The organism is Burkholderia sp. 28_3, assembly GCF_003253915.1.
Taxonomy (GTDB): domain Bacteria; phylum Pseudomonadota; class Gammaproteobacteria; order Burkholderiales; family Burkholderiaceae; genus Burkholderia; species Burkholderia cenocepacia.
Genome location: NZ_QKZF01000018.1, coordinates 115343 through 171515 on the forward strand (window position 1 = coordinate 115343; position 56173 = coordinate 171515).

Sequence of the window (56173 nt, forward strand, 5' to 3'; positions counted from 1 at the left end):
CGCAGCGATTCGAGGATTTCCCGGCAGGGCCCGATCAGCGCATCGGCCTGAGGCGTCGGCGCCATGCCGCCGGGCGTCCGGATGAAGAGCGGATCGTGCAGGTGTTCCCGCAAATGCCCGAGCCAGATGCTGACCGTCGGCTGGCTCTGGCCGAGTTGCTCGGCGACGCGCGTGACGCTGCGCACGTCGTACAGGAGATCGAAAAGCTGCAGCAGCTTCAGGTCGGGCAGATCGGCGGGCATCGGCACATTATTGTCGATTGCAATGGCGTCATTGTATCCATTGCATTGCCGGCATGAGCGGCGACTCCTATCGTGAGGCCATACGTCAAGGAGACAGCATTGAAAATTGCAATTCTGGGCGCTGGCGCGCTGGGGTGCGCAATCGGCGCCACCCTTACCGAAGGCGGTCACGAGACCTGGCTGATCGCTCGCTCGCCCGTGCACGTCGACGCGATGCGTCGCGACGGACTGCGCGTCGACGACGCCCGCGGCAGCCGCCAGGTACGCGTGCATGCGACGACGCAGGCTGCCGAAGTCGGCACGGCCGACCTGGTGGTGGTGCTGGTCAAGTCGTTCCACACCGACGCGGCGATCCGCGGCGCCCGATCGCTGGTGGGCGCGGATACCGTCGTGCTGTCGCTGCAGAACGGCCTCGGCCACGAGGACATCCTGAGCGACGCCGTCGGCCGCGAGCGCGTGCTCGCAGGCAAGACCTACGTCGGCGGCGTGCGGCGCGGCGCGGGCCATATCGAATCCGGCGTGATCGGCAAGTCGACCTACATCGGCGAACTCGACGGCCGCATCACGCCGCGCGTGCGGGCGATCGCCGACGCGTTCGATGGCGCCGGTCTCGCGACGACGATCAGCGACAACATCGTCGGCACGATGTGGGACAAGCTGCTGGTGAACGTCGCGACGGGCGCGCTGACGGGCCTCACGGGGCTCACCTACGGGCAGCTTTACGACGAGCCGCTGCTCAAGGCCACGTCGCTCGCGGCCGTGGCCGAGGCGATCGCGGCGGCCCGGGCAGCCGGCGTGAAGTTGTCGATGACCGACCCCGAACAGGCATGGACGCTGGCCGCTGAAGGGCTGCCCGCGACCTTCAAGACCTCGATGCTGCAAAGCCTCGAGAAGGGCTCGATCACCGAGATCGACTTCATCAACGGTTCGGTCGTGCGCTGCGGGCAGCGCTACGGCGTGCCGACGCCGGTCAATGCGACGCTCGTCGCGTGCATCAAGGGGCTGGAGCGCGCGATGGCCGATCGCCAACGCGAGGAGGCTGCCGCATGAGCGCCACGAAAGCCTATCTCGAACACGTCGCGATCTGGGTGAAGGACATCCGCTGGCACATCCGTTTCTTCGAGGACGTGCTCGGCATGACGCTGCGCGAAGTGGACGGCCCGCTCGACGCCCCGCGACAGTACTGGACGCTCGGCGGCCTGCAGTTCATCCACGCGCCGGAACACGACGGCCCGGAAGGCCGGCTCGCCCATCTCGGCGTGATGTGCGAGGACCTGGAAGCCGCGCTCGCCGCGGCGCGGCGATTCGACGTGACGGAGATGCCGCAGGGGTGCAACTGGCTTCGCCTGCCCGACGGGCTTGCCGTCGAACTGATTCAGGCCAAGCCGGCTTCCTGCGTCGCGCAGGCGCTGGCGATCGACCCGCGCGCGGAGGCATGACCATGACGATCGTCGAGAAATACTGGGACGACGCCCGCGAGGGCGATGCGTGCACGAGCCCGACTTACGTCGTGACCAAGGCGCGCATTCTCGCGTACGCCGACCTCACCGGCGACCATACGCCCGTGCACGTCGACGAGGATTACGCGAACGCCAGCCATTTCGGCTGCCTCGTCGCGCACGGGCTGTTCGGGCTGTCCGTTGCCGACGGCCTGAAGACCCAGAGCGACTATCGCTTTGTGCCCGGCATGTCGCTCGGCTGGACCTGGGATTTTCTGCTGCCGATCAAGGTCGGCGACGTGCTGCACGTGACGTTCCGCGTCGGTTCGATGCGGGCCAGCAAGAGCCGCCCGGACTGGGGCATCGTCGTGCTGCCGTCGGAGCTGATCAATCAGGACGGGCAGGTCGTTCAACGCGGCGAACATCGCCTGATGGTGCCGCGCCGGCCGGAGGCAGCGTGATGCAGGCCCGCCCCCTCGAAGGCATGCGCGTCGTCGACTACAGCCATTTTCTTGCCGGCCCGTATGTCGGGCGCTGTCTCGCGGCGCTCGGCGCCGAAGTCATCAAGGTCGAGCGCCCGGGCGCCGGCGACGCCGGACGTCAGCACGCGACCGTGCTCGACGACCAGCAAAGCGGCTATTTCCTGCAGCTCAACATGGGCAAGCGCGGCGTGAGCGTCAACATGAAGGACGCGCGCGGCAAGGCGTTCATGCAGCGGCTGTGCGACTCGGCCGACGTCTTCATCGAGAACTATCGGCCGGGCGCGCTGGACAAGCTCGGGCTCGGCTATGAAGAACTGTCGGCGCGCAATCCGGGCCTCGTCTACTGCTCGATTTCGGCGTACGGGCACACCGGTCCCGATGCGCATCGCGCCGGCTTCGGGCTGATCGCCGAAGCGAAGAGCGGGATCATGCAGATGGTCGGCACGCCCGGCGAGCGGCCGCCGCTGCTGCGCATTTCGCTCGGCGACATGTACACCGGGATTCATGCGGTCGCGGCCATCAACGCCGCGCTGCTCGGGCGCGTGAAGAGCGGCCGCGGGCAGCATATCGACATGGCGCTGTACGACACGCTGGTATCGATGCACGAATATGCGGTGCAGTGCTACACGCTGCAGGGCGTGCTGCCCGAGCAGACCGGGCACGACATGCCGACCTCGACGCTCTATGGCGTGTTCCGGGCCGCCGACGGCGATCTCGTGATCGCCGCGCAAGTCGACGACGCATGGAAGCGCTTCGCGCAACTGATCGAAGCGCACGGCGGCCCGGCCGGCTTCGGCGCGGACACACGATTTCACGACAGCACCGGCCGCAACGCGCACCGCGCGGAAATCCTGGCGGTGGTCGAGCCGTGGGTGGCCGCGCGTTCCGTCGCGTCGGTACTGGAACTGCTCGACGGCATCGACGTGCCGTGCGCGAAGGTGCAGCGCATCGACGAGGTGTTGAACGATCCGCAGATCCAGGCCAGAGGCATGGTCGTCGAGCAGCAGCATCCGCGCTACGGGACGCTGCGCCTGCCGAACCTGCCGTTCCGGTTGTCCGATTGCGACACGACGATACGCGACGTCGCCCCCGATCTCGGGCAGCACAACGCGGAGGTCGCGCGCTCCCTCGGGTTCGATTCGGCCGAAATCGATGCGATGCAGGCCGACGGCGTCCTCTATTCAAAAGCGAGCCAACGATGACGGACCAATACGCGGTGATCGGTTATCCGATCGGGCACACGAAATCCCCGCTGATTCACGGTCTGTTCGCGCAACAGACGCGACAGGACATCCGCTATACGGCGATCGAGGGGCCGGTCGAGCCGGCAGGCGCCTTTGCTGCAGCGGTTCGCGCATTTTTCGAGGGGGGCGGCAAGGGTATCAACGTGACCGCGCCATTCAAGCTCGACGCATTCGCGATGTCCGACGAGCGAAGCGCGCGCGCGACGCTGGCGGGCGCAGCCAATGCGCTCAAGTTCGACGGCGACCGCATCTGGGCGGACAACTTCGACGGCATCGGACTGGTTCGCGACATCGAAGTCAATCTCCGGCTTCCGATGGCGGGCAAGCGCATCTTGCTGCTCGGTGCCGGCGGCGCGGCACGCGGCGCGCTGCTGCCGTTCCTCGATGCCGGGCCGGCCGAACTCGTTATCGTGAATCGCGACGTCGACAAGGCGCGCGCACTGGCCCTGGAGGTCGCCGGATGCGGAACGCTCATCGCGGGCGGCTATGCGGACCTCGCCCGGATGGGACGTTTCGACCTGGTGGTCAATGCGACGTCGGCCAGTCTGACCGGCAACCTGCCGCCTGTCCCGCCGAGCGTGTTCAGTCCGACCGGCACGGCCTATGAACTGGCCTACGGCAAGCGCCTGACGCCGTTTCTCCGACTCACGAAAAATGCCGGCGTGCACGGTATCGCGGATGGCGTCGGCATGCTGGTCGAGCAGGCGGCCGAGGCGTTCGCCTGGTGGCGCGGCGTCCGGCCCGAGACCAGCGCGGTGATCGACCGGCTGGCCGTGCCGTTCGACTGAGTGCGCGACGGCGCGCGGCCCGCGATCCGGCTACGTCAACGCAGCGGCCGGACCGTCGCGCTTCGTTACGCTGAACGGTCGACCATGACGCACACGGCGCGCGAATGCCGGATGACATGCGTGGACCGACGTGGCTCGCGCGTCGCAAGCATGCGCGCCTTCGTCGATCCAGCATTCAATTCATTGCGGCTTCCGGTACGCAATGCGGCAGCGACGAGGTTCTCCAACGGCGTCGCGAGGCGACCGAGCAGTCGCGCGAGCGCGCTGCCGTCGTCGAACCGCGCACGGCAACCGCGCCGCCGGGCGCGCTTCTCATGCCGGCGACGCCGAACGCCGCACCGTCCCGCCTTTGCGATACAGCGACAGGGTCGCGAGCAGTCCGCAGCATGCGGCGAAGCTGAGCCAGTATCCGGGTGCGGCCTTGTCGCCCGTGATCTCGATCAGATAGGTCGACACCGCGGGCGTGAAGCCGCCGAAGACCGCCGTCGCGAGGCTGAAGGCCAGCGAGAAACCGGCCACGCGAACGCTGGCGGGCATGATTTCGGTCAGCGCCGCGACCATCGCGCCGTTGTACATGCCGAAGAAGAAGGAGAGCCACAACAGCACGGCCAGCATGCGGCCGAAGCTGGGGGCGGACGCAAGCCACGCGAGCGCGGGATACGACGTCACGATGGCCGCGACCGCGATGGCCACGAGAATCGGCTTGCGTCCGATGCGGTCCGACAGCGCACCGCCGACGGGCAGCCAGAAGAAATTCGACACGCCCACGCACAGCGTGACGATCAGGCTGTCCGCCGTCGACAGTTTCAGTACGGCCCTGCCGAACGTCGGCGTATAGACCGTGATGAGGTAGAACGTCGTCGTGGTCATCGCAACCAGCAGCATGCCGGCGAACACGGTGCGCCAGTTCCGCAGCATCGTCGCGACTACCTCGCGTGCACGCGGACGATGGGTGCGCGCCTTGAATTCGTCCGTTTCCTGCAGCGTTCGGCGAAGCACGAAAATGACCGGGACGATCGCGCAGCCGATGAAGAACGGGATGCGCCAGCCCCATGCACCGATTTCCTGGCTCGTCAGCAGATGATTCAGCAGATAGCCCAAGGCCGCCGCGATGACGATCGCGACCTGCTGGCTGGCCGACTGCCAGCTCGTATAGAAGCCGCGGTGCCCGGGCGTCGCCATTTCCGCCAGATAGACCGACACGCCGCCCAACTCGGCACCGGCCGAGAAGCCCTGCAGCAGGCGCCCAAGCAATACCAGCGCCGGTGCGGCGAGCCCGATCGTCGCGTACCCCGGCACGCACGCGATCAGGATCGTGCCGCTCGCCATGATCGAGAGCGTCACGATCAGGCCTTTGCGCCTGCCCACTTCGTCGATGTAGGCGCCGAGCACGATCGCGCCGAGCGGGCGCATCAGGAAACCGGCGCCGAAGACGGCAAACGTCAGCAGCAGCGACGCGAACTCGCTTGCCGCCGGAAAGAAGACCCGCGAGATGCTGGTCGCATAGAAGCCGAACAGAAAAAAATCGAACTGCTCGAGAAAATTGCCGCTGGTCACGCGCAGGACCGCGCCGAGCTTCGACGTGCGTGCGGCCGTGCCGTCCGGCGCGGTTGACGGTGAGGGATGCATGGGGTGTCTCCGTTGGATGTATGGTGCGAAGCGGCCCGAAAGCAGGACCGCTTCGGTTGGCCCGGTTCAGTCCGAGCCGAGTTGCAGGCGGTTGGCCTGGCGCTTTTCGATCGACGACTTGAGCAGCGCCGCGCAGCGGAAGATTCCGTGGGCGAATTTTCCGTACGGCAACGTTGCGAACAGCGCCATCACGATGCCGAGATGAATGGCGAGCAGCGTCGCCATCGCGCTCGTGTCGCGCCACGCGAGCAACGCCAGTCCCGATGCGCTCACGAGCATCAGCAGCGCAATGAAGCCGCGGTCCATCGGACGTTGTGCCGGATCGGTCCGCGCGGGGTCGCGCCGCAGGTTGAGCCACAGGAGGCCGGCAGGCCCGATCAGCAGACCGATTCCGCCGACGGTGCCGAGCAGCACGGGCAGGCTCAGGAACGCGTACGGCGCGTGCAGGTCCAGCGCGTAGTGATAGAAGGTCGCCACGAGCGTGGCGGCAAAGCACAGCATGAAGCCGTAGAACGTGAAGTGGTGAAACCGGCGCCGCGCGCGCGTGAACGCATCGTCCGACTCGTTGCAGCCGTCACCGTGGCCGCCGTCGAGATAGGTCAGCACGAGCGCGTGTTTCGCCGCCTCGGCGACCGCGGGCAGGCTCGCCGTACCCGTCGACACGTCGCGCCAGAAGCGCGTCACGCCGACCCCGAGCGCCAGAACGGCGAGGCCGAACACCGAGCCGAACATCGCGGCGAGCAGGTTGTGCGGAAAGATCGCATAGAAACGGCCGCCCGACGGGCCATTCAGCAGCGAGCCGTGCATCGCGACGCCGAGCATCAGGAAAAGCGCCAGCCCGATCGCGAGGGCAAGCGCGACGGCCAGGCCGTTGCGCCTGTAGAGCTGGCCCAGCGCGGCGGGCCACGCATACTCGACATACGTGTCGAGCCGGACCTGCGCCATCGCCTTCGGCACGTTCACGGCGAATTCGTGCGGCGGCGCATATTGGCACGCGTGATAGCACGCGCCGCAGTTGTGGCACAGGTTGGCCAGGTAGTTGACGTCCGCCTTCGCGAATTCGAGCCGGCGCGTCATCGCCGGAAAGACCGCGCAAAACCCTTCGCAGTAGCGGCACGCATTGCAGATCTGCATCTGGCGCGCGACTTCCGCTTCGTGGTCGGTGACGGGCACGATGCGGATCACGGCGGCGCCGCTTGCGCGTGTCGACGGCCGGCCGGCGGGCGCGAGCGCGTGGGCGTCGCGAACGTGTTCTTCAATATCGTGCATGTTGAACTCCGGTCGTTTGCGCGGCCTTCGCCGCCTCGGTGCCCGCGATACGGCCGAACGCGGTGCCGATCGACATCCCGACGCCCGCCGTGTAACCCTTGCCCAGCACGTTGCCGGCCATCATCTCGCCGGCAACGAACAGGTTGCCGCTCGGTCGTCCGCCGAAGTGGACCTGCGCGCGCTCATTGACCTTGAGCCCGAGATACGTAAACGTGATGCCGGGACGCAGCGCATAGCCGAAGAAGGGCGGCGTATCGATCGGGCGTGCCCAGTGGGTTTTCGCGGGATGGACGCCTTCGGTGCGACAGTCGTCGAGCGTCGTGTGATCGAACGTGCCCGCCCGGCATGCGGCGTTGTACGCGCGCAGCGTCTCGACGAACGCTCGCTCGGGCAGGCTCAGCCCGCGCGCGAGTTCCGGCAACGAATCGGCGCGGACCCCGGGGAATACCGGCGGCATGAAGCGTCCGACGGCCTTGGCATCGATGATCGAGTAGGCGGTCTGTCCCGGTTGCTGCGCGACGAGGCGGCCCCAGATCGCGTAACGCTTCGGCCAGAAATCTTCGCCTTCGTCGTAGAAGCGCTGCGCATCGCGGTTGACGACGATACCGAGCGACACGCAATCGATCCGTGTGCAGATGCCGCCGTCGTAGAGCGGCGCGCGCGCATCGATCGCGACGCAATGCGACTGCGACGGGTCGCCGATCGCATCCGCGCCGGCGTCGAGCATGGCCTTGAGCAGGACGCCCTGGTTGAAGCGCGTGCCGCGGATGAGGAAATTGTCGGCGGGCCACTCGCCACGCTCGTTTTGTCCCCACGCTTCGCGCAGCCATTCGCGGTTGGATTCGAAGCCGCCCGCCGCCAGCACGCAACTGCGCGCCTCGAAGCGCCGGCTCCCGCTGCGCGCGGCGACGAAGCGCTCGCCGTCGAGCTCGATGGCGTCGACGGGCGTGTCGTAGCGAATCCGTACGCCCAGCGCTTCGGCGCTGCGGTAATACGCGTTCACGAGCGCTTTGCCGCCGCCCATGAAGAATGCATTGGTCCGCGCCACGTGCAGTGCGCCGGACAACGGCGGCTGAAACCGCACGCCATGTGCGTGCATCCACGGACGACAGTTCGCCGACGCGCGGATCGCGAGCCGGGCCAACGCCTCGTTCGTGATGCCGCCCGTGACCTTCAGCAGGTCTTGCCAGTACTCTTCTTCCGGATAGGCGCCGACCAGCACGTCCTGCGGGCCGTCGTGCATGCAACGCAGGTTGCGCGTGTGCTGGGAGTTTCCGCCGCGCCATTCGCGCGGGGCCGCTTCCAGCAGCAGCACCGACGCGCCGGCTTCGCGCGCCATCAAGGCCGCGCACAGCGCCGCGTTGCCGCCGCCGATTACGAGAACATCGATCATCTGAGTCGTCTCCTTTGAGACGCACTCTACGGATCGGCCTCGCCTGCCGCCATCAGCGACGCGGCAACACGTCTTCAGTTTTTGTGAAGAGGCAGCTCGCGCAGCGTGGCGCCGGGCCACCCGCCTGCCGCGACGATCTCGCGCGCGACGTCGGCGAGGACGACCCGCGCGGCGAGCCCGGCGGGCGACAACTCGTCGTCGGAGACGCTCGCGATCAGGTTCGGCCTCGTCGCGTGGGCGTCCGCGACAGGGACGCTCGCGAGCGCGGCGTTCTCGAGCCGTGCGAGCGCCGCGCCCGGTTGAATGGTTGCACCGAGCCCGCCGCGCACCGCATCCATCAACATCGCGAGGCCGTCGACTTCGGCGGCGATGTGCGGGGTAAAGCCGGTGCGGGCGAATGCGACATCCAGCAACGCGCGCAGACCATGCGGGCCGCTCGGCAGGATCAGCGGCACGGCGCCGAGGTTCGCCAGGCGGACGCGCGGCCCGTCGGGCATGCCCGGCAGGCCGGGGGCGCCGATCACGAACAGATGCTCGTCGAGCAACGGCATCACGCTCCAGCGCTGCGCGGGTTCTTCGCGAAACAGGATCGCCAGGTCGATCTGCCGCGCACTCAGCATCGCACCGAGATAGCCCGACAGGCTCTCGACCATGCGCAGCCGGACGTCCGGATAGCGCCGTCGCATCGCCTGCATGAACGCGAGGCCGAGTACGCCGGTCGTACTGGGCGCAAGCCCGACGCTGACGTGCCCCGACAGGCGCGCCTGACGCGCGGCGAGCGCCGCATCGTCGACGTGGCGCAACGCGAGTTGCGCCTGTCGCCAGAATGCAAGGCCGGCGTCCGTCGGCACGACGCCCGTGGAGGTGCGTTGCAGCAGGCGCGTGGACAACTCGCTCTCGAGCCGGCTGATCTGCTGGCTCAGTGCGGACGTCACCACGCCCAGTTCCAGCGCGGCCTTGCCCATGCTGCCGTGTTCCACGACGCAGACGAAATAGCGCAGTTGCCTCAGTTCCATCGACACCTCGAATTGACTCAGCCGCGGTATTGTCGCAGCCGACGAGGCGCCGGTGGAGCGAATCGCGTCCACCCGACCCGTGGAGCGCCGCCGCAAAGACGGTCGAGCCGGCGGCACCGCTCAAGGCGGCCGTTCCGGCTCGGCGAGTGTTCAGGTCGCGCAGTGAAGGCTGGCTACATGCGCGCCGGCGCGAACGGCCGTTTCATACGCCTTCGCTTATTGTCCGTCGACGTCGTTCGCGCAGGACTTCATGTCGCCGCGTCTTCCGCTTTCATTCGGCAAGAAGCCCGCGCGCGGCCAGGTTCGCATACAGCGCGCGCACGCCGAAGGTCCACGGCGCGATCTCCGTGCAAAGCCGCACGGTATTGACGAGTGCGCCGAGCGCGGGCGTCGAGATCGTGACACGGTCGCCCAGGTGATGCGTGAAGCCCGCGCCGGGCGCGTCGCGATCCTGGATCGGCGAGAACATCGTGCCGAGGAACAGCATGAAGCCGTCCGGGTACTGGTGATGCGCGCCGCAGGTCTGCGCGACGAGGTCGGCCGGGTCGCGGCTGATCTCGCGCATGTGGCTGATGCCGTCGAGGACGAAACCGTCGTCCGCGCCTTCGACGCGCAGCGACACGCTGCATTGCCGCACGCCGTCGAGCGTGAAGCCGTCGTCGAACAGCCGCACGAACGGGCCGATCGCGCACGAGCCGTTGTTGTCCTTGCATTTGCCGAGCAGCAGCGCCGAGCGGCCTTCGATGTCGCGCAGGTTCACGTCGTTGCCGAGCGTCGCACCCACCGGCCGGCCGTCGCTGGCGACCGCCAGCACGATCTCCGGCTCCGGGTTGTTCCATACCGACACGGGCAGCAGCCCGACGTCCGCGCCGAAGCCGACCGCGGACATCGGCTGCGCCTTGGAGAACACCTCGGCATCCGGGCCGATGCCGACTTCCATGTATTGCGACCACGCGCCGCGGCGCTCGAGTTCCGCCTTCAGGCGCAGCGCGGCTTCCGAGCCGGGCACGATCTTCGACAGGTCGGTGCCGATGGTCGCGGCGATGGTGTCGCGTACCTCGCGCGCCCTGGCCGGATCGCCGCCGGCCTGTTCCTCGATCACGCGTTCGATCAGGCTGACGGCGAACGTGACGCCGCACGCCTTGATCGCCTGCACGTCGCACGGTGCGAGCAGGTGCGTCGCGCCGGGCGTGCCGTCGAGCGCCGCCTGCAGCAGCGGTTCGACGCGGCCCAGCGATTCGCCGACGGCGGTGCGCGCGATGGCGACTGCATCGGGGCGGTCGAACAGGTCCGCGGTGGTCGGCACGGTGCGCGTGATGTCGAACACTTCGCCGCCGCGCACGGCGACGACGCTCGGGCCCGCGTGGGCGCCGTCGTGCCGCCAGACGCGGCCGATCAGCAGCGCGTGGGCGAGGTCGTGCGGCAGGCAGTCGGAAACGGAAGGAGTACGCATGGTCAGCTCGGCAAGAGTCGTGGACGGTGAAATCAGTGCGAATGGCGCGGATTGCCGCGCTGCTCGATCACCTTCAGGTACAGCGTGGCCGGTTCGAGGCAGCCGCCGGTGGACAGCTGGCCGACGAAGCGGCGATAGAGTTCCTGCCACGGCGTTTGCGCCTGCGGCACGGTGAAGCTTGCGCTTTCGCGACGTCGCGCGAGTTCGTCCTCGTCGACGAGCACGTCGACGCTGCGGCGATTCAGGTCCACGCGCACGCGGTCGTTCGTGCGCAGCAGCGCGAGGCCGCCGCCGACCGCCGCTTCCGGCGACATGTTCAGGATCGACGGGCTGGCCGACGTGCCGCTCTGGCGCCCGTCGCCCATGCACGGCAGCGACGTCACGCCGCGCTTCACCAATTCGGCGGGCGGCGCCATGTTCACGACTTCCGAACTGCCCGGATAGCCGACCGTGCCGCAGCCGCGGATCACCAGGATGCAGCGCTCGTCGATGTCCAGCGCGGGATCGTCGATGCGCGCGTGGTAGTCCTCGGGGCCGTCGAACACGATCGCGCGCGCCTCGAACGTATTCTCCGCGCCCGGTTCGGAAAGATAGGTCCGGCGGAACGCGTCCCCGACCACCGACATCTTCATGATCGCGCTGTCGAAGAAGTTGCCCGACAGCACCATGAAGCCGGCGCCATGCTTGAGCGGCGCGTCGGGCGTCCGGATCACGTCGCGGTCGGCGTCCTGCGCGGTGTCGGCGATCGCGCCGATCGCGCGACCGGATACGGTCAGGCAGTCGCGTCGCAGCAGGCCGGCCGCATCGAGCTGGCGCAGCACGGCAGGCACGCCGCCGGCGCGGTGGAAGCTTTCGCCGAGGTAGTCGCCGGCCGGCATGCAGTTGACGAGCAGCGGCACGGCTTCACCGAAGCGCTGCCAGTCGTCCAGGCTCAGCTCGACGCCCATGTGGCGTGCGATCGCGATCAGGTGCGGCGGGCAGTTGGTCGATGCGCCCAGCGCGGACGCGACGACGATCGCATTCTCGAATGCCGCACGCGTCATGATCGTCGACGGGCGAAGATCTTCGCGAACGAGCTCGACCGCGCGCTTGCCGGTCGCGTAAGCCATCTGGCCGCGCTCGCGATAGGCCGCGGGAATGCTCGCGCAGCCCGGCAGCGACATGCCCAGCGCCTCGGCTAGGCTGTTCATCGACAGCGCGGTGCCCATGGTGTTGCAATGGCCGATCGACGGCGACGAAGCCGTGGTCAGCTGCATGAAGCCTTCGTAGTCGATCTCGCCGGCCGCGAGCAGGTTGCGCGCATGCCAGATCACCGTGCCGGAGCCGACCCGCTTGCCCTCGTGCCAGCCGTCGAGCATCGGGCCGCCCGACAGCACGATCGCGGGCAGGTCGACGGTGGCCGCGGCCATCAGGCACGCGGGCGTGGTCTTGTCGCAGCCGGTCGTCAGCACCACGCCGTCCAGCGGAAAGCCGTGCAGCACTTCCACCAGCCCGAGGTAGGCGAGATTGCGGTCGAGCGCGGCGGTGGGCCGGCGGCTTTGCTCGGCCAGCGGATGCACGGGGAATTCCATCGGAATGCCGCCCGCGTCGCGGATGCCGGCCTTGGTCCGCTCGGCCAGCTCGAGGTGGTGGCGGTTGCACGGTGCCAGGTCGCTGCCCGTCTGCGCGATGCCGATGACGGGGCGGCCCGACTGCAGTTCCTCGCGCGTCAACCCGTAGTTCATGAAGCGCTCGACATAGAGCGCGGTCATGTCGGCGTGCGCGGGGTCGTCGAACCATTCCTGGCTGCGCAGGCGGCGAGCGGTGTGTGACATGGCAGGCTGTCTCCTAAGGGGCCTTTCTCATTTTGCGTGCCGGATAGTTACCGGTAACATCGGTGGGATGTTAGCACGGGGTTTTTGCATCGCGGAAGGGATTTCGTGCGCGATTTCGTGCGCGAGTGGCGCAGCAGAGGGCGGCGGAAACCGGTACGGAGCCGCGCATCCCGCGGGTCGGGATGCGCGCGGGCGCCGGCCGTCAGGCGCTTTCCCGCGGGATGATCGTGTAGTCGATACGAATGCTTTTCGATTCGGTCCGCTCGCCGCCGTCGCGCGCCTGCAGCGCCGCCAGCAACGCTTCGCCGGTGCGCAGCCCGATACCGTACGCATCGACCGACACGGTCGTGATGGTCGGATGGCAGCAGGTTGCCACTTCGAAGTTCCCGAAGCCGGCCACCGCGATGTCGGCGGGCACGGCCAGCCCGCGCCGATGACATTCCATGATCGCGCCGAACGCCGACATGTCGCTCACGCACATCACCGCATCGGTATCCGGCCATTGCGCCAGCAGGGCCGCCATCGCCGGGCCGCCGTGGCTCATCGTGATCGGCGATTCGCCCAGCCGCACGACGCGCGGTTCGCCGAGCCCCAGCGCCTTGATCTCCGCCTGGTAGCCCTTGAGCCGGTCCAGGCCGCGGCGATCCAGTTCGCTCGCGCCGACCAGAAAGCCGATGCGCCGATAGCCGCGCTCGGCGAGGTGCCGCACCATCGCACGGGCGGCGCGCACGTTCGAGAAGCCGACGGCGGTGTCGATCGGGCGGGTGGGCAGGTCCCACATCTCGACCACCGGAATCGCCGAGCGTTCCAGCACCTTGCGCGTCGCGTCGGTGTGCTGCGCCCCGGTCAGCGCGATGCAGCGCGGCTGGTGCCGCAGCATCGAGCGCACCAGCCGTTCTTCCCGTTCGAGGTCGTAGTCGGTATCGCCGAGCAGCAACTGCAGGCCATGCGGTTCGAGCGCATCGGTCAGCCCGCGCACGGTGTCCGAGAAGTTCGAACTCGACAGCGACGGCACCAGCACCGCGACGAACTCCGAGCGCCCCGACGACAGCGCGCCGGCGGCCGCGTCGGCCACGTAGCCGAGCTGCTCGATGGCCTCGCAGACCCGTGCGCGCGTCTCGGCGGCCACGCTGTGCCCGGCGAGCACGCGCGACACGGTCATCTTCGAGACGCCGGCGAGGCGCGCCACGTCGGACATGCGGGGCGGCCCGGCAGGCCGGACGGCGGTGGGACTGGGCATCGGAATCGCGATCGTGAGAAGGCCGGAAAGGCTACATCATACCGGTGCGGCGTACCGGGCAGGCCGGCCGACGCTCGCCCGTCGCGGCGACGCCCGTACTAGGGAAACCACGCGTGCGGCGGACCTTGTACGCGCCGGTCGCAGCGTGCTACCTTCCGGTGTGTTACCGGTATCAGTGTGCCGATCGCTCCCGTCGCCTCGCCGGCTTTTTTTTGCCACGGAATGTTATCGGTAACATCGATGCGTCAGAGGACTCGCCGGTACGAAGAAGACCTACACGAACAGGAGACAGACCGATGCCATCCATCACGCAGGCCGCTGCCGCACCGGCCGCGGCCGATTCGTCCGAAGACGCCCTTTACCGCAAGGTCATGCGGCGCATCCTGCCGTTGCTGTTGCTGTGCTACGTCGTGGCCTATCTGGATCGCGTCAACGTCGGCTTCGCGAAGCTGCAGATGCTCGACGACCTGAGCCTGAGCGACAGCGTCTATGCGCTCGGCGCGAGCATTTTCTTCTGGGGCTATTTCCTGTTCGAGATGCCCAGCAACCTGTTGCTGCACCGCTACGGCGCGCGCTTCTGGATCGCGCGGATCATGATCACGTGGGGCATCGTGTCGTCGTCGATGGCGTTCATCGTGCCGCTCGCGCAGTTCTTCCACGTGCAGACCACCACCATGTTCTACACGCTGCGCTTCCTGCTGGGGCTGTGCGAAGCCGGCTTTTTCCCCGGCGTCATCCTGTACATGAACTACTGGTTCCCGGCGCGCCGCCAGAGCGTGGCGATGTCGGGCTTCCTGGTGGCGATCCCGCTGAGCCTGACGCTGGGCAGCGTGGTGTCGGGCTGGCTGATGGAGCAGACGCACGGCCTGTCGGGCATGAGCGGCTGGCAATGGATGCTGCTGCTCGAAGGGCTGCCGTCGATCGTGGTGGCGTTCATCGTGCTGGCCTGCCTCGGCGACGGCCCGCAGTCGGCGAAATGGTTGTCCGCCGACGAAAAGGCGGTGCTGTCGCGCAACCTCGAATCCGAAGCCGCGCACAAGTCGCACAGCATCGGCGCCGCGCTGCGCAGCCCGCGCGTCTGGCTGCTCACCTTCATCCTGCTGACCTTCAATACCGGCTTCTACGGGCTGGCCTTCTGGCTGCCGTCGATCATTCGCGCGTCGGGGGTGCACAGCCCGCTGCACATCGGTGTACTGACGGCCATTCCGTACCTGACGGCGATCTTCGCGATGGTGTGGAACGCGTCGCACTCGCGCAAGACCGGCGAACGCCGCCTGCATGCGGCGATTCCCGCGCTGATCGGCGGCGTCTTTCTGATCCTGAGCGCGGCGTTTGCCCACAACGTGGCGCTGTCGATCGTATTCCTGACCATCGCCACGTGCGGCATCCTCGCGCTGATGCCGATCTACTGGACCTTTCCAGGGCAGATCCTGTCCGGCACGGCCGCGGCGGCCGGCATCGCGCTGATCAACTCGGTGGGGAACCTGTCCGGCTTCACGGGCTCGATGATCACCGGCGTCGCGAAGCAGATGACCGGCGACATCAACAACGGGACCTATGCGCTGGGCGCCTGCCTGCTGATCAGTTGCGTGCTGATCGCGTCGATTCCGCGCGACATCCTGCGGCCGCCGGCGGGGCGGTAGGGCGTTCGCCCGGCGTCAGGTCCGACCGGGGCCGGGGCATCGCGCCGCCCCGGCGCCGGATGGATCGCGTCACGTGGAGTGATCTCGCGTGAGTGTGCTCGACCATCACGGACGGACTTCCGGACACCTCCAACCGGCGACGCGCTGCGCGCGATTCCGCTTTCTCGTGAGCAGCCGTCAGGCGCCGTCCAGTGCGAAGCGCACCTTGTCCCCGAGCGTGCGCAACCGCTCGACCGGTTCGTTCGCGAACACGAAACGGATATACGCGTCGCCGTGGGCAACGCCCCATCCGGCCATGGCCGTCGCGCATACGCCGTGGCGCAGCAATCGCTCCGACATCTGCGACCCGGTCAGGCCGAAATCGGACACGCGCAGCAGCATCGACCAGCCGCCCGCCGGCATGCCGAACGGGAGCCCCGACAGTTGGGCGGCGACCGTATCCCGCCGCCTCTCGAGTTCGCTCACGTAGCCAGGCAGATCGGATGCGGAATGGTCGAGCGCGACCGCCGCGGCCTCCTGCGCAATGCCGACCGGCACCACGACATTGGCGAGCGACACGGCCACGAGATCCGGAATCAGCCATTGCGGCGCGACGATCCAGCCGACCCGCCAGCCGATCATGCGCAGCTCTTTCGACGCCGCGCCGACCGTGACCGTACGCTCCGCCATGCCGGGCAGGCCGGCGGGATGGATGACCGTGCGTCCATCGAAGAGCAGCCGTTCCATCGCGCTGTCGAGGATCAGCAGCAGATCGTTCTGCACGCACAGGCTCGCGATCAGTTGCCAGTCGGACGCATCGAAGAAGCCGCCCGAAGGCATCGACGGAGACATCAGCAGCATGGCCCGCGTCTGCGGACCGATCGCTGCCCGCAGCGCGGCCTGGTCCAGCTTCCATTCGCCGCCCGGCGTGAAGACGAACGGTACTTGCCGGGGTACGCCGCCCGCAAGGCGGACGCGGTTCAGCAGACCTGCGTAGGTCGGATCGGTGACGATGACTTCGTCGCCGGTCTCGACGGTGGCGAGCAGCGTGTTCAGAATGCCGGAGAGTCCGCCCGCCGACACCACCACCTGGTCGGCCGTGAAGCGCTGCCCCGACAGCGCCGACACGTGGGCGGCAGCGCTCGCGCGTAGCCGATCCTGACCGACGAATGGCAAATAGGAGTTGGCCGAGTCTCGCTGGATGGCCTCTCGGGTGACGGCGAGCGCCTCCGAGGTGGGCGGGATGTCGGTATCGAGATTTTCGAGTCGCAAAAGGTCGACGTCGGCATGATCGGCGATCGAACCCATGCGATCGACGCCGATGCCGGCGATGTGCTGCAGGCGCACAGGACGGTGGTGGCGCATCGGAGCCTCCGATTTTGTTACAATTTAATAGATAATATATGCATGGTGGTCGGGATGAACTTTGAAGTCAAGGACGATCGCTCGCTGGCCGATCGGATCGCCGTCGCATTGGCGGACCGCATCATCTCCGGCGTCATCGCGCCGGGAGAGTGGCTGCGTCAGGACCACATCGCGGCAGAGTTCGGCGCGAGCCATGTGCCGGTACGCGAGGCGTTCCGACGGCTGGAAGCGCAGGGGCTGGCCGTGGTGGAGCCGCGACGCGGCGTGCGGGCGGCGCCGCTCGAGCCGGCGGACGTGCTCGAAATGGCCAAGATGCGCGCTGCTTTCGAGGCGCTGGCGCTGCGCGAGGCAATGCCCGCGCTCGACGCACGTGCGCTGGAGGAACTCGATGCGATCCTCGATCAGGAGTCGGCAGCGCACGGCATAGCCGTGCTCGGCACGCTGAACCTGAGGTTTCATCGCGCATTGACCGCGCGGTGCGGGATGCCGCGGCTCATCGACGCAATCGGCGACATGCATCGGGCCAGCTCACGGCATCTGTACGCGACGTGGCAGCAACTTGACTGGCAGGATCGCTCGAACGACGAGCATCGAAACATCGTTCGCGCGATACGCGATGGTGACGTGGACGCAGCGTGCGCGGCTTTGTCCGCGCACGTTCTGGCGGCGGGAGATGCGCTGGCTCAGGCGTTGCGTAGGCGGTAAGGACACGGGTCAAACCGGCGTCGACGACCGGTCCGAAAAGCCGGTTCCGGGAATGGCTGGCGTCTTCTCCGGGCGACCTCAGCCAAACGCGTCGGAAGGCATTCGTTGACTGCAAGCACGGCGATGGCGACCCGCAGTGCGACATCTTCACTCTGACCGACGACTCACGACACGCTGCGCCGCATCCCCCGCACCTGCAGCCAAATGGCGGATATCAGGAAATAAAGCGCACCGACTCCCGCGTAGCCCGCGATCTTGACGATCGCGGGTGGCATCGGCGCATGGTTTTGGACAATGAAGAATAGCCCGGCCAACGCCGATTGCGTTCCGCTCAGGATCATCACCCACTGTGCGCCGGCATGCTTCCAGCGCCGCACGGCGGTGCCGAGCTGCAGCGCGCCGGAGACCATCGCCCAGACGCCGAACACCGCAAGTACCGCGGACAGGCCCGCATTCAACGCCGGAAATACGGCCAGTGTCGTGACGGCGCTGATCGCGACGTTGACCGCCTGCGTGCGGTTTGCCGCCATCCCGCCGCTGCGGGACAGGTCGACGAAATTGGCGAGCGCATCCCAGGCCGGATAAACGACCAGCAGCACCGCCGCGCCGGCTGCGCTGTGCCGGCCGACGGAAAACGCCAGCGCGACCCAGATCAGCGAGAACACCGCGCGGGAAAAGTAGTACCGTTTCAGCCAGTGTTCGTCGGCAGGGGGACGGAATTCGGGGTAGCGGCCAATCATTTGCATTCCTTCGTATATTGAATCGTCGTTCCGGCCGGCATGCAGGGCGTCCGCCATGCGGATTCGGATGCGGCGCCGACCGGATCTCCAGTGCGCCGAGTATCGCAATCGCCGGGGCCGGCCGCCATCGGTCAGATGTCCGATGGCCCATTCCACCGGCGGCAGGCTCTGGTCCAGGCGAACATCGCATCGGGGCGGCCCGCGGCGCGGCGCCGACGCGCATGCTCGTGCATGCCGCGACGCCGTCGCGTATGATCGTTTTCCCGCTCCCGCGAATGTCTCCACCGCCCGATGTCCGACGCCGAAGCCCGTCACGCCCCGCTGCGCATCGTCGACGCCGTACGCGCGCTGGCCTTCATCGGCGATCTCAGCATGGGCCAGCCGACCGACCATTCGCCACGCACGAGTTGGTTGGCGGCGCAGCTCGCGCACGCGGCGCGATTCGATGCAGCGGTGTGCGATACGGCCCGCGAGGTGGCGCTGTTGCGCTGGTCGGGCTGCACCGCGAATGCGGCGGGTTTCGCGCAGGTATTCGGCGACGACGTCGCGATCCGCGCCGCGATGCTCGAGAGCCGGCCCGGCATGGCCGAAGCGATCGGCGGCGCGGGCGTCGCGATGATCCCGCTCGCGCAGATTCATTGCGAAGTGTCGGGCGAGGTCGCGCGAATACTCGGTCTGTCCAACGCGACGGAAACCGCGCTGCGGCACATTTTCGAAAGCTGGGACGGCAACGGGCTGCCTGCGCGGCTCGCGCGGGAACAGGTGCCGGCCGCCGTATCGATCGTCGCGCTTGCGGGCGACCTCGACGTGTTCAGCCGCACCTACGGCATCGAACGGGCGCTCCAATTGATCGGCCAACGCGCGGGGGCGCGCTATCCGGCCGTGCTCGTCGAGACGGCCGAGCGTGACGCACCGCGCTGGCTGGCGGCGCTCGAGCACATGGCGCCCGCCGAGCTGGACGCCGCATTGGCCACGCCGGACATGCAGGGCGCGACGTCCGCCGAATTGATCGCGGACGTCATCGATCTGAAACTGCCGTGGATGACGGGCTTCTCGCGTTCGGTCGCCGCGACGGCGGCCGCGTGTTACGGCCGTCTCTCGCCGGACGAGGCCGCGCGCGAACGCGTGTACCGCGCCGGCCTGATTCACGGCATCGGCCGGGCCGCGGTACCGAACGACGTGTGGAACTTGCCGACGCGGCTGCCTGCGAGCGCCTGGGAAAAGGTGCGACTCGTGCCTTACTGGACCGAGCGCGCCGGCAGGCAGACCGGCGCGCTCGGCGAAGCCGCGGTGCTCGCGTCGTATGCCTACGAGCGGCAGGACGGCTCGGGTTATTTTCGCGGCGCGCGCGATGCGGCACTGTCGCTGGAAGCGCGCGTGCTCGCGGCGTCGCTGGCGTGGGTCGCGTTGCGCTCGGCGCGTCCGTGGCGCGCGGCGCTGAGCGATGCGGCCGCCGCCGACCAGTTGCAGGAAGAAGCGGCCTGCGGCCGGCTATGCGGCGACGTGGTGGCCGCGCTCGTGACGGGCGGAGCGCCTGTGCCCCGGCGCATCGCGCCGCGCGCGTCGGGCGCTGGACCGCGCCTGTCCGCGCGGGAAATCGACGTCCTGCGGGCGATCTCCCGCGGCGCGAGCAACAAGCAGGTCGCGCAGGCGCTCGCGATGAGTCCGAGCACGGTGCGCACCCACGTCGAGAAGGCATTCCGCAAGCTCGAATGTTCGACACGCGCCGCGGCGACCCTCAAGGCGTCGGCGCTGGGGTTGCTCTGACGCCATCCACGACGCGGATTCGCTTGCGTGCGCGCGCGGATGCGTGAGAACACCTGCGTGATGTGCCGATCGGGTTCGATATCGGTGAGCGCATCGATATCGGCCATGACATCTGCCGTCTTCGCGGCAGCGAACGCGGCGTCCAGCGCCGCGCTGTTTACAGGCGACGACGGGCGATTACGGCCGTTTGCGTTCAGGGCCGAAGCCCGGACGGACGGCGGCCCGCATCGACGGGTGCGCGGCGGGTGCGCGGGCGAGCGAGATGCCCAGCGCGGCGCCGATGGCGAGGAACAGCGAGATCGACAGGAGTGCGACGATGAACGCGTGCGCGATGGCCGCCGGGTCCTGGCGCGTGCCGAGCGTCGTATAGAAAATGCCGCCGATGATCGCCACGCTGAGCGACGTGCTGACCTGCAGCGTCGAGCTGGCGATGCCGGCGATCATGCCGGACAGCGCCGGTGCGACGCGCCCCGTCACCATGCGCATCAGCGTCGGCAGCGCGAGCCCTTGTCCGAACCCGATGACGAAGAGCGCGGCGGCGAGCGGCACGGCAGCGAGCGGCATCCCGACCGGCGTGGCATCGATCAACCCCGCGAGGCCGACGAGCCCGACGATCTCCAGCCCCATGCCGAACGGATTGACGTAAGCGCCGATGACACGTGTGCAGAACGGCGTCGACAACGGGCCGAGCAGGAACCCGACGCCGAACGGCAAGAACACGAGGCCCGCGCTCAGCGCGTCGACGTGCAACGCATTCTGCAGATACACCGAGAACAGCAGGAAGAACGCGCCGATCGAGTACAGCAGCAGCGCGATCAGCAACGCGCGGCCCAGCCCCGGTGCGCGCAGCGCGGCCGGATCGAGCAGCGGTGCGCCGCCGCGGCGGCCGAGCCGGCGCTCGTAGCGCCAGAAGAACGCGGCGAGGGCGGGCACCGCGAACAGCGACGCCCATGCCCATACCGGCCAGCCTGCTTCGCGCCCCTCGATCAGCGGCACGATCAGCGCGCCCAGCGTCAGCATCGACAGCGCGGTGCCGCCGAAGTCGAGCTTGCGCGCATGCTGCGCCCGCGTTTCCTTCAACAGCGGAATCCCGAACAGGACGACCAGCATCGCCAGCGGCAGGTTGACGAGGAAGATCGTGCGCCAGCCCAGGTTCAACAGATTCAACGAGATCAGGATCCCGCCCAACGCCTGCCCGACCACGGCCGCGAGGCCGAATACCGCGCCGTACAAGCTGAGCGCGAGCGGCTTTTCCGATTCCGGAAAAATCGCCTGGATCGACGCGAGCGCCTGCGGCGCCATGATCGCGGCCGTCACGCCCTGCAACGCGCGGCCGACGATGAGCGTCCACGGCGAACTCGCGAGGCCGCACAGCGTCGAGGCGATCGCAAAGCCGATCAACCCGAGGAAAAACACGCGGCCGCGGCCGAACAGGTCGCCCAATCGCCCGCCGGTGATCAGCGTCACCGCGTACAGGCCCGCATACGATGAAATGACGAGTTGCTCGGCCGACGACGAGGCGCCCAGTTCCGCGCGGATCGACGGCAGCGCGACATTGACGATGAAGAAATCCAGCGGCGGCAGGAACGCGCCGACGAGCAGGACCGAAAACATCGCCCAGCGACGCGGGTCGGGTGAAACGGGGTCATTCCGTGACATGGGCGGCTCTCCATACGGAACCAATCGGTTCCAAATTGGGTAAAAAAATATCAGTCGAGAATGCGCATCGTGCGATCGACCAACGCGAGCACGTCGGGCTCGGACATACCGGTTTTGCCCAGCACGCGCATGCCCTCGATCTGGCAGACGAGCAAACGCGCCAGCACCTGTTCGTCCTGCTCGGCGATCTCGCCGCTCGCCTGGCCGCGGACGATCGCACCGGCATAGAGCTGCTGCAGCCGCCGGAACATGCGCCCGGTGCGTTCCGCGACATCCGCGTCGCGCGCGGCCAGTTCGGTGGTCATCGCGACCGCGAGACATCCGCGCCGGCCCGCGTCGCCAACGGACAGGCGCGCATAGCGCAGCAGCGAATCGCGAATCGCATCCTTCACGGCACCGGGTTGCGACAGGATGTCGGCGGTCGCCTTGAGCCCGTCGGCCATGTACAGGTCGAGCGCCGCCAGCAGCAGCGCCTTCTTGTCGCCGAACGCCTTGTAGAGACTGCCGCGCGACAAGCCGGTGCCGGCGATCAGGTCGGGCAGGGACGCGCCTTCATAGCCGCGATCCCAGAAAACGTCCATCGCGTCGCGCGCGGCGTCGCCCAGTTCGAATTCGCGGGGACGGCCCACGCCAGCCGGATTTGCCATTGATCGGTTTCGCCATCGATGCGGTGCCAAAGTTGGATGCATTATATGGACCGATCGGTTCCGATGTCAACGCGCGCAGCTTGACGGAACACGGCGACGGCCATCGTCGCGGACGGCGCGGGTTCATCCGCTCAGTCGAGCCCGCCCTGGCACAGGTACTTGATGGACAGGTAATCGTCGAGGCCGTAGCGCGAGCCTTCGCGGCCGTAGCCCGATTCCTTCACGCCGCCGAACGGCGCGGCCTCGCTCGCGAGCGCGCCTTCGTTGATGCCGACGATGCCCGTTTCGAGCCGCGCCGACACGCGCGCGATGCGCCGCACGTCCTGCGTGTAGAAATAGGCGGCGAGCCCGAACGGCGTGTCGTTCGCGGCGGCGACCGCTTCGTCCTCGGACGCGAAGCGAAACAGCGCGGCGATCGGGCCGAAGGTTTCCTCGCAGGTGAGCTGCATGTCGGCGGTCGCGTCGACGAGCACCGTCGGCGCGTAATAGTTCGCACCGAGCTCGGTCAGGCGCTTGCCGCCCGTGAGCACGCGCGCGCCGCGTTCGATCGCATCGCCGACGTGGCGTGCGATCTTGTCGACCGCGCGCGCGTTGATCATCGGGCCGATCTGCGCGGCCGGGTCGGTCGCCGGCGCGACCTTCAGCGCGGCGACGCGCGCGGCGAGCTTCGCGGCGAACGCGTCGTAGACACCGGCCTGCACGTACACGCGATTCGGCGACACGCAGGTCTGCCCGCCGTTGCGGAACTTGGCGGCCATCAGCCCGTCGACCGCGGCATCGAGCTCGGCGTCGTCGAACACGATGAACGGCGCATTGCCGCCGAGCTCCAGCGACAATTTCTTCAACGTCGCCGCCGATTCGCGCGCGAGCAGCTTGCCGACCGGCGTCGAGCCGGTGAACGTGATCTTGCGCACGCGGCCGTCGGCGAGCCAGTCGGCCGCCGCGTCGACGCCGCGCTCGCGCGACGCGGCGATCAGGTTCAGCACGCCGGCCGGCACGCCGGCTTCCTGCGCGAGCAACGCGAGCGCGAGCGCGGTCAGCGGCGTGTCCTCCGCCGGCTTCGCGACCACCGTGCAGCCGGCCGCGAGGGCCGGCGCGATCTTGCGCGCGATCATCGCGAGCGGGAAATTCCACGGCGTGATCGCGGCGACGATGCCGATCGGCTCCTTCACCGCGCTCAAGCGCTTGCCGCGCTGCTGCTGCGGGATCAGGTCGCCGTACGTGCGCGTCGCTTCCTCCGCGAACCACAGCACGTACGACGCACCGTACGCAACTTCGCCACGCGCCTCGGCCAGCGGCTTGCCCTGTTCGCGCGACATCAGCTTCGCGAGATCGTCGGTGTGCGCGACGATCGCCGCATGCCAGGCACGCAGGATCGCGGCGCGTTCGCGCGCGGGCGTCGCACGCCACGCGGGCAGCGCGCGGGCTGCCGCGTCGGTCGCCGCGCGTGCGTCGGCGGCGCCGCTGTCGGGTACGTGGGCAACGGTTTCGAGCGTGGCGGGATCGGTGACGGCGAAGCGGCGGCCGTCGAGCGCATCGCGCCAGTTGCCGTCGATCAGGTTGGCGGTGCGAACGAGTTCGGTGCGGGACAGCGTAAGCGGCATGACAGATCCTTGAATGAGGCGGTTCGGTGACGCTGGTTGAGCGGTGTGGGCGCGCGGCTACCCCGCGCGGACAGCAGGCTGCCGCGTTCGGGGGGGACGCACGCCGCGTGTCAGTGACGTTCGCCGAACAGCGATTCGAGCGGGTAGTGCCGTTTGACGAACGGCGACTTGATGATCACGTAACTGAAATACTTCTCGATGCCGATGTTCTGCTCGAGCAGCCCTTCGACGATCGTCTGGTAATGGCTCACGCTGCGCGTGATGAACTTCAGCAGATAGTCGTAGCCGCCGCTCGCGAGGTGGCATTCGACGATCTCGTCGACGGTGCGGATCGCCGCGACGAAGCGGTCGAAATCCTCGCGCCGATGATCGGCCAGCGTGACCTCGGTAAATACGACCTGCACGTCGCCGAGTTTCTCGAGCTGGATGTGCGCGCCGTAGCCGCCGATGTAGCCGGCCTTCTCGAGCCGCTTCACGCGGATCAGGCACGGACTGGGCGACAGCCCGACCGCATCGGCCAGCTCGACGTTGGTCATGCGGCCGCGCTTTTGCAACTGGGAGAGGATGCGCAGGTCGATGCGATCCAGCTTGCTGTCCGTCATGTTCACGTGAAAGAGCAAAAATGGAATGTCCGGTTACTTTAGAGACGAACGATGACCGCTACAAGCCCGGCTTTCCCTTGGCCCGTCAGGCCGGTTGCGCATGCGCGGCGTCGAGCGCGCGCTGCACGCCGGAATCCGCCAGCACGTCGTCGAGCGTCTTGCGCACGCGTTCGAACATCAGGTCGAACTCGCCGGCAGTGAAGCTCAGCGCCGGCGCAAAGCCGAGCACGCCGTCGCCGAACGCGCGGAACACCACGCCGTTCGCGTAGGCGGCGGCCGCGATCCGGTCCGGCACGTTCAGCGCCGGGTCGAAGCGCGTCTTGCGTGCCTTGTCGGCGACCAGTTCGAGCGCGCCGAGCAGGCCGACCGAGCGCGCGTCGCCAACGAGCGGATGCGCGCGCAGCGCGTCGAGTCCCGCGGCGAAGCGCGGCGCCAGCGCCTGGCCGTTCGCGAGCAGCCCGCCTTCGTGATAGAGCTTCAGCACTTCGAGGCCGATCGCCGCGCTCACCGGATGCGCGGAATACGTATAGCCGTGGCCGACCGCGGGCGAATCAGCGCGGTGGCCCGCGATCCCTTCGTAGATTTCATCGGACATCAGCACCGCGCCCATCGGCGCATAGCCGGCGGTCAGCCCCTTCGCGACGGTCATCAGGTCCGGATCGACCTGTTCGGCCTCGCACGCGAACAGCGGGCCGGTGCGGCCGAAGCCGGTGATCACCTCGTCCGCGACGAACAGGATGCCGAGGCGCCGGCACGCGTCGCGCATCGCCTTCAGCCAGCCGGCCGGCGGCACGATCACGCCGCCGGAACCCTGCACCGGCTCGCAGAAGAACGCGGCGACATTGTCCGCGCCCAGTTCGGCGACCTTCGCTTCGAGCGCGGCGACCGACGCGGCGATCAGCGCCTGTGGATCGTCGCCGAGCGGATGGCGGTACGGGTAGGGCGACGGAATATGGTGCTGGTCCGCACGCGGCAGGTCGAAATGACGGTGAAACGCCGGCAGCGCGGTGAGGCCGGCACCGATCGACGACGAGCCGTGATAACCGCGCTCCAGCGCGATCATCTGCTTTTTCGACGGACGGCCGGTCGCGTTGTAATAGTGCGTGATGAAGCGCACGGCGGAGTCGATCGCGTCCGAGCCGCCGAGCGTGAAGTACACACGGTTCAGCGACGGCGGCGCGAGCGCGGCGAGCCGTTCGGCGAGCTCGATCGCCGGCTGCGAGCCGAAATGGAAATAGCCGGTCGCGTAGGGCAGCTTGGCCAGCTGGTCGGCGGCGGCTTTCACGATGCTGTCGCGGCCGTAGCCGACGTTGACGCACCACAGGCCCGAGAACGCGTCGAGCAGCGTATGGCCCGCGGCATCGCGCAGGAACACGCCGTCCGCGGATTCCAGCACGGTGACGCCGCGCGCCTCGTGCGCACGGTAGTTGACGACGGGGTGGATCAGGTGTTGACGATCGGCTTCGATCAGCGCGGCTTGGTTCATGGGAAGGCGGGACTCTCGTCAGGTGTCAGCGGTGAGTTCATGCTAACGGGCAAGCCATCCGCATGCGCCTTCAATTTGCGGTCCGAAACGTATGCGCGCGGCGTTTGCACCGGGCGCTTCGGCATTTTCTGCTGCGCGCCCCGCAGGCCGGGCCCGCACGTCAGTAGCCGCGTGCGCGATCGACGACGCCGATCATCGGTTGTCCCGCGCGATGGCGCGCGAGATTCGCGAGCACCGCGTCGACCGCGGTGTCGGGTCGCGTCGCGCTGGCGATGTGCGGCGTGATGCGAATGCGCGGATGCGTCCAGAACGGATGGCCGGCCGGCAACGGTTCGGGGTCCGTCACGTCCAGGATCGCGCTGTCGAGCCGGCCGCTCGCGAGCGCCGCGAGCAGCGCGGGCGCATCGAGCTGCGGGCCGCGCCCGACCTGCACCAGCGACGCGCCGGCCGGCAGCGCGTCGAACACGCGCGCGCCGAGCAGGCCGCGCGTGCCGTCGGTGAGCGGCAGCAGGCAGATCAGGATGTCGGTACGGGCGAGGAACGCGTCGAGCGCGGCATCGCCTGCATGACAGTCGACGCCGTCGAGCGTGCGCGGCGTGCGGCTCCAGCCCGCGCACGGGAAACCGAAGCGCCGCAGCGTGTCGAGCACGGCCTGGCCGAGCGTGCCGAGCCCGAGCACGCCGATGCGTCGCGACGCGGCCGCGCGCACGGGGCGCTCGCGCCACACCTGGTCGCGCTGCTGCGCCGCGTAGTCGAACAGGTCGCGATGGATCGTCAGCACGGCCTGCGTCACGTATTCGACCATTCCTTCGACGATACCCGGCTCGATCATCCGCACGACGGGGATGTGCGGCGGCACGCGCGACAGGTCGAACTGATCGATGCCGGCGCCGACCGAGAACACGACTTCGAGGTTCGGCAACAGCGCGACTGGATCGTCCGGCGGCTGCCATGCGGCGAGATAGCGGACGGCGTCGGCGTCGCCGAGGTCCGGCCAGATCCGGAACGGCAGGTCGGGCGCGCGTTGCGCGAAGCGCGCCGCCCACTGCGCGCCGCGCACCGGGTCGGCCTTGTAGAGAAAACTCATCGTGCGCCCCGCTCAGCCGAGCGCCTGGTTCACGATCGCGAACGCGCGCAGCGCCGAGTCGCGTGGCGGCGTCGTGCCGCGCGCCATCGCGACGACCGTATCGACGCGCGGCAACCCGAGCCCCTGCAGCCAGTCCGACAGCCCGCTGTCGCCCGGCACGTCGAGCCGCACGAACATGCCCTCGTGCAGCGCGAGCCAATGGCTGATCAGCGCTTGCGCGCGCAGCGCATCCGGCGCGATCACCGGGCCGATCACGTGGCCGCGGCCGAACCGGCGGAACAGCGCGAAACCGAGCAGCTCGCCGTCGCGGTCGAGCGCGATCCCGTTCGCGACGTCGAGCAGCGCATCGATCACCGCACCGCGTTCGTAGCCGGCCGCGCGCGACGCGAGCGCGGCGAGCCGCGGGCCGTCGTTGGTGCCGAGCGGGCGCAGGCGCTCGCCGGGCGGCAGCGAGATCAGCGGCGGCTGGAACGCGGCGCCCTGGTGCTGATCGATCGTATCGATGACGTCGAAGCCGAACTTCGCGTACAGCGGCTCGCCGGCCGGCGTCGCATGCAGAAATACGGTCCGCGTGCCGAAGCTGTCGACCACGCGGGTGAGCAGTTCGCGGCCGATGCCGCAGCCCTGGCGCTCGGGCGACACGATGACCATGCCGAGCGACGCGTGCGATTCGCCGAAGCGCCAGCCGAGCGCGGTGCCGACGATGCCGGTTTCGTCCTCGGCGACGAAGCCGCTGCCGAGCTGGAATACGAAGCGCCAGTCGTCGAGCCGGTGCGGCCACTTGACTGCTTCGGACAGTCGATGGGCGGCGGGCAGGTCGGCTTCGGTGAACGGGCGATAGATGAGCGTGCGGGAAGGATTGAGGTCGGACACGCCGGACTCCGGATGGGTGGAAATGACCTGTTCACTCTGCCAGCGCGGCGGCGGCACGGATAGGACGATTCGCCTGTTTTCCGGCGGCGGCCCGGCGCGCGGGATCGATGCCGATCCGCTCGGCCGGCACGAACGCATCCGCCCGTCGTGCCGACGCGTCACATGAACTCGATCGTTCCTGCCGCGAGCGTGCCGCTACGACCAAAGCGCGGTATCGCGGCCGTTCGCGGCGGGCTGCGGCGGCCGGGCGCCGCATATCGTGCTGCCCGCGCCGCGCAACACGCGACGATTCTGCGTTTCGGACGGCGCCAAACGACGCGCGCGGGGCTTTTTGCCCTGATTCAATTTCGTACAACCCAGCCCGTCCCCGGCCCGCCGGGGCTTCACACCGACAGGACGTCATCATGATCCAGTTTGAACCGAAGTACATCACCTTCGACTGTTACGGCACGCTGACCCATTTCCGGATGGCCGAGACGGCGCGCGAAATCTATGCGGACCGGTTGTCGCCGGCCGCGATGGAGGCATTCGTGCGCGCGTTCGCCGCTTATCGGCTCGACGAGGTGCTCGGTGCGTGGAAGCCGTATCGCGATGTCGTCGTCAGCGCGATCCGCCGCACCTGCGCGCGGGTCGGCGTGACGTTCGACGAAGCCGAGGCCGAGCTGTTCTATCGTGCGGTGCCGACCTGGGGCCCGCATCCGGACGTGCCGGCCGGGCTGTCACGGCTGGCGACGAAGTACAAGCTCGTGATCCTGTCGAACGCGATGGACGAGCAGATCATGAGCAACGTCGACAAGCTCGGCGCACCGTTCCACGCGGTGTTCACCGCGCAGCAGGCGCAATCGTACAAGCCGCGGATGCAGGGCTTCGAATACATGTTCGACAAGCTCGGCTGCAAGCCCGAGGACGTGCTGCACGTGTCGTCGAGCCTGCGCTACGACCTGATGACGGCCGAGGATCTGGGAATCAGGCACAAGGCCTTCGTGAATCGCGGCCACGAGCCGGGCACGCCGTTCTACAACTATTACGAAGTGTCGGACATCGGCCAGCTCGCGACGCAGCTCGGGCTGTAAGCGACGCGTTTCCCCGGTGCGGTGCCGCGCACGCCTGGTGCCGCCCGTCGCGATCCCGGGAGAAACACGCGCAATGCGGCAGGCGGCCGGTGTCGCCACGTCGCCACGTCGCGCGAGCCTGCACGCATTCGCGTCGCGCCCGCGGGATCAACGCGTCGATGCCGGCGAACAATCCTCTGAACTTTCACTTACGCGCCGGCATGCGGCCGGCACCCGCCGACGGTCCCCGGCGCACGCAGCAAATCATGCTGCGCAGGCTACCCAAAACGGTCGATTCGTATCGTGAGGGCGGCCCGAATCGGGACAACCGGCATTTTGGCGATGCTTAAATGAATTGCATGTGCACGGCGTCGCGCCCGCCACCAGCAAGCGGGCGCGGCGGGATCGAACAACCACGCTGGACCCTATGACCCACTTTACACAGTCAGGAGCAGTTCGGATGAGCGACGATATCGACAATGGCGGCAAGGGCGGCTTCACGCGCCGCGACATGATGCGGGTCATGGCGGCGAGCGGCATGATGGCCGTCGGCGGCGGCGGATTGCTGACGAGCGCGCAGTCGGCATTCGCCGCGCCCGCGCCGAAGCGCGGCGGCAAGATCCGGGTCGCGAACGAATCCAGCTCGACCGCCGATACGCTCGACCCGGCCAAGGGCTCGACGGGCGCGGACTACATCCGCTTCTTCATGTTCTACAGCGGCCTCACGCAGCTCGACGGGAGCCTCACGCCGCAGATGAATCTCGCCGAGTCGCTGCACACGACCGATGCGAAGACCTGGATCATCAAGCTGCGCAAGGGCGTCACGTTCCACGACGGCAAACCCGTTGGCCCGGCCGACGTGGTGTTCTCGCTGATGCGCCACAAGAACGCGGCCACCGCGTCGAAGGTCAAGCCGCTCGCCGATCAGTTCGCGGACGCGAAGGCGAGCGGCCCGGACGAGGTCACGCTCACGCTCGCCAGCGCGAACGCCGATCTGCCGGTCATCCTCGCGACGCCGCAACTCGTGATCGTCAAGGACGGCACGACCGATTTCGCGACCGGCATCGGCTGCGGCCCGTACAAGCTCAAGTCGTTCAAGCCGGGCGTGTCGACCGTCGGCGTGCGCAACGACAGCTACTTCAAGCCGGGCATGCCGTATCTCGACGAGATCGAACTGATCGGCATCAGCGACAGCGCCGCGCGCCTGAACGCGCTGCTGTCGGGCGACGTGCACCTGATCAACGCGATCGACCCGCGCTCGACGCAACGGGTCGCGTCGACGCCCGGCTATGCGCTGAAGGAAACCAAGTCGGGGCTCTATACCGACCTGATCATGCGCAGCGAAAGCCCGATCACCGCGAATCCCGATTTCGTCGAGGGGATGAAGTACCTGTTCGATCGCGAACAGATCCGCTCGGCGGTATTTCGCGGCTATGCGGTGATCGGCAACGACCAGCCGATTCCGCCGGGGCATCGCTACTTCAACGCGTCGCTGCCGCAGCGGCCGCACGATCCGGACAAGGCGAAATTCCTGTTCCAGAAGGCCGGCGCGCTCGGCACGGCGCTGCCGCCGATCTATGCGACGTCCGATGCGAACGGGTCGATCGAAATGGCCGTGCTGCTGCAGCAGGCCGGCCAGAAGATCGGGCTGAACCTGCAGGTCAACCGCGTGTCGCCCGACGGCTACTGGTCGAACCACTGGATGAAGCATCCGCTCGGCTTCGGCAACATCAACCCGCGCTCGAGCGCCGACGTGCTGTTCACGCAGTTCTTCAAGTCGGACGCCGCGTGGAACGAGTCGGGCTGGAAGAACGCGAAGTTCGATCAGCTGCTGCTCGCCGCGCGCTCGGAGACCGACGATGCGAAGCGCAAGCAGATGTACGGCGAGATGCAGACGCTCGTCGCGCAGCAGGGCCGGGTCGGCATTCCGGCGTTCATCAGCTTCCTCGACGGCTACGACAAGCGGCTCGCGGGCCTCGGGTCGATCCCGACCGGCGGGATGATGGGCTTCATGTTCGCCGAGTATGTGTGGTGGAACGCCTGACGTCGATACGTGACGCCGCCGCGCGGCCGCAGCGGGCCACCGCCCCGGTCGCGCGGGATCTTTCCCGGAGTGCCGTTTCATGAATCGAATCCTGCTTGGGCTGATCGGCCGACGCATCGCGGTCACCGCGCTGACGCTGCTGATCGTGTCCGCGATCATCTTCACGATCACGAACCTGCTGCCGGGCGACGCCGCGCAGGCCGCGCTGGGTCAGTCGGCGACGCCGGAGACGGTCGCCGCGCTGCGTCAGCAGTTCGGGCTCGACATGCCGGCGCACGTGCGTTACGTGCACTGGCTCGGCGGGCTGCTGCACGGCGATTTCGGCCGTTCGCTGTCCGGCGACATGCCGGTGTCGGAGCTGATCGGCGGGCGCCTGCCGAAGTCGCTCGCGCTCGCGGCGATCACGACCGCCGTGTCGGTGCCGATCGCGCTGCTGCTCGGCATCCTCGCCGCGGTCAAACGCGAGTCGGTGGTCGACCGCGTGATCAGCCTCGGCACGCTGTCGCTCGTCGCGACGCCGGAGTTCCTGATCGCGACGGTCGCCGTGCTCGTGTTCGCGGTGAAGCTGCGCTGGTTGTCCGCGCTGTCGTACAGCGGCCCGATCGACAGCCTGCACGATTTCCTGCGGGCGTATGCGATGCCGGTGCTGACGCTGTGCGCGGTCGTGATCGCGCAGATGGCGCGGATGACGCGCGCCGCGGTGATCGAGCAGCTGAGCGCGTCGTACGTCGAGATGGCGATGCTCAAGGGCGCGAGCCCCGCGCGCGTCGTGCTGCGCCACGCGCTGCCGAACGCGATCGGTCCGATCGCCAACGCGATCGCGCTGAGCCTGTCGTATCTGCTCGGCGGCGTGATCGTCGTCGAGACGATCTTCAACTATCCGGGCCTCGCGAGCCTGATGGTCGATGCCGTCGGCAACCGCGATTTCCCGTTGGTCCAGGCATGCACGCTGATTTTCTGCGTCGCGTACCTGATGCTCGTGCTGTTCGCCGATCTGTGCTCGATCGTGTCGAACCCGCGACTGCGGACCTGAGTGTCCCGTTCTTCTTCCGAGATGCCGCCCATGCACCCGACCGAACCCGTTCATCGCAGCAGCGCGCTGCCGCCGTCAGGCGAACCGCGCGCGCCGTGGGGAGGCGCGACGCCGCCCGCCGCGCCGTCCCCCGACCAGCCCCGCAAGCGCCGCGGCGCACGCATCAGACTGACGACCGGCGGCCGCGTCGGCCTGTCGATGGTCGGCCTGATGCTGTTCATCGCGGTGTTCGCGCCGCTGCTCGCGCCGCACGACGTCGGCGCGATCGTCACGCCGGATGTATTCGCGCCGTTCGGTGCGAAGCTGCCGTTCGGTTCCGACTTCCTCGGCCGCGACATGCTGAGCCGCATCCTGTACGGCACGCGGCTGACCGTGCTGCTCGCGCTGGCCGCCGTGCTGCTCGCCGCGCTGACCGGCACGACGCTCGGGCTGCTCGCGACCGTGTCGGGCCGCGCGGTCGACGAGACGATGAGCCGGCTGCTCGACGCGCTCACGTCGATTCCGTCGAAGATGTTCGCGCTGATGTTCGTCGCCGCGTTCGGTTCGTCGCTGCCGCTGCTGGTGCTCACCGCCGCGGTCAGCTACATGCCGGGCTCGTACCGGATCGCGCGCGCGCTGGCCGTCAACATCAGCACGCTCGAATTCGTGCAGGTGGCAAAGGCGCGCGGCGAGAGCGCGCTGTACATCGCGTGCGTCGAGATGCTGCCGAACATGATCCACCCGATGCTGGCGGATACCGGGCTGCGCTTCACGTTCGTCGTGCTGCTGCTGAGCGGCCTCAGCTTTCTCGGCCTCGGCGTGCAGCCGCCGTATGCGGACCTCGGCTCGCTTGTGCGCGAGAACATCGCGAGCCTCGGCGACGGCTCGGCCGTCGCGATCATGCCCGCGGTCGCGATCGCGATCCTGACGGTGGGCGTCAACCTGTTGATCGACGGTCTGCCGCATCGCGGCCGCCGCAAGGGCGCGGCCGGCGCCGCCGGAGGACACTGATGCGACACGAATCGAACCCGCTCGTCGAGGTGCGCGGGCTGCGCGTGGTCGGCGGCCGGCCGGGCGGCGAGGAAACGACGATCGTCCACGGCGTCGACTTCGACATCGGACGCGGCGAGGTGCTCGCGCTGATCGGCGAATCGGGCTCCGGCAAGACGACGATCGCGTTGTCGCTGATGGGCCATGCGCGCGCCGGCTGCCGGATCGCCGGCGGCTCGGTGAAGCTCGACGGCTCCGACGTGTGCACGCTTTCCGCCGCGGAGGTGACCGCGCTGCGCGGCCGCAAGGTCGCGTATATCGCGCAGAGCGCCGCCGCCGCGTTCAATCCGTCGCGCACGATTCTCGACCAGGTGATCGAGAGCGCACTGATCCACAAGACGATGACGAAGCGCGACGCGCAGGCGAAGGCGATCGAGCTGTTTCGCGCGCTCGCGCTGCCGGAGCCGGAGACGATCGGCAAGCGCTATCCGCACCAGGTCTCGGGCGGGCAGTTGCAGCGGCTGATGGCCGCGATGGCGCTGATCACCGATCCGGAACTGGTGATCCTCGACGAGCCGACCACCGCGCTCGACGTGACCACGCAGATCGACGTGCTGCAGGCGTTCAAGCGCGTGATCCGGCGCTACGGGATGAGCGCGGTGTACGTGTCGCACGACCTGGCCGTGGTCGCGCAGATGGCCGACCGGATCGTCGTGCTGAGCGACGGCGTGATCCGCGAGGCGGGTGCGACCGAACAGATCCTGCATGCGCCGACGCATCCGTACACGCAGAGCCTGATCGCGGCGGTCACGCCGAACGATGCCGAACGTGGCGGGGAAGTGCAACGACCGGCCGCGCCGGCGCCGCTGCTCGACGTGCGCGGCGCGATCGCCGGTTACGGCGGCCGCGCGGCGAACGGCTGGCCCGCGAAGGTGATCCTGCATGAAGTCGACCTGCGCATCGGGCGCGGGCAGACCGTCGGCGTGATCGGCGAATCCGGTTCCGGCAAGACGACGCTCGCGAAGGTGATCGCGGGCCTCGTGCCGGCGACCGGCGGCGAGATCCTGCTCGACGGCGTGCCGCTCGCGCGCGATATCGGCAAGCGCACGAAGGAGCAGCATCGCCGCGTGCAGATCGTGTTCCAGAACGCCGATACCGCGCTCAATCCGGTGCATACCGTCGAGCGCACGCTCGCGCGGCCGCTCGCGTTCTATCACGGAATCAAGGGCGCGCGTGCGCGGCAGCGCGTCGCGGAACTGCTCGAACTCGTGCGGCTGCCGCCGGCGGTGGCCGCGCGGCGTACCGGCGAATTGTCCGGCGGGCAGAAGCAGCGCGTGAATCTCGCGCGGGCGCTCGCCGCCGAACCCGACCTGATCCTGTGCGACGAGGTCACGTCGGCGCTCGACACCGTGGTCGGCGCCGCGATCATCGAACTGCTGCGCGACCTGCAGGCGAAGCTCGGCGTGTCGTACGTGTTCATCACGCACGACATCGCGAAGGTGCGCGCGATCAGCGACGACATCGTCGTGCTGTATGCGGGCCGGCGCGTGGAGACGGGCAGTCGCGACGCGCTGTGCGCGCCGCCTTATCACCCGTATTCGCATCTGCTGGTGTCGTCCGCGCCGGAATTGCGCGCGGGCTGGCTCGACGATGCGGCCGAGCGCTGCCACCGGCCGCTGGTGCCGATCGGCGAGCGCGAGCACGAGGCCGAGCTGTGTCCGTTCCTGTCGCGCTGCGCGATGCGCGTGGACGGCGTGTGCAACCGCACGGCCCCGTCGCTGCGCACGCTCGGGAACGGCGCGCAGGTGCTGTGCCATCGCAGCGAGGAGGATCTCGCGCGCTTTCAGGCGGAGCCGGCGCCCGCGGGTGTCACGCCGGTGCAGCTGTAGTCCGTGGCGCGCGAACCGTGCGTCGCGCGGCGCGGTGAACGGCCCGCCGCATAGTCTGCTGCGGCGGTCGCGCAAAACGGCGATTTGTACGCGTGCCGCGCGCGAATACGCGGCAACTGCGGTTTTTGACGGTGATTAAATGATTCGCATTGAACGATCGCCGATCGTCGTTGCGGGAATGCTCGAGAAGAATCCGATGAAACTGGAATCGTACTGGCTGGATACCCGTCCCGCGTTTCGCGCGGGCAGCGTCGGGCCCGTCGAAGGGCGGGCCGACGTGGTCGTCATCGGTGGCGGTTTCACCGGCTTGTCGGCGGCGCTCGCGCTCGCGCAGCGCGGCGTCTCGGTGGTCGTGCTCGAAGCCGCGCAGGTCGCGGGCGAAGCGTCCGGCCGCAACGGCGGTCAGTGCAATACGGGCGTCGCGCAGGACTACGCGTCGCTGGCCGCGCGCATCGGCGCCGCGCAGGCGAAGCAGTTTTATCTCGCGTACGAAAGCGCGGTGAAGAGCGTCGAGACGATCGTCACCGAACAGGCGATCGACTGCGATTTCCGGCGAACGGGCAAGCTGAAGCTCGCCGCGAAACCGCAGCATTTCGCGGGGCTCGAAAAGACCTTCAATGCGTTGCGGCGCGACGTCGATCCGGACATCGAGCTGATCGAGCCGTCGCGGATCCGCGATGAAATCGCGTCCGACGGCTTTTACGGCGGGCTCCTGCAGCGCAACGGCGCGCAGATGCACATGGGCAAGTTCGGCGTCGGGCTCGCGCAAGCGGCCGCGCGGGCCGGCGCACGCGTGTACGAGCAAGCGGCCGTCACACGGCTCGACCGGCTGGACGGCGAGCGCCACCGGATCACCTGCACGCGCGGCACGATCGTCGCCGATCGCGTGCTGGTCGCGACCGGCGCGTCGCAGCACGGGCCGTTCGCATGGTTCCGGCGACGCATCGCGCCGGTCGGCAGCTTCATCGTCGTGACCGAGCCGCTGCCCGACGCGCAGTTGAACCGGCTGTTTCCGCAGCGCCGTGCGTACGTGACGTCGCGCCAGATCGGCAACTATTTTCGCGTGACGCCCGACAACCGGCTGCTGTTCGGTGGCCGCGCGCGTTTCGCGATGTCGAGCCCGCGCTCCGACGCGAAGAGCGGCGACATCCTGCGCGCCGGCATGGCCGGCTATTTCCCCGAGCTGGCCGGCGTGCGGCTCGACTATTGCTGGGGCGGGCTGGTCGACATCACCGCCGACCGGCTGCCGCGCGCGGGCCAGCACGACGGGCTCTATTACTCGATGGGCTACAGCGGGCACGGCGTGCAGATGTCGGTGCACATGGGCCGCGTGATGGCCGACGTGCTGTATGGCGCGGCCGCGTCGAACCCGTGGCGCGCACTCGACTGGCCGGCGATACCCGGCCATTTCGGGCACGCGTGGTTCCTGCCGCTCGTCGGCGCGTATTACCGGATGCAGGATTTCCTGCATTGAAGCGAGCGCCGGGAGAATTCGACATGACAGTGCAATTCGTGGGCTCGCCGCGTGTCGCGCGGCCCGTGTCGCCGGCGATCGGCGACGTGCTGCGCACGATCGACGCGTCGTTCGCGCAGCCGCTGAACCTCGACACGCTCGCGGCGGTGGCCGGGTTGAGCGTGTCGCGTTTCACCGCGCGCTTTCGCAGCGAAACCGGTCTGTCGCCGCACCGGTATCTGTGTCTCGTGCGAGTGCGGCGGGCGCAGGACCTGCTGCGCGCGGGTCTCGCGCCGTCGATCGTCGCGACCGACGTCGGCTTCTTCGATCAGAGCCACCTGTGCCGGCATTTCCGGCGCGTGCTCGGGATCACGCCGCGCGACTACGTGGTCGCCCGAACGGCCGGCGCGCCGGTGCGAGCGCCATCGACGCGCGTGCGCGGCGAACGCCGCGAAGCGTCGTGTCACGCGGCATAGGCGCACGCATGGACGACATGCGCCGCCGAGGCGTTCCGGCAGGAGCGCCGGCGAACGACGATTTCCGATATCGCGTGACGGCTTCGAACCAGGTCGCCACGCATTGCACAGGAGCAGAAATGACCGCAGTTTTCGTGTTGCACCGGGCCGACGGCGCACCGTCTTCCACCGCCTTCCGCCAGCAGGGGTTCGGCGCGAGCGATCCGTTCGCGGCGCATCGCGAGATTGCGTGGGAAGGCCCCGACGCGATGGCCGCCGGGCGCATCGCCTTCGTGGGCGCGCTGGACGTGGCGAGCTTTCCGCACGTCGAAACCCTCGTCGTCGTCGAAGGCGAGTTGACGCTCGAAGCGGCCGGCGCCGCGCCGCTGGTGCTCAGTCCGCGACAGGGTGCCGTCATCGGCTGCGGCACCGCGTTGCGCATCGCCGCGCAAGCGCCCGTGCGGCTGACGTTCTGCGCGGCGGCGTGCGAGACACCGACGAAGCAAGGTCTCTTCGCGCTGTACGCCGACGCGGACTTCAAGCCGTCCGCGACGCTGCCGGCCGAGGTGCTGCTCGGCCCCGCGCCGCAATGCCGCAGCGACAACGTGTTCACCGACGACGCAGCCGGGTACTGCGCGGGCACGTGGGATTCGACGCCGTATCACCGGATCGTCCGGCCGCATCGCGCCAACGAGTTCATGTTCCTGCTGGACGGCGGCGTACGGTTCGCCGCGCCCGACGGCAGCGTGCTGGCGCTCGGCGCCGGCGATGCGCTGTTCGTGCCGCGCGGCGCGTCGATCGGGTGGGAAAGCAGCGAACGCGTCGCGAAGTTCTACGTGATGCAGACCGTCAACGCCCCCGTCGAGCGAGACTGAACATGTCCCCTCCGTTGCGTCATATCGAAACCTTGTCCACGCCGCCGGCCGCGGCCGACGTCGTCGTGATCGGCGGCGGCATCATCGGCGTCTTCACCGCCTACTATCTGGCCCGCCGCGGCGTATCGGTCGCGCTCGTCGAGAAGGGCCGCATCGGCGCCGAACAGTCGAGCCGCAACTGGGGCTGGTGCCGGCAGCAGAACCGCGACGCGCGCGAGTTGCCGATGGCCAGCAAGAGCATCGATCTGTGGGAACGATTCGCCGCCGAATCCGGCGAAGACACGGGCTTTCATCGCTGCGGGTTGCTGTATCTGAGCAATGACGACGCCGAGCTGTCCCGCTGGGCCAGCTGGGGCGAATTCGCGAAGACCGCGGGCGTGACCACGTATATGCTCGACAGCAAGCAGGCCGCCGAGCGTGGACGGGCGACCGGGCGGCAGTGGAAGGGCGGCGTGTTCTCGCCGACCGACGGCACGGCCGACCCCGGAAAGGCCGCGCCGGCCGTGGCCGCCGCGCTGATCAAGCTGGGCGGCAGCGTCCACCAGCACTGCGCGGCGCGCGGCATCGAGCTGGAGGGCGGCCGAGTCGCCGGCGTCGTCACCGAGGCCGGCGTCATCAAGACGCGCACGGTCGTGATGGCCGGCGGCGCATGGGCGTCGTCGTTCTGCCGGCAGCTCGGCATCCGGTTTCCGCAGGCGTCGATCCGTCAGTCGATCCTGAGCGTGTCACCCGTCGAAACACCGCTGCCGGAAGCGATGTACACATCCGGCGTGTCCGTGACGCGACGCAGCGACGGACGCTATGCATTGGCGATCAGCGGCCGCGCGCGCGTGGACCTGACGCCGCAGTTCCTGCGCTTCGCGCCGCAATTCGTGCCGATGTTCGCGAAGCGCTGGCGCAACCTGCTGCCGGGCGGTCTCGAAGGCGTGCGCGGCGGCCACGAAACGCTGAAGCGCTGGCGCCTCGACGCGCCGACGCCGATGGAGGCGGTGCGCATCCTGGATCCGAAGCCCGACATGCCGACGGTCGCCGAAACTTACCGCCGCGCGGCCGAACTGTTGCCCGAGCTGCGCGGAGCGAAGATCACGCACGCGTGGGCCGGCTTCGTCGACAGCACGCCGGACGGCGTGCCGGGCATCGGCGAAGTGCCGGGCGTGCCGGGGCTGATCCTCGCGGCCGGGTTTTCGGGGCACGGCTTCGGGATCGGCCCGGGCGCCGGGCACCTGATCGCGGATCTCGCGACCGGTGCGCAACCGCTCGTCGATCCGGCGCCGTATCGGCCCAGCCGGTTCGCCGAATCCGCGTGGGGCAAGGTGGCGGATTTCTAGCGGGCGGCCGCGACGCGTTCCGGCCGCTGCTTCGGCCCATCACGGCTTTCGCCGTGCGTCGACGCACGGTATCGACTCAAGGATATTCCTGCCATGCATTTCCCCGTCAATTCCCCGGTTCATCGCCTGATGCAAGCCGGAAGGCTGGATCGGTTCTTCATCGACGGCGACTGGGTCATGCCCGACGGCCGTGACCGGTTCGCAGTCGTCAGCCCGTCCACGGAAGACACGCTGTGCGAGATCCCGCTCGGGAACGCACATGACGCCGATCGCGCGGTGCGGGCCGCGCGCCACGCGTTCGAACGCTGGTCCGCGACTTCACCCCAGGAACGCGCCGCGCGGCTCGACCGCATCCATGCGTTGATGCTGGAACGCGCCGAGTTGTTCGCCACGGCACTCGCGCTGGAGATGGGTGCGCCGCTCGGCTATGCGCGCGGCGCGCACGTGCCGCTCGCGGCCGAACATATCCGGGTCGCACGCGACAACCTCGCGCGCTACCCGTTCGTCGAGCGGCGCGGGACGACCGCGGTCGCCCGCGAGCCGATCGGCGTGTGCGCGCTGATCACGCCGTGGAACTGGCCGATCTACCAGATCACCGCGAAGGTCGGCCCGGCGCTCGCAGCCGGCTGCACGGTCGTGCTCAAGCCGAGCGAGCTGTCGCCGCTCAGCGCGCTGCTGTTCGCGGAAGTGATTGCCGATGCGGGCGTGCCCGCCGGTGTCTTCAATCTCGTGAGCGGCAGCGGCGAAACCGTGGGGGCCGCGCTTGCGTCGCACCCGGAGGTCGACATGGTGTCGATCACCGGATCGACGCGGGCCGGCGTGCTGGTGGCGCAGGCGGCCGCCACCACCGTCAAGCGCGTCGCGCAGGAGCTGGGCGGCAAGTCGCCGAATATCGTGTTGCCGGATGCGGACCTGTCGCGCGCGATCCCGCCCGGCGTGGCCGCCGCGTTCCGCAACATGGGGCAGTCGTGCAGCGCGCCGACCCGCATGATCGTGCCGCGCGCCGTGCTCGGCGCGGTGGAGGCGCTGGCCGTCGCGGCGATGCAGGGACTCGTCGTCGGCGATCCGTTCGACGACGCAACCACGCACGGGCCGCTGGCCAATCGCGCGCAGTTCGGCCGCGTTGCACAGATGATCGACGTGGGCATCGACGAACGCGCGAAACTGATCGCCGGCGGCCCCGGCCGACCCGCGGGGCTCGACCGCGGCTTTTATGCGCAGCCGACGATTTTCTCCGACGTGCGCACCGACATGGCGATCGCGCAGCAGGAGATCTTCGGCCCGGTGCTCGCGATCCTGCCTTACGACACCGTCGACGAAGCGGTCGCCATCGCGAACGACACGGTCTACGGGCTGGGCGCGCATGTGCAAGGCACCGACAAGGAACACGTCCGCGCGGTGGCCGCCCGCATCCGGGCGGGGCAGGTGCATCTGAACTACCCGGCCTGGGATCCGCAGGCGCCGTTCGGCGGGTACAAGCAGTCGGGCAACGGCCGCGAGTACGGGATCGAAGGGATGGAGGAATACATGGAGATCAAGTCGATCGTCGGCTGTTACGACTGACCCAGCCGCCGCGCGCGACACGCGCCGGCATGACGGCTGCAAGCCCGCTACTTTCCGAAGGTGCCTAAATTGGACAACCCCGTCACTCCCGTCCCGTCGCTGCACGCGCATCACGCGCACTGGGCAAAGCTGCGCCGCGACCTGCATGCGCATCCCGAGTTGCGATTCGAAGAACACCGGACCGCCGACGTCGTCGCCCGCGAGCTGGAGGCGCTCGGCTATGCGGTGTCGCGCGGGCTCGGCGGCACGGGCGTCGTCGCGAGCCTGCCCGGCACGGACCCGCGCCGCGGCATCGTGCTGCGCGCCGATCTGGACGCATTGCCGATCCACGAAGCCAACGACTTCGCGCATGCATCGTGCACGCACGGAATCATGCACGCGTGCGGCCATGACGGCCATACCGTGATGTTGCTCGGCGCCGCGCGCGTGCTGAAGGCAATGCCGCAGTTGCCCGGCACCGTCCATTTCGTGTTTCAGCCGGGCGAAGAGGGCGGCGCGGGCGCGCGCCGGATGATCGACGACGGGCTGTTCGAGCGATACCCGACGGAAGCGGTATTCGGCATGCACAACTGGCCCGGGTTGCCGGCCGGGCATTTCGGATTGCGTACCGGCCCGATCATGGCCGCCGGCTCGCGCTTCAGGATCACGGTCACGGGCAAGGGCGCGCACGCGGCGCAGCCGCATCTGGGCATCGATCCCGTGCCGCTCGCGTGCTCGATGGTGCTGCAGTGCCAGACCATCGCCGCGCGGCACAAGGACCCGGTGGACCCCGCGGTCATTTCCGTCTGCATGTTCCATGCGGGCACGACCGACAACGTGATTCCCGACACCGCCGAGCTGCGCGGCACGATTCGCACGTTGTCGTCGGCATTGCAGCAGCAGTTGCAGCGCGACGTGCGGCTTGCGTGCGAGGGGTTGGCGCATGCGTATGGTGCGCAGGTCGACGTCGAGTTTTTTCAGTACTATCCGGCGACGGTCAATACGCCGGCCGAGACGGCGCTGTGCGAAGCGGTGATTCGCGCGACGTTCGGCGACGAACGCCTGTCCCGCGACGTGCCGCCGAACATGACGTCCGAAGACTTCGGCTTCATGCTGGAGGAGCGGCCGGGCGCGTACGTGCTGATCGGCAATGCGCAGGACGGCGCGACGGCACCATCGCTGCATCATCCGAAATACGACTTCAACGACGACATCATTCCGGCCGGGGTCCGGTACTGGGTCGAGCTGGCGCAGCATTACTTCATGCGCTCGTCGTGATGCGTCGGGGCGGGGGGAGGACCGGTTGACGGCTGGTCTGTCGGGCGTCGTCTGGTCGCGGCGCACCGCCAGGCGAACGCCACGCGCCGATGCCTTTTCCCCGCTTCACGCCGGCTGCGCCTGCGCGCGACACACACGATTCCTTCCTTCGCGCTTCGCTCGGTAGAGCGCCATGTCCGCGTCGTGCGTCAGCGCATGCACCGACACATGCCGTGCGCGCCGGCTGGTCGCGCAGCCGATGCTGACGGTGAAGGGCGGAACCGTTTCCGCAAACCCGTCGAGCCGGTTGCGTTCGACTTCGCGGCGAATCGCGTCGGCGACCCGCGCGGCCCCGTTTTCATCGGTATCCGGCAACACCGCGACGAACTCCTCGCCGCCGTAGCGCGCGGCGAGGTCGCCGCGCCGCCGCGTATGCGCGCGGATGCATTCGGCGAGAAAGCGCAGCGCCGTGTCGCCCAGCGCGTGCCCGTGCCGGTCGTTGTACTGCTTGAAGTGATCGGCGTCGATGAACAGCACCGAGAGGCTGCCGCCGCTGCCGCGCTGCAGCCGTTCCCATTCGTCGGCCAGCGCGGTATCGAGCGCGCGGCGATTGTGCAGCCCGGTCAGCGGATCGGTGCGGGTGAGGTCGGTCAGCAGCGTCTGCTTGCGGAAGTTGTCCCGCAATGCGAAGGCCAGCAGCCAGACCACCGCGCAGAACGATGCGCCGATCACGGATGCCGACACGCCGACCGTCCACGACAGGCGCCGGATGCCGGCCAGCACGTCGCTTTCGGCCGGCGCGACGACCGCGATCAGCGGGGTGCCCGGTATCCGCTGGTAGGTATACAACCGCATGGTGCCGTCGATGCTCGATCGCGCGGGATAGAAGCCCGATTCGCTGTTCACCATCCGCTTGAAGGATGTCGAACGACGCAGGCGGCTCATCTGGCCGTCGTTCAACGACGGATTTCTCGCGAGGATCGTGCCGTCCGCGCGCACGATCGCGCTGACCCCGTTCGGCCCGACATCGAGGCGGGACAGAAGCTGCTCGAAATAGGCGAGATCGATGGCGACGACCGCGATCCCGTCGAACCCGTGATCCGGCCGCTCGATGCGCCGCGACAGCGCGATGGACTCCTTGTCGCCGCGCGAGCGCGCGCGATACGGCTGGGAGACGTAGAGACCGAGATTGTCCGCATCGCGATGGACCTTGAAGTAATCGCGATCGCTGAAGTCCCAGCGATGGGTCGCGCTGCAGCAGCCGTCGATCAACCGGCCGTGCCGGTCGGTCACGCCCATGCCGGTCACGTACTGCGTCGCGGTGCGCTCGAACAGCAGGTCGTGCCGCAATCCGGCGTCCATCCGCTGTACGGACGGCTTGCCGAGATCGACGGTCAGCGCGATCAGCGCGTTGTTCGACGTTTCGACCGTCCTCGAGATCTGGCTCGCCAGCACGGCCGCAACGTTGCGCGACGTCTCGTGCGCGTGCTCGACGACCTCGCTGCGCGCGGCCCACAGCGTCACCGCGCTGATCCCGAGCGCCGCGAGCGACATCAGCGTGCCCAACGCACCGACGACGAGCGGGTTGCGTCCGGCCCAGTCGGCGATTTTCTCGATCGAAGTGAATGCGGGCATGCTCGCGCTCGTTTGGGACGCCGGCTGCAATGGCGCCGGCGCGGGTCAAATTCTCGTTAACGGCACGGTTAACAAAAAATCGAGGCCCGCGTGGTGGCCCGCCGACGATGGCGGCATCGCACGGCGACGCAAACGTATGCGGCCTCGCAGCGAGATGCCCGATCGCCATCCGGACCTGCGCAGCGTCTGCCAATTGATAACGACACTGCATCAATCGTTCCAAAAATCGCACTTATCGTTTGAGCGATACCGCGCCAACATGCCGGAAAACGACAATCAGACCAGTCCCTCCCGCGTATTCCAGGATTTTCAGGAGACACCCTCGATGCATCCCTCGTCCAGCCTTCCGGCCGAACGCTCGAAGGCCGCCGCGATCTTTCGCGTCACGGCCGGCAATTTTCTCGAGCAGTTCGACTTCTTCCTGTTCGGCTTCTACGCCACGCAGATCGCCAACGTCTTCTTCCCCGCGCAAAGCGAGTTCGCGTCGTTGATGATGACCTTCGCCGTGTTCGGCGCCGGCTTCCTGATGCGGCCGCTGGGTGCGATCGTGCTCGGCGCGTACATCGACGAGGTCGGCCGCCGCAAGGGCCTGATCGTCACGCTGTCCATCATGGCGAGCGGCACCATCCTGATCGCGTTCGTGCCGGGCTACGCGACGATCGGGCTGCTGGCGCCCGTGCTCGTGCTGATCGGCCGGCTGCTGCAGGGCTTCTCCGCAGGCGCCGAACTGGGCGGCGTCTCGGTCTATCTGGCCGAGCTGGCGACGCCCGGCCGCAAGGGCTTCTTCACGAGCTGGCAATCGGCGAGCCAGCAGGTGGCGATCGTCATCGCGGCGGCCCTCGGTTTCGCGCTCAATCAGTGGCTGAGCGCATCGCAGATCGCCGCCTGGGGATGGCGCGTGCCGTTCTTCGTCGGCTGCATGATCGTGCCGTTCATCTTCATGCTGCGCCGCAACCTGGAGGAAACCCAGGAATTCAAGGCACGCAAGCATCGTCCGGGCATGAAGGAAGTGTTCGGTACGCTGGTCCAGAACTGGGGCGTCGTGGTCGCCGGCATGATGCTGGTCGCGATGACCACCACGAGCTTCTATCTGATCACCGTCTACGCGCCGACCTTCGGCAAGACGGTGCTGCACCTGAGCACCGCCGACAGCCTGCTCGTGACGCTCTGCGTCGGCGTGTCGAACTTCGTGTGGCTGCCGATCGGCGGCGCGCTGTCCGACCGGATCGGCCGCCGGCCGCTGCTGGTCGGCATGACGATGCTCACCGTCTTGACCGCCTACCCGGCGCTGTCGTTCCTTGCGCACGCGCCGTCGTTCGCCCACATGCTGATCGTGCTGCTCTGGCTCTCGTTCATGTACGGCATCTACAACGGTGCGATGGTCGTCGCGCTCACGGAGGTGATGCCGGTGCAGGTGCGGGTCGCGGGCTTCTCGCTCGCCTACAGCCTCGCGACGGCCGTGTTCGGGGGCTTCACGCCGGCCATCTCGACCGGGCTCATTCACATGACCGGCGACAAGGCCGCACCGGGCTACTGGATGAGCTTCGCCGCGGTGTGCGCGCTGCTGGCGACGTTCGCGCTCTATCGCCGGCACGCCGCGACGTTGACGCCGGCGCATTGATGTCCGGCCCGGCCGGAACGTTCATCCCACCCACGCATTCGTACGACCACGACCAACCATGAGAAATCTGCTCCTGAAATGCTGCGCGACCGCGCTCGTCGCCACCGCGGCGGTGGCGGCCAACGTCCAGGCCGCCGAGCTGCACGTGATGAGCTCGGGCGGCTTCACCGCCGCCTACAAGGTGCTCGGCCCCCGGTTCGCGTCGACGACCGGCAATACGCTCGACACCGCGCTGGGTCCGTCGATGGGCAAGTCGCCCGAAGCGATTCCGAACCGGCTCGCGCGCGGCGAGCCCGCCGACGCCGTCATCATGGTCGGCTACGCGCTGGACGATCTGATCAAGCAGGGCAAGGTGATCCCGGGGTCCCGCGTCGATCTGGCCGACTCGCGCATCGGCATGGTCGTGCGCGACGGCGCGGCCAAACCCGACATCAGCACGGCCGAAGGCCTCAAGCAGGTGCTGCTGCACGCGAAGTCGATCGCCTATTCGGACAGCGCGAGCGGCGTGTATATCGAGCGCGAACTGTTCAAGAAGCTCGGCATCGACGAGCAGGTGAAGTCGAAGGCGAAGATGATCCCGCGGATTCCGGTGGCGTCGGTGGTCGCGAACGGCGACTACGAAATCGGCTTCCAGCAGGTCAGCGAGCTGCTGCCCGTCAAGGGGGCGACCTTCGTCGGCAAGATTCCCGAATCGCTGCAATCCGTCACGCGCTTCGCCGCCGGCATCCCGGTCGGCGCGCAGCATCCGCAGGAAGCGAAGGCGTTGCTCGACTATCTCGCATCGCCCGACGTGCAGGGCGACGTGAAATCGACCGGGCTCGATTCGGTTTCGGCTCATTGAGCCGGAGAGACGGGAAGGCTTGGGTCAGCGTACCTTCCCGTCCCCGCCCGCATGAGCCGCGATACCGTCTTCATCGACTCCGTTCGGCGAGGCCGGCCCGGCCATCGCGAGCGTCCGCACAAGCCGCGCACGATCGCACGCCCCTTCCCACGACGACACGAAAATCACCGCGCACGCATTGCTGATCACGCTGGTCAGCGCGCGCGCCTCCGACATGAAGCGGTCGATCCCGACCAGCAGCGCCACGCCGGCGACCGGGAGGTCGGGCATCACGGCGAGCGTCGCGACCAGCGCGACGAGCCCGCTGCCGGACACGCCGGCCGCCCCCTTCGACGTGAGCAGCATGATCGCGAGCATCGTCGCGATCTGCGACGCGGAAAGGGGAACGTCGCACGCCTGCGCGATGAACAACGCCGCGAGCGTCAGGTAGATCGCGGTACCGTCCAGATTGAACGAATAGCCGGCCGGCAGCACGAGGCCGACGACGCCCTTGTCGCAGCCGAGCGCTTCCAGCTTGACGATCATGCGCGGCAGGACCGGCTCCGTGGACGAGGTCGCGAGGACGATGAGCAACTCTTCGCGCAGGTAGCGCAACAGCCGCCACAGCGCGAAGCCGTGCAGTCGCGCGAGCGGTGCGAGCACGCCCGCGACGAACAGCACGCAGGCCACGTAGAAGGCCATCATCAGCTTCGCCAGCGAGCCGACCGAGCCGATGCCGAAGCGGCCCACCGTGAAGGCCATCGCACCAAATGCGCCGAGCGGCGCGAGCCGCATGATCATCGCGAGCACGCGAAAGACGACCTCGGCGAAGCCGTCGATCAGCGCGAGGACGGGCCGGCCGGCCCGCGGGTGCGCGTTCAGCGAGAAGCCGAACAACAGCGACAGCAGCAACACCGGCAACACTTCGCCGTTCGCGAACGCGCCGAGCATCGTGTCCGGGATCACGCCGAGCGCGAACGCCACGAGCCCGTGCGGCGCCGCATGCTTCACATACGGGGCGAGGAGGCTCGCATCGAGGTGATGGACATCGATGTGCATGCCGGCGCCCGGTTGCAGCACGTACGCGGTGACGAGCCCGAGCGCGAGCGCGGCGGCGGTCAATAGATAGAAGAGCGCGAGCGCCCGCACGATCGTGCGGCCGATGGCCTGCCCGTTCGACAGCGACGTGATGCCCGACACGATCGTGCAGAAGACGATCGGCGCGATGGTCATCTTCACCAGCGCGACGAACGCGTCGCTGAGCGGCTTGAGCATCGCGCCCGCCGCCGGCCACACGTGGCCGATGCCCATGCCGAGCATCATCGCGAGCAGGACCTGCACGTACAGCGATTTGAGCAGCCGGGCCCGCCTCACGATGCGGTCGTCCTTCGTTTCCGTTCCGGCGCCGTCATGCCGATGTACCGCTGTCGGCGGTGCTGCCGCGCTTCGCGTCGACGACCATCCGGTGAAACGCCTCGGCGGCGGGCGTCAGCGCGCGCCCGCGCCGCTTGACGATGCCCACGCGCCGTTTGACGACCGGTTCGACGAGCGGCACGCTCGTGATGACAGGGTGGTCGTGCCCCGGCATCGCCATCGACGGCACCGCGGCGACGCCGAGCCCCGCCTCGATCAGCCCGAGCAGGGTCGTGACGTGGCGCGTCTCGCAGACGCTCGGCGTGCGCGGCGCGACGGCCGCCAGCGCCTGGTCGAGCAGCAGGCGGTTACCGGACGTCTTGTCCACCGATACGTAATCGTGCGCGTAGAGTTCGTTCCAGGTCACGCGTTTCTTGCGCGCGAGCGGATGGTCGCGGCGGCAGGCGGCGACGAACCGTTCCTGGAGCAACACCTTGAACTCGATCTCCGCCTCCTGGCTGCCGATGAAGCTCACGCCGAAATCCGCCTCGCCGCTGATCACCGCGCCGAGCACCTCGTTCGCGCTGGCGTCGAGCAGTTTCACGCGGATGCGCGGAAAACGCTGATGATAGCGGGCGATGATGGGCGGCAGGAAGTAGTAGGCGACCGACGGTACGCAGGCGATCGTCACATGGCCGAGGCGGCTCGATGACACGTCGCGGATGCCGAGCAGCGCGGCGTCGAGATCGTCGAGCAGTTGTTCGGCGCTCTGGGCGAACACGCGGCCGACGGTGGTGAGGGTCACGCGGCGCGTGGTGCGCTCGAAGAGCCGCACGCCGAGCGCGTCCTCGAGCTTGTCGATCCGGCGGCTCAATGCGGGCTGGGACAGGCTGATCGCATCGGCGGCCTTTCGGAAACTGCCCGTTTCCACGACCGCGCGAAACGCCTGCAAGTCCGTCAAATCGAAATTGATGCCCACGGGGTCACGCTCCGCCACTCGGATTTCAGATGCGGAGCATTTTGCATGATTCCGCCGGTAGCCGGCGGATTGCGTCGTTCGCGCGGCAGCGATGGCGCGGCGCGGTGTGCCGCGCGGCCGGCGGTAATCCCGCTGGCCGCGCCGCTTCCGGACACTCAGCGAGCCGGATCGGACGGAGGTTTCGTCTCGGACAGGTCGTCCTCGTGAACCTCCGCCTGGCGCACCGTGGTGCCGTCGTCGCCGGTTTCGGAAATATCGGTTTCGAAGGTCCGCTGCCCGTCGTCGGGCTTCTCCGCGGGCTTCGCGTCGCCGGTTTGCTTGCCTGTCTGTTGCTGTTGACGTGTCATCTCGCTCTCCTGATCGCAACCTGGAATGTTGCGCACCGTTCAGGCGAGCAAGGCGCGGGCCACGCCGGTGTTGCACGGCAGAATCATTTTCCGTTGATGCCCGGCGCGCTTGCCGATGCCCGACGCGGCCGGCAGCGAGCGCGAGCCCCGGCCGACACAGCGCCAAATAGCGTCACATCGTCCATCTTGCCCGCGGCCGTCGGCTTCGCTCCATTACGCGCGACATGCGCCGTATCGACGCTGCAACGTTTTGCGCTCGATTTTCGCGTCCCGGATGCTCGACCTTGCCCATGGCCGGCCCGACGGCGCGGTTGCGAGACTGGCACGTTGTTCGCTTCACCGGTCGTAGTGGGAACGATAGCCGCCGAGCACCCGTGATCGTCCGACCATTCGACGCGCATGCGTCGCGGGGTGTCCGACAACACGGCACGTTCGCGCTTCGCCGCCAGCCGACGGCGCCACCCGACCGACGCAGACCGCCCGCTGACGATGAGCGGGACGCGCGGGCCGTGACGCGTCGAGCATCGGCGGTCGTCCCACCTTCTACGGGGAGATAAAAATGTTGGCCAAGTCAATCCGGACCCTACGAGCCGTGCTGATCGTCTTCTCCGTTTGCCTGATGACGCTGGCACCCGGGCGGGCGAGCGCGCTGTCGAACCAGTTGCTGTTGCTGCTGCCGGACAACTTCACGCTGCCGGACCCGCGGGTGTCCGCGTGGCTCGATTCGGCGGCGGAAGAGGGGCTGCAGATCGCGCTGATCAGCGACACGCAATTCAAGCAGGGCGGCACGTCGCTGCAGCAGTACCAGGGCCTCATCCTGCCCGACCAGGTGCATACGGTCGCCGACGATACGCTCGTGAGCGCCATCCAGACCTACGCGTTGAACGGCGGGCGCGTGATGCTCGTCTATGATTTCGGCGTACTGAACGCGGCAGGCTTCTATCCGGCCGGGCAATCGCGCTTCAGCTCGATGGCCGGCGTCAACTACGTGCTCTACGATACGCTCGGCGGGAACATGATCGGCCTCGGCAGCGTGACCGGGATGGGCAGCACGTTGCGCGCGCTGCAGATTCCGCCCGGAAAGTCGATGACATGGCCTGGCACGACGGCGGCCGCGACCGCGTCGGCCACCACACTGTCGAGTACGTCGACCGGCTCGACGACGAATCCGCCGCTCTACCTGCAGCCGAGCACGTCGAACCCCGGCGGGCTTGCCGGTTACAACCATCAGGCGTACTTCACGTACAAGACGGTGAACGGACGCATGACCGGCGTGCCGCTGAATCTCGGGCGCGTGTCGACCGGCGCAAGGGTCGGCTCCGGATCGTACTGGCCGAGCTCGACGAGGCCGTCGTCGGCATCGACGTCGACATCGACGTCGATGAGTGGCGCGACGTCGTTCGCGAGCACGTCGCCCGCCGCGACGACCGATGTGCTCGAAGGAATCTCCGGCTACGTCTACGGTTTCCTCACCTATCCGAGCTACGTCACGCAAGGCACGTATACCGGCACGACGCTGCTGACGTCGCCGAATTTCGGGCTCGTCGCCGGCTATCAGGCGTATGGAAACGGCGGCGTGATGTTCGTCAACCTGCCACTTGCGTATCTCGACGGACAAACCGACAGCATGCCGATCCACGGCTTCCTGCGTTACTTCACGACGAACGTCCTGTCGATGCCGCGCCTGTCGCTGCAGCCGCGTGCCCAGGCCGGGATGGTCCTGAACTGGCACTTCTGCGCGGAGGACCAGATCCAGCCGGCGCAGTATCTGAAGAATTACGGTATCTGGAACAGCGGCCCGTATTCGATCGTGATGACGGCCGGCCCTGACGACGTGACGATCGGCGATGGTCTCGGCATCAACCTGACGAACAACACGCAGGCGAAGCAACTGGTCGCGTTCCTGCTCAAGCGCGGCCACAACGTCGGCAGCCACGGCGGCTGGGCGCACGACTACTGGGGGGCGAACGCCAGCGAAACCAACGCGAGCACGTTCACGCAGTACCTGGTGCTGAACCGCAATGCGGTGCAGTCGGTGACGGGCAAGCCGGACATCGAATGGGCGGCGCCGGAAGGCAATACGCCGACGTGGGCGGTGAACTGGCTCGAATCGAACGGTTACTCCGGCTACTACTTCACCGGCCATACCGGCAATGCGCAAACGCGTGCGTATCGCAACGGTTCGCTGCTGAATCCCGGCATCTGGGCGTTTCCGGTGATGCCGTTCGGCAAGTACGCGACGTTCGAGGAGTTCCAGGAGTTCGCGGTACCGACCGCGGACGTGCAGAACTGGTATCTGTCGCTGATGGATTTCGTCGTCGCGAACCGCACGAGCCGGCTGATCTACATGCATCCACTCGGCGCGTCGTGGTATCCGAACGTCGTCACGACAATCCTGAGCCGTGCCGCGTCGCTCGCGAAGACCGGCCAGTTCAAGTGGTTCACGATGGATCAGCTCACGCAGTTCGACCGGCGCCGTCTGCTCGTGAACTGGACGGCGACCGACACCGGCACCGGCTGGACGATCAGCGCGACGCACCCGAGCAGCCTGCAGGACATGACCTGGCTGCTGCCGAAGAGCACGTACCAGATGCCGAGCGTGAAAAGCGGAAGCGCAACGATCGTGAGCACCGATCCGGTCAACTGGCTGGTCATCGCGGGCACGGGCAAGTCGCTGTCGTTCACGAGCACGAAGGCGCATTGACGCGCGCCGGCGCCTTGATCAACGGGGAACATCATGAAGCGAGCTTCGTTTGCGCGTGCGCTGCGGATGCTGGTCGTTTCGGCGAGCATCGCGCTCTTGTGCGGCGTGTCGTTCGCCCAGTCCTCACCGCGCGCGCCGCGCGGGTTTGCACGGCCGCCGCTCCATCTGCACGGCGCCGCGAAACGGAATCCGGCCGGCCTGTCACCGCAGCAGATCCGCCGTTTCTACGGGTTCGATCAATTGCCGGCGCGCGGCTACGGTGGCGACGATCAGGTCGTCGCGATCGTCGATGCGTACGACAACCCGAACGTCGAGGCGGATCTGCGAACGTTCAGCCGCACGTTCGGCCTGCCGCCGTGCGCGTCGCCGCGCTGCTTCACGAAGGTGTACGCGACCGCCGACAAGCGTCCGCCGCCGCCCGACGCACTGTGGGCGCTCGAGAGTTCGCTCGACGTGCAGTGGGCGCACGCGATCGCACCGAATGCGCGGATCGTGCTGGTCGAAGCCGCATCGAGCTCGCTCGATGACCTGATGAGCGCGATCGCGCTCGCGACGAGTCCGGCCCCGGGCGGGGTCGGTGCGAAGGTCGTGTCGATCAGTTGGGGGACCGGGGAGTTCCTGGCCGAAACGCAATTCGACGGGCAGTTCGCCAGCGCGAACGGCGTGTCGTTCGTCGCAGCATCCGGCGACGGCGGCAACGGGATCGACTACCCGGCCGCGTCGCCGTACGTGCTGAGCGTCGGCGGCACGTCGATCGCGACCGATGCGAGCGGCGCCTATGCCGGCGAAACGGCATGGGCCGGCAGTGGCGGCGGACAGAGCGCCGTCGAGACGGAGCCGACGTATCAGTCGAACTTCCGGATTCCGTCGGATAGCCTCGGCTTGCGCGGGCTGCCCGACGTCGCCTATGACGCCGATCCGGCATCCGGCTTCGCGGTCTACGATTCGTACGGCTATGCGGGGCAGGGCGGGTGGTTCGTGGTCGGCGGCACGAGCGCGGGCGCACCGCAATGGTCCGCGTTGATCGCGATCGCGAACAGCTTGCGCATCGCGCACGGCAAGACGACGCTGAATGCGGTGAGCGCGCTCCAGACCGTGCTGTACGGGCTCGCCGCCAGCGCCTACGCGGCGAACTTCCGCGACATCGTCAGCGGTTCGAACGGCGCATGCGGCGCGCTTTGCACTGCGACAACCGGATACGACTACGTAACCGGCCTCGGGCGCCCGATGGCCGCCAATCTGGTCCAGGCGTTGATCGCCGCGCCGTGACGCGTACCGCAGCGGAAGAGCGCGGGCTGGCTCCATCCCTCGCGGCCTCCTATAATCGCCATCAGCTTGTCCGGGAAGTCGCGGTTATCAAGGCGAGGGAGGGCAAATGGGACCGTACCGTCGCATCTATTCGCGCGTCATCCTCACGAGTTCGATCGCCGGTCTGGCCATGCTTGCTGGCCCGGGCAACGCACATGCCGAGGACAGTGCGTCGAGCTTTCCGATCGACTTCAAGCCATCGGAAAGAACGATCAACGCCTATGCGGTGTATGGCGACGGACGCGCGACCGAGGGGGGCGACATGCATTGGCGCGCCTACGAAGTCGGCTTCGGCGACGTCCTGAACGACTACCTGTCGGTCTACCTCGCGTATCTGAACGAGGGGCATCCGCTGGATCACCACCGTGACGGCTTCGCCGCGCTGGGCTCGTTTCGTTGGCCGGTCGGCAGTCGCGTGGCGCTCGAACTGTCGGCCGGGCCGTATTTCAGCATGGACACCACGCATGTCGACAATCAGGCGCGCAATGAAAAGCGCTGGGGCGTGCGTGCGTCGGCAGCGGTGCGGTATTACCTCGTGCCCAATCGCTTCTTCCTCAAGCTGCAGTACAACCACGTCCAGATGTTCAGCGGATTCAATTCCGACGCGGTGCTGTTCGGCATCGGCTCGGATTTTGGCGGTGATCCTGGCCCGGCGCTGTCGGACGGCAAGACGCAGGTGAGCGTTTGGGCCGGGACGTCGCAGACGAACCGCCCCCAAGTACCGATCGAAAAGGGCTACATGATCGAAGTCAAACGACCGTTCGGCAATGCGTGGGCCTATTCGGCGAGCTTCGTGTACGAAGGCAACAATGGCGTCGCGGGCCGAAGGGGCGTGGCCGCGCAATTCTGGTACGTCGCGCCGATCAAGAGCAAATGGACGCTTTCGGCCGGTGTCGGTCCGTATCTGTCGCATGACCGGGACGAGGTCTCGCGCAAAACGAGGCTCAATGCGTTGCTCAGCGCGCTGGTGACCTATCAGGTCACGAACGATTGGGCGGCGAGCTTGCGCTTCAATCGCGTCGCAACCGGTAACAACAAGGACCAGGACATGTTCATGGTCGGCCTGGCGCGCAATTTCTGACGGTGTGACGTCCGCGACTTCCTCGGGCCGATCGACGATGCGCGTCCGACGCGAAGACGGCGCGGGTGTGTCGCGACCATCACGCGCGGCGGGCTTTTTCAAACCGCCGTTTGCCGTCAGTGTTATGTCGTCCTGCTTATCACGATCGCTCGAACGCTGACTTCCGTTCCGGCCGCCTTTTACGCGTCTTCCAGCCAGGGCATTTCCACGGGCGACACGATCAGTTGCCGGAATTCGCGCTTCAGATCGAAGATGAAGCCGACCAGAATCATGGAATCGGCGTAAGGAATCGGGAAAACATGCGGATTTTCCGGCGTACGCAACGGGCGCTCGGGCGTGTCCGCTGCCGCCGCGGCGTTCTCCCGAACGCTTTCCAGCTCGTCGGCCATGGCCGGGCCGTTGACTTTCAGCACACGGCTGCGCAGCTCGCTCAAGGGCTCGATACGCGCAGCGTCTTCGTGGTATTCGGGCACTTCGTAAACGAACCAGGACATTTTCGTCTCCTGTGAGAAGGGGCGCTATTCTAACGCTGCGCGCGGATCCGCTCGTGGCGCATGCCGCATCGGCGAATCCGGGGCGAGATCGGTGGTCAGTTCGCGTCGGAGATGGATCAGCGTGCCGACGCGATCAACCAGCGGAGCGTAGGGAGCCGAAAATACTTCCGCAACACGCACTCGCTTGCGCTCGGGTACGGCAATGGGCGCCTGGATTCTACAAGTGGTTCAACGACATGGCGATTGCGGTGTCAGGGACAGACACACAATCTCTGCCGATCGCAATGGTGACGTCGACAGGGGTGATATCCGTCCCCGCCCACCCCCGCGCTTACGCTGGGAGCCGGTGCTCGTAGTACGGCCGCTCGCGGTCGATCAGGATCTCGCGCAACTGCGCGCGCCGGCTTGGATCCGGTGCGAGCAACGCGTCCACGTTCGAAGATTTTTAATGGCGACAGATAAATCTGTCGTGGCCGACCGCCGCCACGTCCGGCGGTGGGTCATCGGTGATCGCCGCGAACGACCATGAGTCATCGTCGCCCGGAATCTCGGTACGCGTCCACTGACAGGCGACTTGCATGGGCCGTGGGGACTCGGGTTGTAGCCCACCATCGCGTTGTGGACTTCGTCTTCTTGCTCGCTTTGAGCGCGACAGCGTGTTGGTTTTCAATCGCGGTGGACATGATTGTACTGCCCACCGCGAAGCAGCAGCCCTGCCGTTTGTCACATTCGATCTCATGTAACGACGAAATGCGCTGGCAGGGTCCCTCTATTGGAGTACTCTGAATGATTAAAGATAATTGAGAAGGACGACCATCATTGCATTCACAAGGCCCGGTTGCATGATTGGCGCCGTCTGAATGTAGGATGCCGACATCCGAATCGCATAGCTGCCACCGGTAGAGCGATCGTAATCTGTGAGTGGAAGCGAAATCTCGAATGGTACGGCACGCCCGCCTTCATCTGCCACCTTTACACCGATTCCGGATGCGGTCGCGCCAGGCGCAGGCTGCAACGTCCCCGGCATTCCCGACACAGGTCTCTGGGCGGGATGCAACTCATATCTAATCCGATTGAAACCTGCCGGACAATTGTTGATGCGTATCACAAATGAAGTTTCCCCTGATGTTGAGTCAATACCGTTGAATCGTGCGAGATTGGTCGTAGACATCTGAATTGTCTGTTCAGGAACATTACACGAACCGGCGATAGCGTGGATGCTTCCGGCCAGATAGATAGATTAATTTCCGCCAAGGATCCCATCTTTATATCTCAGAATGTAATACGCATTAAATGAGCGCTGACGAATCACCCGATCGGAATAGGAGCATTATTTTTTATCAATTGAAATTCGCCGCTAGTCGCGAAACGCTCCGAAAATCCATCGCCAACAACTCGGCCGTCTAGTTTCACCAAAACCGACACGCCTGATACGTTGGTTTCAAGCACATCTCCAGAACCGCCACCTTCCGAAAAGCTCCCTTTGTTGTAGCGGATCACTTGCGTAATATCGCAAACAACTTTGCCGCACAAATCGTAGGGTGTGAACATGTGCCGGGAAAATGCGGCGCCGACAGCAATGCTGGTCGGTGACGCGATTTCCGAATTTCCGAAAGCATAAATATTTTTCGCCATGCCATGGGGTAGATTGCCAAATACAGCAAATGCAACCACTAGGGAAACGCTGATTTATTCGGCTCGGCGGTCATCGCAGACGTAGCCGAGGACGTTTAGAAGACAGCTCACGGAACGGACCCACGACGATGAA

49 protein-coding genes (1 of these 49 only partly in view) are annotated in these 56173 nt (G+C 67.6%); 25 read left to right on the forward strand and 24 right to left on the reverse strand.

The genetic code is table 11. The features are described 5' to 3' along the window. A protein-coding gene (locus DFS13_RS29140; RefSeq protein WP_006483288.1) for a LysR family transcriptional regulator crosses the window boundary here: on the reverse strand, positions 1-260 show its 5' portion. Its footprint begins 661 nt before the window's first position; 260 of the gene's 921 nt are visible here — the first part of the coding sequence; the start codon lies at positions 258-260; the stop codon falls past the left edge of the window. Positions 261-341: 81 nt separating this feature from the next. Between DFS13_RS29140 and DFS13_RS29145 the strand changes: the two genes are divergently transcribed. The 5 genes from DFS13_RS29145 to aroE are packed head-to-tail and all read left to right on the forward strand — an operon-like array spanning position 342 to position 4195. Next, positions 342-1292, forward strand: a complete 951-nt coding sequence (locus DFS13_RS29145) for a ketopantoate reductase family protein (protein ID WP_111442430.1) — start codon at positions 342-344, stop codon at positions 1290-1292. Further along, entirely contained in the window at positions 1289-1681 is a 393-nt protein-coding gene (locus DFS13_RS29150; RefSeq protein ID WP_111442431.1) for a VOC family protein, read from the forward strand. Before DFS13_RS29145 ends, DFS13_RS29150 begins: the two co-directional genes overlap by 4 nt. Before the next feature lie 2 nt (positions 1682-1683). Further along, positions 1684-2142, forward strand: a complete 459-nt coding sequence (locus DFS13_RS29155) for a MaoC family dehydratase (protein ID WP_006498137.1) — start codon at positions 1684-1686, stop codon at positions 2140-2142. Then, on the forward strand, positions 2142-3365 hold the full coding sequence (locus DFS13_RS29160; protein ID WP_111442432.1) for a CaiB/BaiF CoA-transferase family protein: 1224 nt from the start codon (positions 2142-2144) through the stop codon (positions 3363-3365). Before DFS13_RS29155 ends, DFS13_RS29160 begins: the two co-directional genes overlap by 1 nt. Beyond that, complete coding sequence (aroE, locus tag DFS13_RS29165) at positions 3362-4195, forward strand: shikimate dehydrogenase (RefSeq protein WP_111442433.1); 834 nt, start codon at positions 3362-3364, stop codon at positions 4193-4195. Before DFS13_RS29160 ends, aroE begins: the two co-directional genes overlap by 4 nt. A gap of 312 nt (positions 4196-4507) precedes the next feature. On the opposite strand, the gene DFS13_RS29175 is transcribed toward aroE, so the two are convergent. From DFS13_RS29175 to DFS13_RS29205, 7 genes are all read right to left on the reverse strand, one after another. After that, positions 4508-5824: an MFS transporter gene (locus DFS13_RS29175; protein ID WP_080322684.1), complete on the reverse strand. Its 1317-nt coding sequence runs from the start codon at positions 5822-5824 to the stop codon at positions 4508-4510. Between the two features lie 66 nt (positions 5825-5890). Then, complete coding sequence (gene tcuB, locus DFS13_RS29180; protein ID WP_109342312.1) at positions 5891-7093, reverse strand: tricarballylate utilization 4Fe-4S protein TcuB; 1203 nt, start codon at positions 7091-7093, stop codon at positions 5891-5893. After that, positions 7080-8486, reverse strand: coding sequence for an FAD-dependent tricarballylate dehydrogenase TcuA (gene tcuA / locus DFS13_RS29185; RefSeq protein WP_062911689.1), 1407 nt, complete (start codon positions 8484-8486; stop codon positions 7080-7082). The genes tcuB and tcuA overlap by 14 nt, the downstream gene beginning before the upstream one ends. 74 nt (positions 8487-8560) lie before the next feature. Then, positions 8561-9502 carry a LysR substrate-binding domain-containing protein gene (locus DFS13_RS29190; protein WP_062886012.1) on the reverse strand — a complete coding sequence of 314 codons (942 nt, stop codon included), beginning with the start codon at positions 9500-9502 and terminating at the stop codon, positions 8561-8563. A gap of 271 nt (positions 9503-9773) precedes the next feature. Then, a complete protein-coding gene (locus DFS13_RS29195) occupies positions 9774-10955 on the reverse strand; it encodes a fumarylacetoacetate hydrolase family protein (RefSeq protein ID WP_048985816.1) in 1182 nt (393 codons plus the stop codon). Positions 10956-10987: 32 nt separating this feature from the next. After that, complete coding sequence (locus DFS13_RS29200) at positions 10988-12769, reverse strand: IlvD/Edd family dehydratase (protein ID WP_006483301.1); 1782 nt, start codon at positions 12767-12769, stop codon at positions 10988-10990. Between the two features lie 202 nt (positions 12770-12971). Continuing rightward, positions 12972-14009, reverse strand: a complete 1038-nt coding sequence (locus tag DFS13_RS29205) for a LacI family DNA-binding transcriptional regulator (RefSeq protein ID WP_006483298.1) — start codon at positions 14007-14009, stop codon at positions 12972-12974. Positions 14010-14305: 296 nt separating this feature from the next. Between DFS13_RS29205 and DFS13_RS29210 the strand changes: the two genes are divergently transcribed. After that, the gene (locus DFS13_RS29210; protein ID WP_006498148.1) at positions 14306-15652 is read left to right on the forward strand and encodes an MFS transporter; all 1347 of its coding nucleotides are present in this window, start codon (positions 14306-14308) and stop codon (positions 15650-15652) included. Positions 15653-15829: 177 nt separating this feature from the next. Here DFS13_RS29210 and DFS13_RS29215 read toward each other — a convergent pair whose 3' ends face one another. After that, the gene (locus tag DFS13_RS29215) at positions 15830-16996 is read right to left on the reverse strand and encodes a pyridoxal phosphate-dependent aminotransferase (protein ID WP_006483280.1); all 1167 of its coding nucleotides are present in this window, start codon (positions 16994-16996) and stop codon (positions 15830-15832) included. 54 nt (positions 16997-17050) lie between these two features. Between DFS13_RS29215 and DFS13_RS29220 the strand changes: the two genes are divergently transcribed. After that, positions 17051-17701, forward strand: a complete 651-nt coding sequence (locus DFS13_RS29220) for a GntR family transcriptional regulator (protein WP_012493725.1) — start codon at positions 17051-17053, stop codon at positions 17699-17701. A gap of 164 nt (positions 17702-17865) precedes the next feature. Here DFS13_RS29220 and DFS13_RS29225 read toward each other — a convergent pair whose 3' ends face one another. Continuing rightward, positions 17866-18441: a DUF308 domain-containing protein gene (locus DFS13_RS29225; protein WP_111442434.1), complete on the reverse strand. Its 576-nt coding sequence runs from the start codon at positions 18439-18441 to the stop codon at positions 17866-17868. A gap of 291 nt (positions 18442-18732) precedes the next feature. Here DFS13_RS29225 and DFS13_RS29230 point away from each other — a divergent pair, with 291 nt between their 5' ends. After that, complete coding sequence (locus DFS13_RS29230; protein WP_111442435.1) at positions 18733-20208, forward strand: HD domain-containing phosphohydrolase; 1476 nt, start codon at positions 18733-18735, stop codon at positions 20206-20208. Between the two features lie 177 nt (positions 20209-20385). Here DFS13_RS29230 and DFS13_RS29240 read toward each other — a convergent pair whose 3' ends face one another. From DFS13_RS29240 to DFS13_RS29270, 7 genes are all read right to left on the reverse strand, one after another. Then, a complete protein-coding gene (locus DFS13_RS29240) occupies positions 20386-21867 on the reverse strand; it encodes an MFS transporter (RefSeq protein ID WP_111442436.1) in 1482 nt (493 codons plus the stop codon). Between the two features lie 50 nt (positions 21868-21917). Continuing rightward, positions 21918-22514 carry a TetR/AcrR family transcriptional regulator gene (locus tag DFS13_RS29245; protein WP_006483275.1) on the reverse strand — a complete coding sequence of 199 codons (597 nt, stop codon included), beginning with the start codon at positions 22512-22514 and terminating at the stop codon, positions 21918-21920. A gap of 131 nt (positions 22515-22645) precedes the next feature. Then, positions 22646-24118: an NAD-dependent succinate-semialdehyde dehydrogenase gene (locus tag DFS13_RS29250; RefSeq protein ID WP_006493468.1), complete on the reverse strand. Its 1473-nt coding sequence runs from the start codon at positions 24116-24118 to the stop codon at positions 22646-22648. A gap of 110 nt (positions 24119-24228) precedes the next feature. Continuing rightward, on the reverse strand, positions 24229-24720 hold the full coding sequence (locus DFS13_RS29255; RefSeq protein WP_034178445.1) for an Lrp/AsnC family transcriptional regulator: 492 nt from the start codon (positions 24718-24720) through the stop codon (positions 24229-24231). An 85-nt stretch (positions 24721-24805) separates the two neighbouring features. Then, on the reverse strand, positions 24806-26206 hold the full coding sequence (locus DFS13_RS29260; RefSeq protein WP_034203509.1) for an aspartate aminotransferase family protein: 1401 nt from the start codon (positions 26204-26206) through the stop codon (positions 24806-24808). Positions 26207-26366: 160 nt separating this feature from the next. Next, positions 26367-27293: a glyoxylate/hydroxypyruvate reductase A gene (locus DFS13_RS29265; RefSeq protein WP_006498158.1), complete on the reverse strand. Its 927-nt coding sequence runs from the start codon at positions 27291-27293 to the stop codon at positions 26367-26369. 12 nt (positions 27294-27305) lie between these two features. Continuing rightward, positions 27306-28166 (reverse strand): GNAT family N-acetyltransferase, encoded by an 861-nt coding sequence (locus tag DFS13_RS29270; RefSeq protein WP_111442448.1) that lies wholly within the window; start codon positions 28164-28166, stop codon positions 27306-27308. Between the two features lie 22 nt (positions 28167-28188). On the opposite strand from DFS13_RS29270, the gene DFS13_RS40420 reads away from it, so the two are divergent. The 12 genes from DFS13_RS40420 (at position 28189) to DFS13_RS29330 (ending at position 42084) form a co-directional block, all read left to right on the forward strand. After that, complete coding sequence (locus tag DFS13_RS40420; protein ID WP_164531080.1) at positions 28189-28332, forward strand: hypothetical protein; 144 nt, start codon at positions 28189-28191, stop codon at positions 28330-28332. Positions 28333-28570: 238 nt separating this feature from the next. Beyond that, positions 28571-29239, forward strand: coding sequence for a haloacid dehalogenase type II (locus DFS13_RS29280; RefSeq protein ID WP_111442437.1), 669 nt, complete (start codon positions 28571-28573; stop codon positions 29237-29239). Positions 29240-29678: 439 nt separating this feature from the next. Further along, complete coding sequence (locus DFS13_RS29285; protein ID WP_006482802.1) at positions 29679-31262, forward strand: ABC transporter substrate-binding protein; 1584 nt, start codon at positions 29679-29681, stop codon at positions 31260-31262. 79 nt (positions 31263-31341) lie between these two features. Next, positions 31342-32295, forward strand: coding sequence for an ABC transporter permease (locus tag DFS13_RS29290; protein ID WP_006482806.1), 954 nt, complete (start codon positions 31342-31344; stop codon positions 32293-32295). Between the two features lie 30 nt (positions 32296-32325). Further along, positions 32326-33285 carry an ABC transporter permease gene (locus DFS13_RS29295; RefSeq protein ID WP_012493727.1) on the forward strand — a complete coding sequence of 320 codons (960 nt, stop codon included), beginning with the start codon at positions 32326-32328 and terminating at the stop codon, positions 33283-33285. Continuing rightward, positions 33285-35153, forward strand: a complete 1869-nt coding sequence (locus DFS13_RS29300) for an ABC transporter ATP-binding protein (RefSeq protein WP_060211254.1) — start codon at positions 33285-33287, stop codon at positions 35151-35153. The genes DFS13_RS29295 and DFS13_RS29300 overlap by 1 nt, the downstream gene beginning before the upstream one ends. 139 nt (positions 35154-35292) lie before the next feature. Beyond that, positions 35293-36627: an FAD-binding oxidoreductase gene (locus tag DFS13_RS29305; RefSeq protein WP_111442438.1), complete on the forward strand. Its 1335-nt coding sequence runs from the start codon at positions 35293-35295 to the stop codon at positions 36625-36627. Between the two features lie 23 nt (positions 36628-36650). After that, positions 36651-37082 (forward strand): helix-turn-helix domain-containing protein, encoded by a 432-nt coding sequence (locus DFS13_RS29310; protein ID WP_006481886.1) that lies wholly within the window; start codon positions 36651-36653, stop codon positions 37080-37082. A gap of 119 nt (positions 37083-37201) precedes the next feature. Beyond that, the gene (locus tag DFS13_RS29315) at positions 37202-37936 is read left to right on the forward strand and encodes a cupin domain-containing protein (protein ID WP_111442439.1); all 735 of its coding nucleotides are present in this window, start codon (positions 37202-37204) and stop codon (positions 37934-37936) included. 2 nt (positions 37937-37938) lie between these two features. After that, the gene (locus tag DFS13_RS29320) at positions 37939-39264 is read left to right on the forward strand and encodes an FAD-binding oxidoreductase (RefSeq protein WP_058903945.1); all 1326 of its coding nucleotides are present in this window, start codon (positions 37939-37941) and stop codon (positions 39262-39264) included. A gap of 93 nt (positions 39265-39357) precedes the next feature. Beyond that, a complete protein-coding gene (locus tag DFS13_RS29325) occupies positions 39358-40827 on the forward strand; it encodes an aldehyde dehydrogenase family protein (protein ID WP_111442440.1) in 1470 nt (489 codons plus the stop codon). Positions 40828-40896: 69 nt separating this feature from the next. Beyond that, positions 40897-42084 (forward strand): M20 aminoacylase family protein, encoded by a 1188-nt coding sequence (locus tag DFS13_RS29330; protein ID WP_062886024.1) that lies wholly within the window; start codon positions 40897-40899, stop codon positions 42082-42084. A gap of 105 nt (positions 42085-42189) precedes the next feature. Here DFS13_RS29330 and DFS13_RS29335 read toward each other — a convergent pair whose 3' ends face one another. Beyond that, on the reverse strand, positions 42190-43698 hold the full coding sequence (locus DFS13_RS29335; protein WP_111442441.1) for a diguanylate cyclase: 1509 nt from the start codon (positions 43696-43698) through the stop codon (positions 42190-42192). A 325-nt stretch (positions 43699-44023) separates the two neighbouring features. Here DFS13_RS29335 and DFS13_RS29340 point away from each other — a divergent pair, with 325 nt between their 5' ends. Both DFS13_RS29340 and DFS13_RS29345 read left to right on the forward strand, forming a co-directional pair. After that, positions 44024-45319: an MFS transporter gene (locus DFS13_RS29340; RefSeq protein WP_111442442.1), complete on the forward strand. Its 1296-nt coding sequence runs from the start codon at positions 44024-44026 to the stop codon at positions 45317-45319. Positions 45320-45377: 58 nt separating this feature from the next. Next, a complete protein-coding gene (locus DFS13_RS29345) occupies positions 45378-46160 on the forward strand; it encodes a substrate-binding domain-containing protein (protein WP_006481888.1) in 783 nt (260 codons plus the stop codon). Positions 46161-46184: 24 nt separating this feature from the next. Here the strand turns inward: DFS13_RS29345 and dctA are convergent, their stop codons facing one another. The 3 genes from dctA to DFS13_RS29360 form a co-directional block, all read right to left on the reverse strand. Further along, positions 46185-47513, reverse strand: a complete 1329-nt coding sequence (gene dctA / locus DFS13_RS29350) for a C4-dicarboxylate transporter DctA (protein ID WP_111442443.1) — start codon at positions 47511-47513, stop codon at positions 46185-46187. 34 nt (positions 47514-47547) lie between these two features. Then, positions 47548-48471 (reverse strand): LysR family transcriptional regulator, encoded by a 924-nt coding sequence (locus tag DFS13_RS29355; protein WP_006481880.1) that lies wholly within the window; start codon positions 48469-48471, stop codon positions 47548-47550. Positions 48472-48626: 155 nt separating this feature from the next. Further along, positions 48627-48818: a hypothetical protein gene (locus DFS13_RS29360; protein ID WP_059722993.1), complete on the reverse strand. Its 192-nt coding sequence runs from the start codon at positions 48816-48818 to the stop codon at positions 48627-48629. A 559-nt stretch (positions 48819-49377) separates the two neighbouring features. Between DFS13_RS29360 and DFS13_RS29365 the strand changes: the two genes are divergently transcribed. From DFS13_RS29365 to DFS13_RS29375, 3 genes are all read left to right on the forward strand, one after another. Then, positions 49378-51522 carry a polysaccharide deacetylase family protein gene (locus tag DFS13_RS29365; RefSeq protein WP_111442444.1) on the forward strand — a complete coding sequence of 715 codons (2145 nt, stop codon included), beginning with the start codon at positions 49378-49380 and terminating at the stop codon, positions 51520-51522. A gap of 33 nt (positions 51523-51555) precedes the next feature. Then, complete coding sequence (locus DFS13_RS29370; RefSeq protein WP_006498174.1) at positions 51556-52791, forward strand: S53 family peptidase; 1236 nt, start codon at positions 51556-51558, stop codon at positions 52789-52791. A gap of 106 nt (positions 52792-52897) precedes the next feature. Then, the gene (locus DFS13_RS29375; protein ID WP_006498175.1) at positions 52898-53911 is read left to right on the forward strand and encodes a hypothetical protein; all 1014 of its coding nucleotides are present in this window, start codon (positions 52898-52900) and stop codon (positions 53909-53911) included. A 179-nt stretch (positions 53912-54090) separates the two neighbouring features. On the opposite strand, the gene DFS13_RS29380 is transcribed toward DFS13_RS29375, so the two are convergent. The 3 genes from DFS13_RS29380 to DFS13_RS40940 form a co-directional block, all read right to left on the reverse strand. Further along, positions 54091-54405: a helicase gene (locus DFS13_RS29380; RefSeq protein ID WP_111442445.1), complete on the reverse strand. Its 315-nt coding sequence runs from the start codon at positions 54403-54405 to the stop codon at positions 54091-54093. A 790-nt stretch (positions 54406-55195) separates the two neighbouring features. Next, the gene (locus DFS13_RS40935; RefSeq protein ID WP_241308644.1) at positions 55196-55576 is read right to left on the reverse strand and encodes a fimbrial protein; all 381 of its coding nucleotides are present in this window, start codon (positions 55574-55576) and stop codon (positions 55196-55198) included. Between the two features lie 137 nt (positions 55577-55713). Further along, positions 55714-56079 carry a hypothetical protein gene (locus tag DFS13_RS40940; RefSeq protein WP_241308643.1) on the reverse strand — a complete coding sequence of 122 codons (366 nt, stop codon included), beginning with the start codon at positions 56077-56079 and terminating at the stop codon, positions 55714-55716. Positions 56080-56173 lie beyond the last annotated feature (94 nt).

Excerpts from the sequence above, each read along its gene's own strand:
- tcuB (WP_109342312.1), bottom strand. The coding sequence starts at position 7,093 with ATGCACGATATTGAAGAACACGTTCGCGACGCCCACGCGCTCGCGCCC.
- DFS13_RS29265 (WP_006498158.1), bottom strand. The coding sequence starts at position 27,293 with ATGAGTTTTCTCTACAAGGCCGACCCGGTGCGCGGCGCGCAGTGGGCG.
- DFS13_RS29255 (WP_034178445.1), bottom strand. The coding sequence starts at position 24,720 with ATGACGGACAGCAAGCTGGATCGCATCGACCTGCGCATCCTCTCCCAG.
- DFS13_RS29315 (WP_111442439.1), top strand. The coding sequence starts at position 37,202 with ATGACCGCAGTTTTCGTGTTGCACCGGGCCGACGGCGCACCGTCTTCC.
- DFS13_RS29360 (WP_059722993.1), bottom strand. The coding sequence starts at position 48,818 with ATGACACGTCAACAGCAACAGACAGGCAAGCAAACCGGCGACGCGAAG.
- DFS13_RS29290 (WP_006482806.1), top strand. The coding sequence starts at position 31,342 with ATGAATCGAATCCTGCTTGGGCTGATCGGCCGACGCATCGCGGTCACC.
- DFS13_RS29150 (WP_111442431.1), top strand. The coding sequence starts at position 1,289 with ATGAGCGCCACGAAAGCCTATCTCGAACACGTCGCGATCTGGGTGAAG.
- DFS13_RS29380 (WP_111442445.1), bottom strand. The coding sequence starts at position 54,405 with ATGTCCTGGTTCGTTTACGAAGTGCCCGAATACCACGAAGACGCTGCG.
- DFS13_RS29220 (WP_012493725.1), top strand. The coding sequence starts at position 17,051 with ATGAACTTTGAAGTCAAGGACGATCGCTCGCTGGCCGATCGGATCGCC.
- DFS13_RS29190 (WP_062886012.1), bottom strand. The coding sequence starts at position 9,502 with ATGGAACTGAGGCAACTGCGCTATTTCGTCTGCGTCGTGGAACACGGC.
- DFS13_RS29155 (WP_006498137.1), top strand. The coding sequence starts at position 1,684 with ATGACGATCGTCGAGAAATACTGGGACGACGCCCGCGAGGGCGATGCG.
- DFS13_RS29175 (WP_080322684.1), bottom strand. The coding sequence starts at position 5,824 with ATGCATCCCTCACCGTCAACCGCGCCGGACGGCACGGCCGCACGCACG.
- DFS13_RS29230 (WP_111442435.1), top strand. The coding sequence starts at position 18,733 with ATGTCCGACGCCGAAGCCCGTCACGCCCCGCTGCGCATCGTCGACGCC.
- DFS13_RS29320 (WP_058903945.1), top strand. The coding sequence starts at position 37,939 with ATGTCCCCTCCGTTGCGTCATATCGAAACCTTGTCCACGCCGCCGGCC.
- DFS13_RS29325 (WP_111442440.1), top strand. The coding sequence starts at position 39,358 with ATGCATTTCCCCGTCAATTCCCCGGTTCATCGCCTGATGCAAGCCGGA.
- DFS13_RS29340 (WP_111442442.1), top strand. The coding sequence starts at position 44,024 with ATGCATCCCTCGTCCAGCCTTCCGGCCGAACGCTCGAAGGCCGCCGCG.
- tcuA (WP_062911689.1), bottom strand. The coding sequence starts at position 8,486 with ATGATCGATGTTCTCGTAATCGGCGGCGGCAACGCGGCGCTGTGCGCG.
- DFS13_RS29305 (WP_111442438.1), top strand. The coding sequence starts at position 35,293 with ATGATTCGCATTGAACGATCGCCGATCGTCGTTGCGGGAATGCTCGAG.
- DFS13_RS29210 (WP_006498148.1), top strand. The coding sequence starts at position 14,306 with ATGCCATCCATCACGCAGGCCGCTGCCGCACCGGCCGCGGCCGATTCG.
- DFS13_RS29250 (WP_006493468.1), bottom strand. The coding sequence starts at position 24,118 with ATGCCGCTTACGCTGTCCCGCACCGAACTCGTTCGCACCGCCAACCTG.
- DFS13_RS29365 (WP_111442444.1), top strand. The coding sequence starts at position 49,378 with ATGTTGGCCAAGTCAATCCGGACCCTACGAGCCGTGCTGATCGTCTTC.
- DFS13_RS29245 (WP_006483275.1), bottom strand. The coding sequence starts at position 22,514 with ATGGCAAATCCGGCTGGCGTGGGCCGTCCCCGCGAATTCGAACTGGGC.
- DFS13_RS29310 (WP_006481886.1), top strand. The coding sequence starts at position 36,651 with ATGACAGTGCAATTCGTGGGCTCGCCGCGTGTCGCGCGGCCCGTGTCG.
- DFS13_RS29300 (WP_060211254.1), top strand. The coding sequence starts at position 33,285 with ATGCGACACGAATCGAACCCGCTCGTCGAGGTGCGCGGGCTGCGCGTG.
- DFS13_RS29375 (WP_006498175.1), top strand. The coding sequence starts at position 52,898 with ATGGGACCGTACCGTCGCATCTATTCGCGCGTCATCCTCACGAGTTCG.
- DFS13_RS29295 (WP_012493727.1), top strand. The coding sequence starts at position 32,326 with ATGCACCCGACCGAACCCGTTCATCGCAGCAGCGCGCTGCCGCCGTCA.
- aroE (WP_111442433.1), top strand. The coding sequence starts at position 3,362 with ATGACGGACCAATACGCGGTGATCGGTTATCCGATCGGGCACACGAAA.
- DFS13_RS29200 (WP_006483301.1), bottom strand. The coding sequence starts at position 12,769 with ATGTCACACACCGCTCGCCGCCTGCGCAGCCAGGAATGGTTCGACGAC.
- DFS13_RS29285 (WP_006482802.1), top strand. The coding sequence starts at position 29,679 with ATGAGCGACGATATCGACAATGGCGGCAAGGGCGGCTTCACGCGCCGC.
- DFS13_RS29225 (WP_111442434.1), bottom strand. The coding sequence starts at position 18,441 with ATGATTGGCCGCTACCCCGAATTCCGTCCCCCTGCCGACGAACACTGG.
- DFS13_RS40935 (WP_241308644.1), bottom strand. The coding sequence starts at position 55,576 with ATGTCTACGACCAATCTCGCACGATTCAACGGTATTGACTCAACATCA.
- DFS13_RS29160 (WP_111442432.1), top strand. The coding sequence starts at position 2,142 with ATGCAGGCCCGCCCCCTCGAAGGCATGCGCGTCGTCGACTACAGCCAT.
- DFS13_RS29205 (WP_006483298.1), bottom strand. The coding sequence starts at position 14,009 with ATGCCCAGTCCCACCGCCGTCCGGCCTGCCGGGCCGCCCCGCATGTCC.
- DFS13_RS29345 (WP_006481888.1), top strand. The coding sequence starts at position 45,378 with ATGAGAAATCTGCTCCTGAAATGCTGCGCGACCGCGCTCGTCGCCACC.
- DFS13_RS29280 (WP_111442437.1), top strand. The coding sequence starts at position 28,571 with ATGATCCAGTTTGAACCGAAGTACATCACCTTCGACTGTTACGGCACG.
- DFS13_RS29370 (WP_006498174.1), top strand. The coding sequence starts at position 51,556 with ATGAAGCGAGCTTCGTTTGCGCGTGCGCTGCGGATGCTGGTCGTTTCG.
- DFS13_RS29260 (WP_034203509.1), bottom strand. The coding sequence starts at position 26,206 with ATGAACCAAGCCGCGCTGATCGAAGCCGATCGTCAACACCTGATCCAC.
- DFS13_RS29335 (WP_111442441.1), bottom strand. The coding sequence starts at position 43,698 with ATGCCCGCATTCACTTCGATCGAGAAAATCGCCGACTGGGCCGGACGC.
- DFS13_RS40420 (WP_164531080.1), top strand. The coding sequence starts at position 28,189 with ATGACCTGTTCACTCTGCCAGCGCGGCGGCGGCACGGATAGGACGATT.
- DFS13_RS29240 (WP_111442436.1), bottom strand. The coding sequence starts at position 21,867 with ATGTCACGGAATGACCCCGTTTCACCCGACCCGCGTCGCTGGGCGATG.
- DFS13_RS29195 (WP_048985816.1), bottom strand. The coding sequence starts at position 10,955 with ATGCGTACTCCTTCCGTTTCCGACTGCCTGCCGCACGACCTCGCCCAC.
- DFS13_RS29215 (WP_006483280.1), bottom strand. The coding sequence starts at position 16,996 with ATGCGCCACCACCGTCCTGTGCGCCTGCAGCACATCGCCGGCATCGGC.